We start from the raw sequence: 56474 nt of genomic DNA on the forward strand, positions 1-56474 counted from the left end.
ATGCTGAGCTGAAGGGCGACAAAACTAACGCCAAGGCAGCGGATGCCAAGGCTGATCCCAAGTCCGCTGCCGGCAAGGGCGGCGAGGCCTCCACGGCGAAGCCCACCGAGACCAAGCCTGCCGAAACCAAGAGTTCTGAAGCCAGAAATCCAAAGGAAACGGACGCGAAGGCTGAGCTGAAGGGCAACAAAACCGACGCCAAGGCAGCGGAAGCCAAGGCTGATCCCAAGTCCGCTGCCGGCAAGGGCGGCGAGGCCTCCACGACGAAGCCCACCGAAGCCAAGCCTGCCGAAACCAAGAGTTCTGAAGCCAGAAATCCAAAGGAAGCGGACGCGAAGGCTGAGCTGAAGGGCGACAAAACCGATGCCAAGGCAGCGGAAGCCAAGGCTGGTTCTAAGTCTGCTGATGCCAAGGATGGCAAGGAACTGACAGCTTCCGAAGCTTCGGCAGCTTCCAAGGCATCGAAGGATTCAGAGGCATCCAAGGCAACAAGGGACGATCTCAAAACGAAGACGGAAGAAAACCTCAGGGGTAAAGCGACTGCGATGAGCGAAGTTCAGGCGCATCAGCTTGCCGAATCAAAGGTAGCCCAAGCGGATGAAGGCAAACAGCAATACATCAATTATGATGGATTGAAGGATCTTCCTCGAAACAATGCTCCTCCCAAAGATTATCGCTACCAGGGTTTGAACGAGAACGACAAGCTCGTCATGCAGTACATGAACCGCGACCGGGAGGCCATGGAAAAGGTCGGCCCCTTGCCGGATGTGACTGCTTACCAGAGCAATTTACAAGCAGATCCGATTACCAAATCTGATATTCTGGAAAGCCAGCATTGGCAGAAGATCGGTATTGCATCAGAAACCTTCGAGTCCGATGCCAAGCAGTTGGACGATCAGAAGTTTTCTCTGCTGAAGGACAGCCTTTCCGGTGTCGACCGAGGCTTTGTGAACCCAGACAATGACAAGAACCTCGCAAGTCTGACGACGGAGCAGAAATCTGCGCTGCTGGTCGATTTGGTCGAGTTGAAGCAAAACTTCAACGCTTATGACAACAACTATGGAGATAGCGTACCCGGCATCGACAAGGTAGGGCAGAATATCGACAATCGCATCAACAATCTGATGCAGGATGTTGATACGCAAACGCATGTTAACATGTTGGCTGGCAAGGCCATTCAGGATTATGTGTCACGTCCTGAGAATGAGGCTCTTCAGAGCCGACTGAAAACGGCCTATCTTGATGACATTGTCGGAGGAAAGGCTCTCGATCGGGAATTGCAGAAGGGCAAAAGTTTCGACGATGCCATGCAGTCCTACAATTCGGAGCTGACAACTTTGTCGGAAGCTTTGCCCTCCGATTTCGTCCGGTTGAAGATGAACGTTGCTACTGCAACCCTCTCTCAGCGCGTACAGGATCATTATCTCGGAGATGGCAAACCGGGCGACCTCTCGCAGTTCACTGCAGATGACAAGGGGAATTCGGCAACGCTGCGCCCTGCTGCCGATGCGCTGGCGCTCGAATTCATGGGCAAGAATGCCAATAATTCCGAAATGAATCAGGTCGCGCTGAAGGTCAATTATGCCCAGGACATCACGCGTGACGCAAATACTGTGATCGGTCTGATGCGCGGCGGCATGAAACTGGACGATGCAATCACAAGTCTGCGAAAATCTGTTGGTGAACGCACCGCACCGATTGGGGTGGACGGCGAGCTTTACAAAGCTGGTATCATGCACGGCGCTCAGGCCTTGGCCATGAGCAGCGTTCTTGTTTCTCGCAGTTTGCAGCCGGGCAAAGTATGGACGGCGGATGAAATTGCCGCATCTGTTGGTCAAGGCGTGCAGATTTCCGGCATGGTTACCGAAGGACTGGCCAAGAACCTTGATGCCTCAGGCAAGCGTTTCAGTGCATTTGGAACGACGGATGGAACTTTCGGCAAGGCTCTTTCATCCGTGGTCAATCCCAAAAACCTTGAGGCAGGCGGCAAAATCCTGGGAGCAGCCGGTGGTGCCGCAATGGCGGGCCTTTCCTTCTACAGTGCAGCCCGCTCAATCAAGCAGGGCGAACCAGTCAAGGGAGCTCTGGAAATCATCAGCGGAACGGCAGGGGCTGCCTCGGCTGCGATTGGCTTCACGGAAGGCATGGTGCATCTGACCAATGCTATTCCACGGCTCTTCCATGCGGCAGGAGTGACAGCAGACGTCGCTTCCATGGCCTCGGGCGCCTTCAAGTCCGTCATGGCCACTGGCGGCATGGTCGCAGGTGCTGTGGGTGCCTTGGCAGGTTTCGGCCTGGGTCTCTACGACATGATCAAGGGCGTGCAGAAGCTCGACAAGATGGAAGTGGCGTTGAATGAAAAGCTCGGCAAGTACACCGGCGATCAGGTGAACTTCGAGTTTGGGCCGGACCCCAGCTTCATCTGGTAATTCCGGTTTTCGCCCTCCCCATACGTCATTCGACGTATGGGGTTTTGCGGTGCAGCGAAGGATAGTCCGTGAAGCAACGGTTAACGAATGGCTTCACGGGCTGTTGCACAACAAGAAGAGGGGTTCGACGATGATTTCCAAAGCCAAGCTCGGCGGTGCGCTGATCGCTGCCATCATGTCTACAACCGCATTCCACGGTGCTTTCGCCGCCGACGACACCATTAAGATCGGCGTTCTCCATTCGCTCTCCGGCACGATGGCAATTTCCGAGACGACGCTGAAAGATGCCATGCTGATGCTCATCGATGAGCAAAACAAGAAGGGCGGCGTTCTGGGCAAGAAGCTGGAAGCCGTGGTTGTCGATCCGGCTTCCGATTGGCCGCTCTTTGCTGAAAAAGCCCGCGAATTGATTTCGAAGGATAAGGTTGCCGCCGTGTTCGGCTGCTGGACATCCTCTTCGCGCAAGTCCGTTCTGCCAGTTTTCGAAGAGTTGAACTCCATTCTCTTCTACCCCGTGCAATATGAAGGTGAGGAATCGTCCCGCAACATCATTTACACGGGTGCTGCACCAAACCAGCAGGCCATTCCGGCTGTCGATTACCTCATGAATTCGGAAGGTGTTGAGCGTTTTGTGCTGGAAGGCACAGATTACGTTTACCCGCAGACGACCAACAAGATCCTGAAGGCCTATCTCATGTCCAAGGGCGTGAAGGCTGAGGATATCATCGTAAACTACACGCCATTCGGCTTTTCCGATTGGCAGACTGAAGTTTCCAAGATCAAGTCCTTCGGTTCCGCAGGCAAGAAGACGGCGGTGGTTTCCACGATCAACGGTGATGCCAACGTGCCATTCTACAAGGAACTGGCAAACCAGGGCATCAAGGCAGAAGACATTCCGGTCGTTGCCTTCTCCGTTGGTGAAGAGGAACTGGCTGGTATCGATACCAAACCGCTCGTCGGTCATCTGGCTGCCTGGAACTACTTCCAGTCCGTCGATGCGCCGGTTAACGCCGAGTTCATCAAGACCTGGCACGCCTATACCAAGAACGAAAAGCGCGTGACGAACGACCCGATGGAAGCCGCCTATATCGGTTTCAATGCCTGGGTAAAGGCTGTGGAAGCGGCAGGCACGACGGATACAGATAAGGTTCTCGATAGCATCATCGGCGTTTCCGTTCCGAACCTTTCCGGCAGCACTTCAACCGTTATGCCGAACCATCACATCACCAAGCCGGTTCTGATTGGCGAAATCCAGGCCAATGGCCAGTTCGAAGTGGTGCAGCAGACGCCAGCCGTCGTGGGTGATGAATGGTCGGATTACCTGCCGGATTCCAAGGATCTGATCTCTGATTGGAGAAAGCCAATGTCTTGCGGCAACTTCAATGTCGCGACCGGCAAGTGCGGCGGCAAGGGCAGCTAAGCCCAAGCGGCCAACCTCCATGCTGACGTTCTAGACTACGCTTACCCCCCTCTGTGCTATCGGACAGGGGGTAAGCCCCACGCATGGACGCGAGCCGCGTCTACTGCAATCAGGGGCAACATTCATGCTACGAATTCTCCTATCGATCCTGTTTCTGGTCGTCTCGCTCGCCGCGCCATGTCTTGCGCAGTCCGATCCTCAGGCTTTGTTCAACGCCTTGGGCAAGGCAGATTTCAAGCAGACCGAACAGTTGATCGGCCAGCTTGCCGCCACCGGCGATCCGCGCATTGTGCCAGCGCTTGAAGCTTTTGCGGAAGGCGAGCTTTACGCCCGTAAATCCGATAATGCCGTCTTCATCATCAAGCCTGCCGGTACCAATGTTTCGCTGGTCGATCCGGTGAGTGGCGAGGTAGCTGGCGAAGCGCCCAAGGCCTCGCTTGCCAAGCTGAAGATCAATAACAGTCTACGTCGCGTCATCCGCTCGGCCCTTGGCGGGCTCACCTTGCTCAGCCCTGACCGGAATGTTCGCCTGTCTGCCGCCGATGCAGTTTTGAAATCGCCCAGTGCGGAAAATCTCGAACTTGTCGAGGCAGCCCTTGCCAAGGAAACCGATGGTCAGGTGAAGACGCGCATGGAAGAAGCGCGTGCTGCCTCGGTCCTTATTTCTGATCGTGCGGTCGAGGAAAAGCGTCAGGCTATTTCCACGATCGCCAATCTCGGCGGTCGCGATGGGATCAGCATCTTGATGTCGGTTTCGTCTTCCATCGATGCGAGCCTGAAGCCGGATATGGATAAGGCTATCTCCGCCATCGAGACCAATTTGAAATTCTGGGAAATCGGCCAGAACATCTGGTACGGCATGTCGCTCGGCTCTGTTCTGCTGCTGGCCGCCATCGGTCTTGCCATCACCTTTGGCGTCATGGGTATTATCAATATGGCGCATGGCGAAATGGTCATGCTCGGTGCCTATTCCACCTTCATGGTGCAGGAGACGATCCGCAGCCACGCACCGCACCTGTTCGATTGGTCGCTGGCGATTGCGCTTCCGGTTGCCTTTCTCGTTACCGGTGCTGTCGGTCTCGTCATCGAGCGCAGAGTCATCCGCTTCCTATACGGCCGCCCGTTGGAAACACTGCTGGCCACCTGGGGCGTCTCGCTCATTCTCCAGCAATTGGTGCGATCCATCTTTGGACCGACGAACCAGGAGGTTGGAAACCCGTCCTGGATGTCTGGTGCCTTTGCGCTGGGTGGCTTGCAAATCACCTGGAACCGTCTGTGGATCGTGGCCTTTTCGCTATCGATATTTGTTGGGCTACTGATCCTGATGAAGCGCTCCGCCTTTGGTCTGCAAATGCGCGCCGTCACGCAGAACCGCCGAATGGCCTCTTCCATGGGTATTCGCACGCCATGGGTCGATGCCTTCACCTTCGCACTCGGTTCCGGCATCGCGGGCATTGCTGGTGTTGCGCTCAGCCAGATCGATAACGTTTCGCCCAATCTGGGCCAGTCCTACATTATTGATAGCTTCATGGTCGTGGTGTTCGGCGGCGTGGGTAATCTCTGGGGTACGCTGGTGGGTGCCTTGTCGCTCGGTGTCTTGAACAAGTTCCTGGAGCCCTGGACCGGAGCCGTTCTCGGCAAGATCCTCGTGCTCGTCCTTATCATTCTCTTTATCCAGAAAAGACCGCGCGGCCTGTTCGCGCTCAAGGGAAGGGCGGTGGAAGCATGATTTCCAGCTTCATTCTGCGCGCTCTCGAAGGCCGCATCCTTATCACTATTGCCATCATCCTGGCGGTGGCCGTGGCAGTTCCTGCCAGCAATCTTCTGCTACCACCAGACAGCGCCCTGCATATCCCGACCTACATGATGTCACTGATGGGCAAGTATCTTTGCTATGCGATGCTGGCCTTGGCGCTGGATCTCGTCTGGGGCTATTGCGGTATTCTTTCGCTTGGCCACGGCGCGTTCTTCGCACTCGGTGGCTATGCCATGGGCATGTATCTCATGCGCCAGATCGGCAGCCGTGGTGTTTATGGCGATCCGCTTCTGCCGGATTTCATGGTCTTCCTGAACTGGAAAGAACTGCCGTGGTTCTGGCATGGCTTCGATATGTTCTGGTTCGCGGCGCTGATGGTGCTGGTGGTTCCCGGCCTGCTGGCCTTCGTGTTCGGCTGGTTTGCCTTCCGCTCCCGCGTCAACGGCGTCTATCTCTCGATCATCACTCAGGCCATGACCTATGCGCTGATGCTCGCCTTCTTTCGCAACGATATGGGCTTTGGTGGTAATAACGGTCTGACCGATTACAAGGATATTCTCGGCTTTTCCGTTCAGGCAGATGGCACCCGCGCCGTCCTTTTCGCGCTCTCAGCCATTATGCTCTCGGTCTGCCTCGTGCTGGCATCGGCTATCACCCGCTCCAAGTTCGGCAAGGTGCTGGTGGGCGTGCGGGATGCGGAAAGCCGTGTGCGCTTTCTTGGGTACCGGGTGGAGAATATCAAGCTCTTCACCTTCGTCACTTCCGCCATGATGGCGGGCATTGCCGGTGCGCTGTTCGTGCCGCAGGTCGGCATCATCAACCCCGGCGAATTTGCGCCTGCCAACTCCATCGAAGTCGTGGTGTGGACGGCGGTCGGCGGTCGCGGCACGCTGATTGGTCCGATCATCGGCGCGGTGCTGGTCAATGGCGGCAAGAGCTTCTTCACCGGCGCTTTCCCGGAATTCTGGCTCTATGCGCTCGGCGCTCTCTTTATCTTCGTTACGCTGTTCCTGCCGAAGGGCATTGTCGGCACGGTGCAGCATGGGCTGGCTGGCCGCAGAGCCCGCAAGGCATCGGCGCGCCTTGAGGCCGGGCAGAATGACGATCAACCAGCCTCGCATATTCAGGCAGCGGAGTGAGACCATGGATATCACCGACAGCAAATCCAAATCGCTGCTTTATCTCGATGGCGTGTCCGTTTCCTTCGATGGCTTCAAGGCGCTGAATTCCCTGTCTTTCGTCGTAGAGCCGGGTGAGCTTCGCGCCATCATCGGCCCGAACGGGGCCGGCAAGACTACGATGATGGATATCATCACCGGCAAGACACGGCCGGATAGCGGCACGGTTCTGTTCGAAGATACGGTGGACCTGACCAAGCGGGACGAGGCCGATATCGCGCAACTGGGCATCGGGCGCAAGTTCCAGAAGCCGACCGTGTTTGAAAGCCATACGGTCTGGGACAATCTGGAACTTGCCCTGAACCGCAAGCGCGGCGTGTTTTCCACGCTGTTCTACCGTCTCTCCAGCGAAGATCGGGATCGTATAGAGGAAATCCTCGCCACCATCCGCCTCACGCATCGGCGCGACGAACTGGCAGCCAACCTTTCCCACGGACAGAAGCAATGGCTAGAAATCGGCATGCTCTTGGCGCAGGAGCCCAAGCTTTTGCTGGTCGATGAGCCGGTCGCGGGCATGACGGATGCCGAGACCGCCGAGACTGCCGTTCTTCTTCGCGAAATCGCCAAAAGCCGTTCCGTTGTGGTGGTGGAACACGACATGGGCTTCATCCGCGACCTTGGCGTGAAGGTGACATGCCTGGCGGAAGGCTCTGTGCTCGCCGAAGGATCAATCGATTTCGTATCGAACGATCCCAAGGTTATCGAGAATTATCTGGGGCGGTGATCACCATGCTGACAGTCGACAACATCAACCTCCATTATGGTGCGGCACAGGCACTGCGTAGTGTTTCCATTGAAGCGCCGATGGGCAAGATCACCTGCGTGCTGGGTCGAAACGGCGTGGGCAAAAGCTCGCTGCTTCGCGCCATTACGGGCCAGCATCCCATTAGCGGCGGGGCGATTTCCTTCAATGGCGAGAGCTTGCAGGGGCTTGCACCCTTCAATCGCGCCAGCCGAGGTATTGGATATGTGCCACAGGGGCGGGAAATCTTTCCGCTTCTGACGGTGCAGGAAAATCTGGAAACGGGCTTTGCGCCGCTGCCTCGCAAGGAGCGCTTCATACCGGATGACATATTCAGCCTGTTTCCGGTGCTCAATTCGATGCTTGCCCGTCGCGGCGGAGATCTTTCCGGTGGCCAGCAACAGCAACTTGCGATTGGTCGCGCTATGGTAACACGGCCTAAAGTTCTTGTACTGGATGAGCCGACCGAAGGTATTCAGCCATCTATTATTAAGGATATTGGCAGAGCCATTCGATATTTGCGCGATTCAACAGGGATGGCCATCCTTTTGGTCGAACAATACCTCGACTTCTGCCGTGAACTGGCGGATCATGTCTACATCATGGATCGGGGAGAAATCGTTCATCAAGGGGCGGCGGAAACGCTGGATACGCCGGAAGCACGGCGACATCTGACAGTGTAACGCATTTTTGCATAGCTGCCTTCTGGTGACGGGGTTTAACAGTATTAACGAATATGATAATCGGAGCGCGGTTTTCATCCATCGCATGTATCCTTTCCACGCACTCTTCTTCGCGAGGCGCTTGATGGCATTTGGAATTCGCTCCGGATCTTTCGTCCGTGCTCTTACCCGTATTGCTGCGGCTGGAGCATTTTTAGTGGGCGCAAGCGCCGTGGCCGAGGCCGCTGGTTGCGGCACTCCGGTTAAACCGGGTTATCACGAAATGTCGTTGCAGGTTGGTGGCGCTCTGCGCTCTGGCCTCGCCTTCATTCCGCAAGGCTATACTGGCATTGACAAGCTGCCAGTGGTCTTCGATTTCCACGGCAGCAACAGCAATCCGCGTGGTCAGATGGTGCGCAGCTCCTGGGATAAGGTAGCGGCGAAGAACAATTTCATCGTTTTCGCGCCTCAGGGAAGCCTGTCAGGCTCTGCGTCCGGCACCTATGCCTGGAACGTGCCAGGCGTCACCTTCCGTGAGGGTGGGTTGGATGAGGTAGCCTACATTAAGGCAGCCGTGGAGCGCGTGAAGCAGGATTACTGCGTTGATCCCGCCCAGATTTATGCCTCCGGCTATTCCGGTGGCGGGCGTATGCTCTCTGCCTATCTCTGCTCTGGTGCGGGGGATTTTGCCGGTGCCGGTTTCGTCAATTCTCTGCGTGTCGGCTTGCCTGTGGAAAATGCGGAAGGCAAATGGGGCCCGGACCCCGCCACTTGCGCACCTGCCAAGCCGATATCCATCATGGCCTTTGCCGGTGTGAAGGATGAGCAGAACCCTTATTCCGGCGGCGGCAAGCCCTATTGGCAATATAGCTTCAAAACCGCGCTTCAACGCTGGATGGAACTGGACGGCTGCAAGTCCGGAACCAAGCCTGATACGATTGATGGCGTAACGTATGGCCTAATGGATACCTGCCAGAAGGGTGCACGCATCGCGACCTATGAGTTTGCAAACGGCACCCATGATTGGCCAAAGCCGAGCACCAAGGCCAATGTTATTGCTGCTGCAAGTGACGGGCAGGCAGCGGGGGTCGTGAAGGTATCATCAGTCAAGAAGCCAAGCTTCGATCCAAATGTTGATCCGGCTTACCGGATGTGGGACTTCTTCCGCAAAGCCGATAGCACTGATGTCGTGGCAACTGCCCAGCCTTCCGCCGCCAAGGCCAAGGTTCAGGCCGTAGGCTGTGCGGCAGATGGTGTTTCGGCCACGACGAATGCCGAGGGGATGACGTGCAGCAACAGCCAGCCGGTGGACCAGCGCCGCAGCGCGCTCGGGGCAAAGGGCGCCTTGTAACGAAACATTTGGCGGGCCGCACGCGGCTCGCCGAACTCTATCAGGAAGGGTGCGGCAAGATCCGTTTGCCGGAAACCTTCGACAATTCTCTTGAAGCCATTCTCATCAATAGTTCCGGTGGTTTGACCGGCGGCGACCGCCTGGAATGGTCGCTTTGCGCCGGTCCCGGCACGGATGTGACCGTGACCACGCAGGCGAATGAGAAGATTTACAAGGCTTCTGCCGATACAGCGCTTCTGAAAAGCGAAATCGAGGCCGGTGAGGGTAGCCGCGTGGCTTGGCTGCCGCAGGAAAGCATCCTCTTCGATCGCGCCTCTCTCACCCGCCAACTTCACGTTGATCTTCACTCCACTGCAGAATTCCTGGCCGTTGAAGCGGTGATCCTTGGCCGCACGGCGCGTGGTGAGCGCACGGAAAACGGCTTCTTCCGCGACCGTTGGCGGGTGCGCCGTGGCGGCAAGCTTATCCACGCGGAGGAGGTGTGCATGGAAGGCGAGATTGCGTTGCTTGGCCAGCAACCCGCCGTGCTCTCCGGCAAAGTTGCTTTTGCCACTGTGCTCTACACAGGCCCGCATCTGGAAGCCTATCTGCCGCGTCTCTATCCACTTCTCGACCAAGGTTATGCAGGCGCAAGCCTGTGGAAGGATAAGCTCGTTATCCGTGCTGCGGCTGAGCATGGTTTTGCGCTGCGAAAACTTCTGGTTCCGGTCATTTCGCTCTTGCGAAAAGATGCAAACGTGCCGAAAGTCTGGAACATCTGAGCGATAAAAATCGGGGAACCCATGAACCTCAGTCCAAGAGAAAAAGACAAGCTTCTGATTTCCATGGCCGCCATGGTGGCCCGCCGCCGCCTGGAGCGTGGCGTGAAGCTGAATTACCCGGAAGCCATTGCGCTGATTACAGATTTTGTCGTCGAGGGTGCGCGCGACGGTCGCGCCGTGTCGGACCTGATGAAGGCGGGTGCGGAAGTCATCACCCGTGATCAGGTGATGGAAGGTGTGGCTGAGATGATCCATGATGTGCAGGTGGAAGCAACCTTCCCGGACGGTACCAAACTGGTGACCGTTCACGAGCCAATCAGGTAAGCCATGCTTCAGCTCCGTCCCAATTGCGAATGCTGTGACCGCGATCTTGGCCCCGATAGCCGAGAGGCGATGATTTGCAGCTTTGAATGCACCTTCTGTGCCGATTGCGTGGAAGATCGCCTGAAAGGAACTTGCCCGAACTGCGGCGGCGAACTGGTTCGTCGGCCTATCCGGCCTGCAGCCAAGCTTGCCAACAACCCACCGTCTGTCGTGCGTGTCTTCAAGGCTGAAGGCTGCGCCGATCTGAGCGCTGCCTGAGGAGAGGGGAAAGATCATGATCCCAGGGGAAATCATTGCCGCCAGCGGCGAAATCGAACTCAATGCAGGCCATGCGACTGTGACCATTCAGGTTGCCAATACGGGTGATCGCCCGGTGCAGGTGGGTAGCCACTATCATTTCTACGAGACCAATGCGGGCCTCGTTTTTGACCGTGAAAAGGCCAGGGGTATGCGGCTGGATATTCCCGCGGGAACGGCGGTGCGTTTTGAGCCCGGTCAAACCCGCGAGGTGACGCTGATCCCGCTTTCCGGCAAGCGGGAGGTTTATGGTTTTCGCCAGAAGATCATGGGCGCTTTATGAAGGGCGTGTTGAAATGGGGGAGCGCAGAATGAAAATGGTCCTTGCCCTCATGCTGTGCGGCTGCGTGCTTTTGCAGGATGGGCCTTCCTCTGCGGAAGAGAAGCCGGAGTTCGACTGCGGCAACAAGGAAACGCAGATGGAAATGAACGCCTGCGCCCAGGAAGAATATGACGCGGCGGATAAGGTGCTGAACGACCAGTGGAAGCTGACGCGCAAGGCCATGGCCGATTGGGACAAGGAGCTGGAGGAAGACCAGCGCGGCGCTGAAACGGCGCTGTTGCAGGGCCAGCGTGCGTGGATCACCTATCGCGATAACCAATGCACGGCGGAAGGCTTCCAGGCCCGTGGCGGCACGCTGGAAACCATGCTGAACATCGTCTGCCTGACGCGCATGACCAAACACCGCACGCAGGAACTCAAAGATCTCGCCGAGCCACTCGGTCAATAACAAACCTCGGATGGGGCAGGCGCGAGGGGCGTCGCTTCATCCATGCATGATGGAGCAAAAGAGCCCATGCCTTACAAGATGTCTCGCGCTGCCTATGCCAGCATGTTCGGCCCTACGGTGGGCGACAAGGTGCGCCTTGCCGATACGGAGCTTTTCATTGAGGTGGAAAAGGATTTCACCAGCTATGGTGAAGAGGTGAAGTTCGGCGGCGGCAAGGTCATCCGCGACGGCATGGGCCAAAGCCAGGTGAGCCGGGAAGATGGCGCTGTCGATACGGTCATTACCAATGCCGTAATCGTGGATCATACCGGCATCGTGAAAGCGGATATCGGCCTGAAGGACGGCCGCATCGTCGCGATCGGCAAAGCTGGCAACCCGGATACGCAGCCGGGCGTCAATATCATTGTCGGTCCCGGCACGGAAGCGATTGCGGGTGAGGGCAAGATCGTGACCGCCGGTGGCATGGATGCCCATATTCACTTCATCTGCCCGCAGCAGATTGAAGAGGCGCTGATGTCAGGCCTCACCTGCATGTTGGGTGGTGGTACGGGGCCAGCCCACGGGACGCTTGCCACCACCTGCACGCCGGGACCGTGGCACATTGCCCGCATGATCGAGGCCGCTGATGCCTTCCCGATGAACCTTGCCTTTGCGGGCAAAGGCAATGCCTCGCTACCAAAAGCACTTGAGGAAATGGTGCTGGGCGGCGCAACTTCGCTCAAGCTGCATGAAGACTGGGGCACAACGCCGGGCGCTATCGATTGCTGCCTCTCGGTTGCCGATGAGTATGACGTGCAGGTGATGATCCACACCGATACGCTGAACGAAAGCGGCTTTGTGGAAGATACGGTCGGAGCTATCAAGGGCCGCACCATTCACGCCTTCCATACGGAAGGGGCAGGCGGCGGCCATGCACCTGATATCATCAAGATCTGCGGCGAGCTGAACGTCATCCCGTCGTCCACCAACCCGACCCGGCCTTATACGATCAATACTTTGGCGGAACATCTGGACATGCTGATGGTCTGTCACCATCTGTCGCCGTCGATCCCGGAAGACATTGCCTTTGCCGAAAGCCGCATCCGCAAGGAAACCATTGCGGCAGAAGATATCCTGCACGATATCGGTGCGTTTTCGATTATCTCATCGGATAGTCAGGCCATGGGCCGCGTGGGTGAGGTGATCATCCGCACCTGGCAGACGGCAGACAAGATGAAACGCCAGCGCGGCGCACTGGCACAGGAAACGGGCGATAACGATAATTTCCGCGTTCGTCGCTACGTGGCGAAATACACCATCAACCCGGCCATTGCGCATGGGGTAAGCCACGAGATCGGCTCCATCGAAGTCGGCAAGCGTGCCGATCTCGTCATCTGGAACCCCGCCTTTTTTGGCGTGAAGCCGGATATGGTGTTGATGGGCGGCGTGATTGCCGCGGCCCCAATGGGTGATCCCAACGCATCTATCCCCACGCCACAGCCGGTGCATTATCGCCCGATGTTTGGCGCTTACGGCAAGGCGCGCACGAATTCTTCCGTTACCTTCGTCTCCCAGGCGGCGCTGGATAACGGCCTTGCAAATCGTCTCGGCGTTGCCAAGCAATTGGTGGCGGTGAAAAACACGCGCGGCGGCATTTCCAAGAAATCCATGATCCTCAACGATCTGACACCGCATATCGAGGTGGACCCGGAGACTTATGAAGTGCGCGCCGACGGCGAATTGCTGACCTGCGAACCGGCCACGGTTCTGCCCATGGCACAGCGCTATTTTCTGTTTTGATGTTGTGAAAGTTCCAAAAAATGCAGCATGTTCATTCCTATCGTCCCGCTGGCGAAGTCAGCGATCCGCCAATCGACACGGTCACTCTTCCGCATGATCTGCGCCATCTGCGGCGCAAGCTTCTGCACCTATCGAATGGCGACATGGTGATGCTGGACCTGAAGGAAGCGGTGCTGTTCCATGATGGTGACCGGCTGGTTCTGGAGAGCGGCGACACCGTGGAAGTGAAGGCGGCGGCGGAAAAGCTATTCGAAGTGAAAGCACGTGATACGCTGCATCTCATCGAACTGGCATGGCATCTGGGCAATCGGCATTTGTCAGCCCAGATCGAGGAAGGCCGCATTCTCATCCTGCGCGATCATGTGATCCGCTCCATGCTGCAAGGGCTTGGGGCGACTGTGACGGAAGTGGAAGGGCCCTTCCAGCCTGCTCGAGGTGCCTATCACAGCCATGGTCATTCGCATGATCATGGGCATAACCACGATCATGGCCACGGCCATCATCACGATTGAGCCGTGATGGAGGGCGCTTCCAGCACGCAAAGCCTGCTGCGTCTCATGGCATGGCTGTCTCCCGCCTTTCCGGTGGGGGGCTTTGCCTATTCCTCCGGTCTTGAACGTGCAGTTCATGACCGTCTAGTGACGGATGCTTCAGGGCTTCGGGCCTGGCTTTCAACACTTCTCGGCCACGGTACGTTGTGGAATGATGCGGTTCTTCTTGCCGCCGCCATGCATGCGGACAAGAAAGAGGGTGATCTTGCCGAGCTTTGTGAACTGGCGCTGGCGCTTGCCGGTTCGGCGGAGCGGCATCAGGAAACGCTGCTTCTTGGCAAGGCCTTCATCGCTGCCGCGCAAGCCTGGCCATCAGATGTTTTTGCGCGTCTGCCGAAGGACTGCGCCTACCCCATCGGGGTGGGTGCGGTTGCTGCTGGGCATGGGATCAAGGCCGAAGCGGCGATTGCGGCCTTCCTGCACGCCGCTCTTTCGCAAGGTGTTTCGGCGGGCATAAGATTAGGCGTGGCTGGGCAGCAGGATGGCGTGCGCATTTTGGCGGAACTTGAGCCGATGCTGGCAGGGGTGGCGGCCAAGGCTGCCATTTCAGACCTGGATGATTTAGGCACCGCTTCCGTGCAGGCGGATATTGCTTCACTGCGCCATGAAACGCAGGTTTCCCGCCTGTTTCGATCATGAAAGATATTGAGGATCAGACAATGAAATCCACGAATGGACCTTTGCGTGTTGGCATCGGCGGGCCTGTCGGGTCCGGCAAGACGGCGTTGACGGAAAAGCTCTGCAAGGCTATGCGCGAGCAATATTCGGTCGCGGTCGTCACCAATGATATCTACACCAAGGAAGATGCCGAAGCGCTGGTGCGGATGCAGGCTTTGTCTTCAGACCGCATTGTTGGCGTGGAAACCGGTGGCTGCCCGCACACCGCCATCCGCGAGGATGCGACGATCAACCTTCAAGCGATTGCGGGGTTGAATGAGCGTATTCCCGATCTCGACGTGGTGTTCATTGAATCCGGTGGCGATAATCTGGCCGCGACTTTCTCACCGGATCTGGCGGATATTACCATCTACGTCATCTCTACCTGTCAGGGAGAGGAAATCCCACGGAAGGGCGGGCCGGGCATTACGCGCTCCGATCTTCTCGTCATCAACAAGAAGGATTTGGCACCTTATGTGGGGGCTGATCTCGACGTGATGAACCGCGATGCGGCTCGTATGCGCGAAGCCAAGCCCTTCGTGTTTACCGACCTTAAGCGCGGCGAGGGCGTGGACCATATCGTTCGCTTCCTTGAAACGCATGGGGGGCTTTGACATGCCAGTCTCCCGTCGTTTCGGTGCCTATGAGGTAACGATCCTGATCGATGGTGTTTACAAGGCGCCGAAAGAGCATTTGCATCACGCAACCAGCGAAGCTAGGCGCGATGCGGCCATTGCAGCCTGCGAAACACCAACCATAGACATGGATGTAAACCTGTTTGCCCTTGCCGGCCCGGATGGGGTGATGCTGGTGGATGCCGGCACTGGCCCGTTCTGGGGACCAGAGCTTGGGCTTGGTCGCGCAGCCTTGGAAGCGGCAGGCATTTCGCGCGGTGACGTAAAGCGCGTTCTTGTGACGCATCTGCACGGAGACCATGCGCTTGGATTGTTTGGAGATGACGGGCGCTATTTTCCGGAGGCGGAAATCGTGGTGCCGGAAGCCGATCTCGCTTTCTTCACCAGGACCGAGTTGAAGGAAACCGTGCCCACCTATCGGCGCGGTGGGTTCGATATCGCCGCCCGGCTTCTCGACGTTTACGCAGATCGTGTCACCCCCGTTGCAGAGGGGCCGGTTCTGCCGGGAATAGAGTTGGTTTCAATGCCCGGCCATACGCCCGGTCACTCCGGCTATCTGATCGGCGAAGGCATTGAAAAGCTTATTCTGTGGGGAGACCTTGTTCACGCCCCTTCACTGCAACTGGACGATCCCGATTTCTGCTTCATCTATGATGCAGACGCTCCATCGGGAGCGGCGAGCCGCCGCCGCATCTTTGCGCGTACTGTTCAGGAAGGCTGGGTGGCGTCCGGTGGCCACGTCTCCGGCTTTGTTCGCATGGAGCAGGCTGGTTCTGTCTGGCGCTTTATCGAAGCATGATGGGACAAGGCCGGAAGTGATTATTCCGGCCTCCTCAGAGTTACATTTCTCTCAGTGCCTTCACGTCACTGATCTGGATAACGCGGCCACGAACGCTGACGCCTGCTCGCTTGAGCGAGGAGAAGGCGCGGGAAAGCGCTTCCGGCGCAAGGCCAAGCATTCCAGCCAGCAGGTTTTTCTGGAAAGGCAAGCGAATGGAGGCAGAGCCAGCATCAACCGGGCAGCGTTCCAGAAGGTAATCCGCCACGCGCTGTGGAGCAGTATGCAATCGATCGTTCACCAGAGTTTCGGTGGTGACGATGAGATGTTCGGAAAGTGCGGCGATCATCGCTTTGGCAACGGTTGGATCGCGTTCGGCAAGTTCGCGAACGTCTTTCGCATCCAGTCTGGCCACGCTGAGGTTTTCAGCGGCCTGTGCGCTATAAGGATAATTGGATCCCCCGAAAACCAGGCATTCGGCAAAGACTTCACCCGGCGTGCAGATGCGGAAATCCGCCTGCCGGCCATCCTTGCCCATCCGGTAGAGCCGCGCATAGCCTGCGAGAAGGCAGTAGATCGCAGTTGCTGGCTCACCTTCACGAAAAATAGTTGAACGCGCCGGAAGCGAAACGGTCTGAGCGCTGTCCAGCAGGCTCTCCAGGGCCGACGGCGACAAGTTCTTCATGAAGGACGTTTTGGCGAGAAGATTTCGCTCCCGCTGATTTGCCCTGTTACTTCTATCCAGCATCTCCCGATTCCCCATCATTCGGCTGACCTGAAAATTCTCTTGAACCGCGCGCACATTGAGAAAATGTGCGTCTTGGTTTCATCTTTCCGTCCCGCATCGGGCCATGGCTGACTGCCTGTTCCGATGTCATGAACGTTGATTATCACGGCAAGCGAGTGTCTGGATTGATCGATGTCAATCCAGACACTCGGAATGCGTAAAATCAAATGGTACTACTCTGCGGCGAGTGGGGGAAGTCTTAAGACATTATTGGCCGACGGGGCATCGCCTTTCGAAGTGTTATCCTGTTTTACAGGAGCCTGAAGCCGTTCGAGCCGAGTTTCCAGTTCGGATAGTTTGTGCTGGGTTTCCCGTGCTGCGCGGCTGAGCTCCTCCTCGCTGAGGACGGGATCTTCTTTCTCCTTCTTGCCGACAAAGCGGCTGAAGATGCGACCGAGCAGACGCGACAAATCATCCATGATGAGGAAGAAAGAAGGCACGACCAGCAGGCTAAGCACAGTCGAGACAATGATGCCGCCAATCACCGCAATGGCCATGGGTGCGCGGAAGGAGCCGCCTTCGCCCACGCCAAGAGCGGACGGCAACATACCAGCCGACATGGCTATCGAGGTCATAATGATTGGGCGCGCACGCTTGCGGCCAGCCTCCACCATCGCATGTACCCGTTCCAGCCCGTGACGGCGCATTTCAATGGCGAAATCGACCAGCAGGATGGCGTTCTTGGTAACAATACCCATCAGCATCAAAATGCCGATGAGCACAGGCATGGAGAGTGCATTGTTGGTGACGATGAGGCCAACAGCCACGCCGCCGATGGCAAGCGGGAGTGAGAAGAGGATGGTGAAGGGCTGGATCACATCCTTGAACAGCAGGATCAGCACGACAAGCACCAGGAGCAAACCAAGCAACATGGCATTGGCAAAGCCCTGCACCATTTCGCCCTGAACCTTGGCATCGCCGCTTTCAGCGAGGCGAACGCTTGGCGGAAGCTTGGTTTCGTCCACGATACGCTTGAACTCGGCAGTCGCCGTGTCAAGCGCTGTTCCTTGCGGAACATCCGAGCCGATAGAGACCACTCGGCTGCGGGAATTGCGCTTGATGGAGCTTGGGCCTTCGGAATAATCCACATCCGCAACGCTCGAGAGCGGAACGATCTTGCCACTGGCCGTCTTCAGTTTCAGATCGCGAATTGTCTGCAAATCGCGCCGAACATCCAGCGAGGCCTGCACGCGAATAGGAATCAAACGGTCATCCAGCGAAATTTTCGGCAGGGCCGCATCGACATCGCCGATGGTTGCAACGCGAACAGTTTCAGAAATCTGTTGCGCTGTGATGCCAAGGCGGGCGGCTTCATCCTTGCGCGGACGAATTTGCAGTTCGGGGCGGGGCAATGCACCTTCGGAAGAGACGTTGGCAAGGATTGAGGAAGCGCGAAGCCTGCTTTCCAGATTGGCAACCGCTTCGTTGAGTTCTTCGCTGCTATTGGCCAGGAAGTTGAACGAAAGCTCGCGCTCCCCACGGTCATTCAATTTGGTTATGCGCACGTCAGGCAGTGCATGCAGCTTGGCGAAAATTTGCTTCTCGATCTCCCATTGCGGGATGGTGCGACCCTTCTCTTCAACCTTTGGGAAATAGGAGCCGATGAGCGGTATGTTACCCAGGCCCTTGTTGACGAGGGTCTTGAGCAGCGAATGATCGATTTTGCCCAGCAGAACATTGATGGTGGCGCGGCGAAGTTCAAGGTCGCCCTTCGGAGAGGCACCGCCCAACACGAAGACATTCTCAACGCCGGGTACCGCCTTAATGATGTCGTAGGCCTTTGTCGTCGTCACATCCGTTTCTTCAAGGCTGGCATTCGGTGGCAGCTCAAGTGAAATCGTAATGCGCGAACTGTCCTCCGGCGGCAGGAAGCTGCCCGGCACCTTCGAGAGAAGGAACAGTGAACCGACGAGGAAGAGGATTGCGCCCAGAAGCGTGGCATAGCGCATGTACCAGCGGCTGGTGGTGGCAGTCACGAGGCGCGTATAACCCTTCATCAGGCGGCCATCATTGTCGTGATGGTCGTCCATCGCATCTTCGGCACGCATCAGGTAAGCGGCCATAAGAGGCGTAATGAGACGCGCGACAAGCAGCGAGAAGAAAACCGAAAAAGCGACAGTGAGACCGAACTGGATGAAATACTGGCCTGCGATACCAGGCATGAACGAGACCGGCACGAAAACCGCAATGATGGTGAAGCTGGTCGCGATAACGGCAAGACCAATTTCATCGGCTGCTTCAAGCGCTGCCCTGTAGGGCGTTTTCCCCATCTTGATGTGGCGAGCAATGTTCTCCACCTCAACAATGGCGTCATCGACCAGAATGCCGGTGGCCAATGTCAGCGCCAGAAAGCTGACAAGGTTGAGTGAAAAGCCCATGATGTCCATCACCAGGAAGGTGGGGATGGCAGAAAGCGGCAGTGCCACGGCAGAAATCAGTGTCGCGCGCCAGTTGCGCAGGAACAGCATGACCACGATGACGGCAAGGATCGCGCCCTCGATCAGCGTATGGATGGCGGCTTCATAGTTTCCATAGGTGAAGTAGACGCTGTCATCCACCATGGTGATGGAGACATCCTTGTGTTGTTCACGGATCTTGTCCAGCTGTTCTGCAACGGTCCGGGCAACCGATACTTCACTGGCACCCTTGGCGCGGAAGACCGCGAAAGTGACGGTAGGTTGTCCGTTGAACCGCGCAAACGACTTTGGCTCTTCATAGGTATCGGTAATGGTCGCGAGATCGGAAAGCTTGACGAAGCGTCCATTCGAGAGCGCGATGGTGGTATTTGCAAGGTCAGAGACCTTCCTAGCATCGCCCAAGGTGCGGATCGTCTGCTCGTTGCCGGCAACCTGGCCGCGGCCAGAGCCAAGATCGACGTTCGTGCCGCGCAATTGGCTGTTCACCTCGGATGCCGTGATGCCGTAGGCGTTTAGCTTGGCAGCATCGAGCGCCACCTTCACTTCACGGTCAGCGCCGCCGTAGCGGTCGATGCGGCCAATTCCAGGCTGGCCCTGAAGCGCACGCTTGATCGTGTCGTCCACAAACCAGGACAGTTCCTCAAGCGTCATATTGGGGGAGGTGACGGAGAAGCTCTGGATCGCCTGACCTTCAACATCGATTTTGGTGACGATGGGCGCTTCAGCCGCCGCTGGCAGACTGGAGCGGATACGATCGATAGCGTCCTTTGTCTCCTGAACGGCCTCTTCCGTTGGCTTTTCGATGCGGAAGAGGACTGCCGTCGTGGACAGGCCATCGGTTACCGTCGAGGTGATTTCGTCAACGCCGCTAATCGATGCGACCGCGTCCTCAATCTCCTTGGTAACCTGCATTTCCAATTCGCTGGGCGATGCTCCGCTCTGCACCACGGAAATGGAAACCACAGGCACATCGATATTGGGGAAACGGGTAATCGGCAGCTTGTTGAACGACTGAATGCCCATGAAGAGCAGCAGCGCGAAGGCCAACAGGGGCGCGATGGGATTGCGGATGGACCAGGCGGAGAAGTTCATCGATCAGGTTCCCATCAATTGGAAGCGGTGGTTTCGACAGGCACCGGCCTGATACGATCACCATCGCGCACGAAAGCTCCAGCTTTTGCGACGACCTGATCACCAGCTTTCAAGCCGCTTTCAATCTGCACAAAACCAGCATCCTGAATGCCGGTCTTCACAGTGACCTGCTTGACCACGCCATCTTCAACCCTTCGAGCAAAAGAGCCCTTGCGGTCTGTGGTGACGGCTGATTGCGGCAGAGCAAGGCCGTTTGTTTGTGCAATAACAATTTCGGCACTGGCATACATTCCGGGTCTTGCGCCGCTCTCTTCATCCACCACGATATGCACTTCACCCAGACGCGTGGCCTGATCGACAATGGGAGAGATAAGGCGAATTTTGCCGGGCAGGGCGGTTGTGGTTCCCGCAATCGTAATGTTGGCCGCCATGCCTGTCTTCAGCCGAGCAAGCATGCTTTCTGGCACATCGGCCACCAATTCCACATCGCCGTCGCGGATCATATTAAAGAGTGGTGTACCCGCACCGGAAGCAATTGCGCCCACTTTGGCATCACGCTTTGAAATCACGCCATCGACCGGGGCTTTCACATCCGTCCGCTCCAGCTTCAGGTTGATATCGTCAATCTGCGCCTGCACCACTTTGATATCGGCTTCACCCACGCTCACCGCCTGCCGAGCTGCGTTCAATCGCGCAAGAGATGCTTGCGCTGTCGCTGCCGTCTGCTCAACCTGCGCCGTGGAAACAGTTCCGTTTTTGGCGAGATTGGCAGTGCGGTCGCGCTGGCGCGCAGCATCGTCTGCATTGGCTTGCGCCTCAATCACCTGGGCCTTGTATTGGGCAAGTCCGGCTTCAGCCTTGGCCCTATTCGCTTCCAGCTGGCTCTTTTGCAGGAGAAGCGCATCGTCGTTCAATTCGGCAAGAACCTGTCCAGCCTTTACGCGATCGCCCACATCGACTTTCAGGGATTTGACCGAGAGGCCGTCGACCAAAGGCTGAACCAGCACTTCCTGCACAGCGCGGATACTGCCGCTGGCAATGATGCTGTCTTTCAAGGGACGCTCGGTTACGGCGGTGACCATGATCGCGGGCAAGCGCTGCTGGTTCTGTTGTGCTTGAGGTGCTGTTTCCTGCGCTGCGAGCGGTGAAGCAGCCAGAACGGATGCAAGAGCACCCATCAGCAGTGCGCGATTTCTAACCATTGACCCCATCATCCAGTCCCACCCGTCATTCAATGTAAAAAATCGACCGTACATGCAGCTGAATGCGCGCAGGTAGATGCGTTGCGGCATTTCCGCCATGTGTCATGCTGTATGTCTCGGATTGACCCGCCCGCAACCCAGTCTCAGGTGGTTACGCGATACCCCCCGCGCAAGATCACCCTTCAACTTTACCGGCAGGAGATTAGTCCTGACTTCGTTACGGATCAATCTCAACCCCATACTTTGTGAGAAAGGGTCACTAAACAACAAAACGCCCGGCAAAACCGGGCGTTTCAAAATCATGCTGACCAAGATCTTACTTCAGAGCAGCCTTGGTGATGTCTAGTGTGTAAGCGCCGGTCGGTTCCTTGGTGATAACCGGGTCCGAACCGCCGCCAAGAAGCGTCTTCACCGTGCGCTGATAATCGGCTTCATCCAGCGAACCATTGGAGCCTGCCGTCAGCTTGGCAACTTCGCTCATCATGCGCTTCTGGTGCTTTTCCGTCTGGGCACCGGAGGCGTCGTTCTCAAGAACGATCTCTGCTGCTTCATCGGTGTTCTTTTCCGCGTATTTCCAGCCCTTCATGGAGGCGCGAACGAACTTCACCATCTTTTCCTTGAAGGCTGGGTCTTTCAACTTGTCTTCCAGCACGTAGAGGCCGTCTTCCAGCGTGGCAACGCCTTCATCCTCGTATTTGAAGGTAACAAGCTGGTCCGGCTTGATGCCGGCATCGATTACCTGCCAGTATTCGTTATAGGTCATGGTGGAAATGCAGGCGGCCTGCTTCTGCAATAGCGGGTCCACGTTGAAGCCCTGCTTCAGAACCTTCACGCCCTCGGCAGAACCATCCGTCTTGATGCCGAGATGCGCCATCCAGGAGAGGAACGGGTATTCGTTTCCGAAGAACCAGACACCAAGCGTCTTCCCCTTGAAATCCGCTGGCTTGGTGATGCCGGTTTCCTTCAGACAGGTCAGCATCATGCCGGACTTCTTGAATGGCTGTGCGATGTTGACGAGGGGCACGCCCTTTTCGCGGGTGGCGAGAGCTGAAGGCATCCAGTCCACGATGACATCCGCGCCGCCGCCAGCCAGGACCTGGGGAGGGGCGATATCGGGCCCGCCCGGCTTGATCTCGACGTCGAGACCTTCTTCCTTGTAGAAGCCCTTTTCCTTGGCCACGTAGTAACCAGCGAATTGTGCCTGTGTGACCCACTTCAGCTGCAGTGTTACCTTATCTGCCGCTGCCGCCTGCATGGCAGTCAGCGAGACAGCTGCCGCCAGAATTAGGGATGCAAGTTTGATTGTCATGTCAGTTCCCTCTTTTTCTTTATTGTTACGCCCGTCCCCCACGGACGGACGGATGCCAGAAGGTGACGGCCCTTTCCGTGACCGCAACCAAACCGTAGAACACTGAGCCTGCAACCGCCGCGACAGCAATTTCTGCCCAGACCATGTCGATATTTGCGCGTCCCACTTCGGTGGAAATGCGAAAACCCATTCCGACAATCGGCGTGCCGAAGAACTCCGCCACGATAGCGCCAATGAGGGCCAACGTGGAATTGACTTTTAGTGCGTTGAAAATGAAGGGCCAAGCTGCGGGCAGGCGCAGTTTGATGAGGGTTTGCCACCAGTTGGCAGCATAGGTGCGCATCAGGTCTTGCTCCATGTGGCTGGCCGCAGCCAGCCCCTGCACTGTGTTCACCAGCATGGGGAAGAAGGTCATGATGACTACGACCGCGACCTTGGATGGCCAGTCAAACCCGAACCACATGACCATGATGGGCGCGATACCGACAACGGGAAGCGCTGAGACGAAATTGCCGATAGGCAGCAATCCCTTTTGCAGGAAAGGCGAGCGATCGATCAGGATCGCGACAATGAAGCCAAGGCCGCAACCCGCCACATAGCCGATGATGACAGATTTGAGGAATGTCTGCTGAAAATCCGCCCAGAGAACTGGACCGGATGCGATAAGTTTTGCCCATATGGCGGTTGGCGCGGGCAGAAGGATCGGCGGTATCTGGAAGCCCAGCACCACGCATTCCCAGACCGCCAGCAAAGTAAGGCCGAAGATGATGGGTACGATGATACCAGTGGCGCGCCTTGCCGCAGGATTTGCAGGTTGCTGGCGCACCAGCCACTCATTCAGCCCCCAGGCCAGAATCCAGATGACGATGGCGGCGATCAGATAGGCGTTCATGGCTTTACCCCCATCCGCTTCAGCACCTGCGTATGTGCAACGCCTATGATGGAAACCAGAATGGCGGCGAGCGCTGCTGCCATGAAGAGAGCGGCCCAGATCTGGATTGTCTGCCCGTAATAGGAGCCGGAGAGCAGGCGTGCGCCCAGACCTGCTACCGCCCCTGTTGGCAATTCACCCACAATGGCCCCCACGAGCGAGATGGCGATGGCCACTTTAAGCGAGGTGAAAAGGTAGGGCATGGAGGCAGGCCACCGCAGTTTCCAGAAGGTCTGTGATTTGTTGGCGCTGTAGGTATGCATGAGGTCGAGCAGCAGTGTATCAGGGCTACGCAAGCCCTTCACCATGCCCACGACAACGGGAAAAAAGGAAAGATAGGTGGAGATCAGCGCCTTCGGCAAAAGCCCTGAGACGCCGATGGAGTTCAGAACCACGATAATCATTGGCGCAATGGCAAGGATTGGAATGGTTTGGCTGGCAATCACCCAGGGCATCAGGGACTTGTCCATTGCTCGGTTATGCACGATGCCGATGGCCAGCAGAATGCCGAGCACCGTGCCCATTCCAAAGCCCATCAGCGTCGCCGAAAGTGTGATCCAGGCATGGTAGACAAGGCTGCGTTTTGAGGTGATCGGCTTGGCGAACGTCGTATCCCAAAGCTCTGCGATGATCTGGTGCGGGGCTGGCAGAACCGGCCGTTCCTGATTGAAGGTCTGGCCGATAATCTGGCTAAGGCTCACCGTCTCGCCCGCTCGGGCGGCCTGATCGCGCACGAACGGAGCATTCAGATAAATGACGGCAATATGCCAGATCACAAGGATTGCCGCTATGACGGCAAAAACAGGCAGGATTCGGTCTCGGAAGAGATCAGTGCTCTTCATAGCTATGCCCTGCCTTTAGCCCTTCGCGCACACGGTGAGCGATCTCCAGAAACTCAGGGGTATCGCGAATATCAAGCGGTCGCTCGCGGGGAAGCGTGGATTCGATCACATCCGTCACCCGGCCCGGACGAGGGCTCATCACCACGATGCGGGTGGAGAGATAGACCGCTTCGGGAATGGAGTGGGTAACGAAACAGATCGTCTTGTTGGTGCGCTCCCATAGCTTCAAAAGCTGCTCGTTCAGGTGATCGCGGACAATTTCGTCCAATGCCCCAAAGGGCTCATCCATCAAAAGCAAGTCCGCATCGAAGGCAAGCGCGCGGGCAATGGAGGCGCGCTGCTGCATGCCGCCTGAAAGTTGCCAGGGGAACTTCTTGCCAAAGCCCGAAAGATTGACGAGGTCCAGCGTGCGCTCCACCCGCTCTTTTTGCTCTTGCGCACCAAAGCCCATGATTTCGAGAGGCAGGGCGATATTCTTCTCAATCGTGCGCCATGGATAAAGTGCCGCTGCCTGAAAAACATAACCATAGGCACGTGCCTGACGCGCCTTTTCAGGCGTCATACCATTAATTTCGATTGTGCCGCTGGTGTGCTTTTCCAGATCGGCAATGACGCGAAGAAAGGTAGTTTTGCCGCAGCCCGACGGCCCAATGAAGGAAACGAAATCACCCTTGCGGATATCGAGATCGACGCCTGTCAGCGCGTGAACAGGGCCGTCATTGGTCTCGAAAGTGAGGCCGAGATTTCGTGCGGAGACGACAGAGGCACTACCGTTCATCGCAACGCCTCGCATGCAAAGGGACAGATGGTATGGGGCATAATCGCTGCTATCTTTAGTTGGATTTGATGGAGCATTCCGGGGAGCGAGAACATCATGGCTGAATCATCCAAGCCCACCTGCCGTCTGGTGAAGCCGGGCGCCACCTACGACGGCAAGCAAGGGCTGAGCTATTTCGCGGGCATTGCGGCAGAAACCGTGGGGGCAGAAGGCATCTGCATGCATATTCTCACCATGCCGCCCGGCGCGCGCGCCAAGGCGCATTTGCACGAGAACCATGAGACGGCGATCTACATGCTCTCTGGCAAGGCCGACACCTGGTACGGCGACCGGCTGGAAAACCATGTCGTCGTCAGCGCAGGCGAGCTTTTCTATATTCCGGCAGGCGTGCCGCATCTTCCGGCCAATAGCTTCGATGAACCGGCGACAGCTATTATAGCTCGCACGGACCCCAACGAGCAGGAGAGCGTGGTGCTTCTGCCTGAGCTGGAGGGATTGGTGAAGGGCTGACCCTCGCATCATTATGCCCTCACAATTGGCTTTGAGGAGCAGGTTGCAAGAACGGAGCCCGAGGCCGCAAACCCATGCGCCAGAAGACCGATCCTGCAACTGCTCCGCTTGGTATCATTCCCACCCCTGCGGCCAGGGCGGGTAGCAGGTAGGTGGAAAGCGTATCTTCCGTCTGGGCCGATGAGGTGGTGGGTGCGATGAAGACCAGCGTGAAGAGCAGCACTGAGACCAACGGGCATATCGAGCCGAGGATGACAGAGTTTCGGTGAGTTGCGGCCCATAGCTTTCCAATAAACAGAGTGCAGATAAGGGTGAACGGCGCGGCCGAGATGAGGCAAGCGGGAACTGCGTAAACAAAAACCAGCAGGCTAAGGGCAATGACGAGCCCCATGATCTCGAAAAACGCAGTCGGTGACGACCAAATGTTTCCTGAGATGATTGAAAATAAGATGATTGCGAGCGAAGCCATGGCATTGAAGAAAGCTATGCCGGCAATCACCGCGCCAGCATAGGCTCCCAGCATCCTGGCCTTGCTCATTCCTATACCCCGCTTGGCGGAATGCCGGTGCGTTCCACCTTGCGCGGTGCCGTCAGTTCCTTCCAAGTCGAGAGCGCTTTCGACACGGCGGGGTAGGGCTCGCGCGCTACGAACTGGCCGTGGCCTTCACGGGTTTTGACCGCTCCGTCTTCAATCGCCACATGGCCGCGGGTCAGCGTGTAGCGCGGCAGGCCTTTCACGGTCTTGCCCTCAAACACGTTGTAATCAATGGCGGACTGCTGGCTTTTCGCGCTGATCGTCTTTTCCTTGTTCGGGTCCCACACCACGATATCGGCATCCGCGCCGACGAGGATGGCACCCTTGCGCGGATAGACATTGAGGATCTTGGCGATATTGGTGGAGGTGACGGCGACGAATTCGTTCATGGTGATGCGGCCGGTGGCCACGCCATAGGTCCAAAGCATCGGCATGCGGTCTTCCAAACCGCCGGTGCCGTTGGGGATCTTGCGGAAATCGCCAAGTCCGGTGCGCTTCTGGTCTGTGGTGAAGGCGCAATGGTCGGTTGCCACCACTTGCAGCGATCCGGCTGAAAGGCCGGCCCAAAGGCTATCCTGATGCTGCTTGTTGCGGAAGGGCGGGCTCATGACGCGGCGGGCTGCGTGGTCCCAATCCGGGTTGGAGTATTCGGTCTCATCCAACGTCAGGTGCTGGATCAGCGGCTCGCCATAGACCCGCATGCCGTTTTGCCGGGCGCGGCGAATGGCTTCATGCGCCTGTTCGCAAGAGGTATGCACCACGTAAAGCGGCGCGCCTGCCATATCGGCAATGATGATGGCGCGGTTGGTGGCTTCACCTTCCACCGTTGCGGGGCGGGAATAGGCGTGTGCCTCTGGGCCGTTATTGCCCTCATCCATCAGCTTGGCTTGCATGGCAGCCACCACATCGCCGTTTTCGGCGTGAACCAGCGGCAGGGCGCCCAGTTCGGCACAGCGGGAGAAGGAGGCGAACATCTCGTCGTCATTCACCATCAATGCGCCCTTATAGGCCATGAAGTGCTTGAAGGTGTTGATGCCCTTTTCCTGCACAATCGTCTTCATATCGTTGAAGACCTGCTCGCCCCACCAGGTGACAGACATGTGGAAGGAGTAATCGCAGTTTGCCCGTGTGGCTTTATTATCCCAGCGCTTCAGCGCATCGATAAGCGATTGACCGGGATCGGGCAGACAGAAATCCACCACCATGGTGGTACCGCCAGCAAGGCCGGCGCGGGTACCGCTTTCAAAATCATCGGCTGAATAGGTGCCCATGAAGGGCATTTCCAGATGCACATGCGGATCGATGCCGCCCGGCATGACATAGCAGCCCGTGGCATCCAGAACCGTATCACCGCCAAGGTTTGGGCCGATCTCCACGATCTTGCCCCCATCCACCTTCACGTCAGCCTTGTAGGTCAGGTCTGCCGTGACGATGGTTCCACCTTTGATGACTGTGCTCATTGATCCGTTCCCTCTGTCTGTCTTCTTGAAGGGACCGGCGTTTGCCGGCACCCTTTTGTCTTTCGCTCAGGCTGCCGGCTGTTTGTTTATTCCACGATCTCCGCTGTCTCGACGACGGCGTGGAACAGTACGTCGCAGCCTGCCGCTGCCCATTCCTTGGAAATCTCTTCCGCTTCATTGTGCGAAAGCCCGCCAACGCAGGGGCACATGACCATGGTGGATGGTGCCACTTTGGCGGCCCAGCAGGCATCATGGCCAGCGCCGGAAATGATGTCCATATGGCTGTAGCCCAGCTTTTCAGCCGCGCTGCGCACCCGCTCCACGAGTGTCGGATCGAAGGTAACGGGATCGAAATGGCCGACCGCTTCCACCGCGCAGCCCACGTCGAGCGGCTCGCAGATCTTCATGGCTTCCGCCTCGATCTTTGCCCGCATGCGGTCCAGCTTTTCCTGGGATGGCGTGCGAATATCGACGGTGAATACCACCTTGCCCGGAAGCACATTGCGGGAGTTGGGGGAGAAGAACACCTGCCCCACGCCGCCCACGGCACCTGGCTGTTCACCCATGGCCACGTCTTGCACCATTTCCAGAATGCGGCCAAAGGCCAGCCCAGCATTCACGCGCAAATTCATCGGCGTAGAGCCGGTATGGGCTTCCTTGCCCGTCAGCGTAAATTCCAGCCACCACAGGCCCTGACAGTGGGTGACGACGCCGATCTGCTTGTTCTCGGCTTCAAGAATCGGGCCTTGCTCGATGTGGTATTCGAAATAGGCGTGCATCTTGCGCGCGCCGACCTCTTCCTCGCCCAGCCAGCCAATGCGCTTCAACTCATCGCCATAGGTCTTGCCCTCCGGGTCTTTGCGTCCATAGGCATAATCCAGGAAATGGACGCCCGCGAACACGCCGGACGCCAGCATGGCAGGGGCAAAGCGTGCACCTTCCTCGTTCGCCCAATTGGTCACGACAATGGGATGCTTGGTCTTGATGCCGAGATCATTCATGGTGCGAATGACTTCGAGGCCTGCCAGCACGCCCAGCACGCCATCATATTTGCCGCCGGTGGGCTGCGTATCCAGGTGGCTGCCGACGTAGACGGGCAGGGCATCCGGGTCCGTTCCGGCGCGGGTGGCAAACATGGTGCCCATCTTGTCCACGCCCATGGTGAGGCCCGCTGCCTCGCACCACGTTTTAAACAGATGGCGGCCTTCGCCATCGGCATCTGTCAGGGTCTGGCGGTTGTTGCCGCCTGCGATGCCCGGGCCGATTTTGGCCATGTCCATCAGCGAGTCCCAAAGCCTATCGCCGTTCACGCGCAGGTTTTCGCCTGGTGCTGCCACCATACGTTCATTCCTTCATCTGTTTCAGCCGTTGTTCAACGCGATGCGGCTGCTGTTCCCGTTGGTCATTGACCGCTTCTTGTGACAAGGCGAAGAGAGGTCTATTGCCTTTGCCCGGCAGCTCATTGATATTTGACCGATTGGTAAAAGCTTACAATTTCCATCGTGGCACTCAAGCGTAAAATCACGATGTCGCCGAAAAAATGAACAAGTTTCCGGCAGTCACTCTGGCGGGGCAAAATTTGTGCATCTGCGTTGGCTCTGTGCAGTGCAAGAAGGGGTTTAAAAAGAGTGACAACACCGCGAGCGGCAAAGACACAGCGGCGCACCAGGATTCAGGAGGAAAAAGAGGAGAAAATCCTCGAAGCAGCTCTGGATGTTTTCTCAACCTATGGCTTTCGCGGTGCGACGATTGACCAGATCGCCGAGGCGGCGGGCATGTCCAAGCCCAATCTTCTCTATTATTTCCGCACGAAGGAAACCATTCACCGGGCTCTGCTCAATCAGCTGCTATCCACCTGGTTAGAGCCCTTGCGTGCTTTTGATGCCGAGGGAAATCCCGAATCGGAAATCCGCTCCTACATTCGCCGTAAACTGGAAATGTCGCGGGATTTTCCGCGAGAGAGCAAGCTGTTTGCCAATGAAATCATTCAGGGCGCGCCTTACATCGCCGACGAATTGAGCGGTCCCTTGCGTGAGCTGGTGGATGAGAAAGCGAAGGTGATCCGCGCCTGGATCAAGGCTGGCAAAATGGCGAAATGCGACCCGCATCACCTGATCTTTTCCATCTGGTCCACCACCCAGCACTATGCCGATTTTGATGTACAGGTGCAGGCGGTTCTGGGAGAAAAATCAGGCGAAGGACGATTTGAGGATGCCGCCCGTTTTCTGGAAGAGCTGTTCATGCGCGGGCTGGGGATCAGGTAGATTTAAGTCCCTATAACATTTGGAAGCATATGATCGGCATTCAGCAATTTGCTATGGGCAAAGTTGAACGTCGCAGCCAAAGAATTCAATTATTGATTAGATCAAAGATATATAATGCGCAAGCTAACCCGGTTTTGCCTTTTCTCGGCCTTTTGTGGTTTGGCAGGAGGTTCACTTTACACATATGTTCAGTATTTGAACGCGACTGATTACCTTAAAAACCAGCACGCATTATGTTCATACTAAACCTTTCAGAATTGCCTTCATCTGTGGGTGACATGGAATGTTCATCTAGGGCGATTACCGATATTATCGTAAGTTGTGCCTTCAGTGTTGATGCAAAGGATTTCGATCTGCTGCTACGAGGATGGAATTTTAGAGAGACCCGAACTGTCGTGTTCAGTGGTCGCTCCTTCGCAATGGATGCTCCCATAGGACCGGATTTTGATGCTGTCGTTCGATATGAGATTAAGCCTCCCAGCTTCAAACACGGCGGAGTTATTAATCTTGTTGCAAATGAAGACCGCACCAGAGTTGTCGCCAACAGATCTGAAGAATAGCCATTCGTAGTGCTGGTCGATGAGCCGATTCGCTCTGCACGCTTTAAGCTTTATTTTAACGCAGGTCGTGCCTGCAGACCGCTGTACACTTCTGCGCGACATTCTTTAGCGTTTCGATGAAGATCTCTGCCTACCAGCCATCACTGCTTGCGCGCCTCAAGGCGTCGTTTGTCAAGATCAAGATGCTGGATACCCAGTTCGGTCAAACGGATCTGGCGTTTTTGAAACTCGCCGCGAATTTGGATAAAGCCTTGTTCTTCGGCTTCACCCAATGTCTTCAGGCTGGTGCCTTTGGGCGGAGACTGCCAGCCAGTGCCAACTGTGCTGTGCAGCAAGACCATGATTTTTATAATTGTATCTCTCCATAACGACCGCGGCGTCATGGGAGCGAATTAGCATAACGGCTCATGTTTATCGAGTAGAGAGAAGCGTGGCCGGTGCATGAGATCAGTGGGACGCTCGCACGCCCCACTGATGTTTTCTGTTACTCCGCAGCCACCTGTGACATCGGGTTGTTCGGGTGCGTGGTCCAGTTGGCGTAATTGGGCTCCACAACCTTACCGGTGCGCTGGTCGAGTGCGCCGGGTTCCAGCCCCACCATGGTGATGCAGTTTTCGACCGGACAGACGTTGACGCAGAGGTTGCAGCCCACGCATTCGTCTTCCATCACCTCGAAGTGGCGCACGCCATTGACCATGCTGGTAATGGCCTGGTGCGAGGTATCTTCGCAGGCAATGTGGCAGCGGCCGCATTTGATACAGGCGTCCTGATCAATCTGGGCCTTGGCCACATAATTAAGGTTCAGATATTTCCAGTCGGTGACGTTCGGAACAGCCCGTCCGGTAATATCGTCCAGCGTGCGGTGGCCCTTTTCGTCCATCCAGTCGGAGAGGCCGGTAATCATTTCCTGCACGATCTTAAAGCCATAGGTCATGGCGGCGGTGCAGACCTGCACATTGCCAGCGCCAAGAACAAGGAATTCTGCCGCATCGCGCCATGTTGTCACGCCGCCGATGCCGGAGATGGGCAGACCATAGGTTTCCTCGTCGCGAGCGATTTCGGAGACCATGTTCAGTGCAATTGGCTTTACCGCCGGACCGCAGTAGCCGCCATGGCTGCCCTTGCCGCCAACGGTCGGAACCGGCGCGAAATTATCCAGATCGACCGAAACGATGGAGTTGATCGTGTTGATCAACGAGACGGCATCCGTGCCGCCGCGTTTTGCAGCGCGGGCGGGGTTGCGGATATCGGTGATATTCGGCGTGAGTTTTGTGATCACCGGCATGCGCGTGTACTGCTTGCACCAGCGCACCACCATTTCGATATATTCCGGCACTTGACCAACGGCAGAACCCATGCCGCGCTCTGACATGCCGTGCGGACAGCCGAAGTTCAATTCGATGCCATCTGCGCCCGTTTCTTCCACCAGCGGCAGAATCGCTTTCCACTCTTCTTCCACGCATGGGACCATGATGGAGGCGATGAGGGCGCGATCCGGCCAGTTCATCTTCACCTGCTTCATTTCCTGCAGGTTGACCTGAAGCGGGCGGTCGGTGATCAGCTCGATGTTGTTCAAACCCAGAAGGCGGCGGTCCGCACCCCAGATTGCGCCGTAGCGTGGGCCATTGACGTTGACGACGGGCGGACCTTCCGAGCCGAGTGTCTTCCAGACAACGCCGCCCCAGCCAGCCTTGAAGGCGCGTTCAACGTTATAGGCCTTATCCGTTGGCGGGGCAGAGGCCAGCCAGAAGGGGTTTGGCGATTTGATGCCAACGAAGTTGTTTCTGATATCAGCCATGGTTCATCTCCCGGTTCAAGCGACGGCCACAGCCGGCTGGCCGGCGGAAGCAAAGGCAAGATGAATGGCTTCGGCGGCATCGCGCCCATGGGCCACGGCGGAAACGGTCAGGTCTTCACCCCGGTTGACGCAATCGCCTCCGGCATAGACCCGTTCCATGGAGGTGCGACAGTGCTCATCCACCACGATGCGGCCCTGTTCCATGGCAAGGCTGCCTAAGCCGCTGGCCTTGAAGGATTGACCGATGGCCTTGAATATCTGGTCTGCGGCAATCACACCGGTCTCGCCGGTGCCGACAAGCTGGCCATCCCGCACCGCAGTGTATTCCAACTCGATGCCAGCCACTGCGCCATCCTTGGCGAGAACACGCTTGGGTGCCAGCCAATGGCGGATGGTAACGCCCTTGGAGGCGGCCAGATCCTGCTCATATTCCGAGGCATTCATGTTTTCCTTGCCACGGCGATAGCAGATGGTCACTTCTTCCGCGCCGAGCAACTTGGCTTGCACGGCGGCATCGACAGCCGTCATGCCACCGCCCAGAACCACCACACGGCGGCCAATCGGCACTTCTGCCTTCTTTTCCGCCTGACGCAGGTAAGCGATGAAATCCACCGCATCATCCACGCCTGCAAGCTCTTCGCCTTCGATGCCGAGGCCGTTCACGCCAGCCAGACCAAGGCCGAGGAAGACGGCATCATAATCTGCCACCAGATCCTGCAACGAGAAATCGCGGCCCAAAGCCTGGTCGTTGCGAATCTCGATGCCGCCGATGGCGAGCAGGTAATCCACTTCCTTCTGGGCGAAATTATCCGGTGCCTTATAGGTGGCGATGCCATATTCGTTGAGGCCGCCTGCCTTTTCCCGTGCATCGAAAATGACGACAGTATGGCCCTTCATGGCGAGACGATGCGCGCAGGCAAGACCCGCCGGACCCGCGCCGACGACGGCAATGGTTTTTCCGGTTTCCGCGCCGCGCTGGAAGAACTGGCGATTGCTCTCCATGGCAATGTCGGTGGAATAACGTTGCAAGCGACCAATCTCAACCGGTCTGTCTTCCGCCGTATTGCGCACGCAAGCCTGCTCACACAGCGTTTCGGTGGGACAGACGCGGGCGCACATGCCACCCAGAATATTCTGGTTGAAGATGGTGCGTGCTGCACCGAGCGGATTGCCTGTCGATATCTGCCGGATGAACAGCGGGATATCGATTTCGGTGGGACAGGCCGTCATGCATGGCGCATCGTGGCAGAAATAGCATCGGTCCGATGCCACCAAAGCCTCGTGTTTATCAAGGCGTGGATGAAGGTCTTTGAAGTTGTGTTCGTACTCCGCAGGTGCCAGACGGCCTCCTGCGATACCGTTTCCCAGTCTGTGCATGTTGCTTCCCTCTTTTATGGATTTGTTACGCAACTGGCCGAGGCTAACACGACAATTTTTTTTATCAAACGGTAAAACTTTCGGCTTGAGGATTTTTAAATGCAGAATTTCATGACAAAAATTATCAAGTTTATACTTTACTCCATTTGTCATGTTAATTATGGTGCCGCTCGCAACGCCCTTTCAGGGCATGACTCGGAAGATTTAAGGGAAGACGAGCCGTGGCAAAGAAGGACAAGCGCCATACAACGACCAAGCCAGCAGCCAAGCAGGCTGCCGTGCAGGCAGAGGATAAGGTTGAAGCTTCCAACGAGGTGAAAAGCTTCCTCTATGTGGGCGGGCGTGATTGCCAGGTCGCGCATTTGCGTGCGATTGCCAGCAATTTTGGCGCGGAACTCATCCACCATGATGGCGGTTTGAGAGAGGCGGTTTCACGCATCGATACGCTTCTGCCCTCTGTCGACTGCGTGTTCTGCCCCATTGACTGTATTAGTCACGATGCCTGCTTGCGGGTGAAGAGCGGCTGCAAGAAATTTGCAAAGACCTTCATTCCTTTGCGCAATGGCTCCAAATCGAGCCTGGAACGCGCCTTGCAGACCATGAAGGAACGGAACGCTTAATACCATGGCCTACGATCACCGCGACGGCACGATTTTCATAGGGTTGCACAAACTGGCCCAGCAGAATGGCGATGGCTTGGTGCCGGAACTATACGCGCTGTTGACGCGCCGCCCGGATGAGTTGGAAGAAACGGATAAGATCGTGCGCTTCCCCATCGGGCGCACCCGCTTGCCGCATACGGATGTGCCGGAAGAGACGGGACGAATTATACCGCTTAGAGGTGCACGGGGCTGACACGCGTAATCCAATAACGCAAGCGCTTCGTAAGGTCAGGCAGTGCCACTTACGAAGCCGTTTTTGATGTCCCACGTCCGCAATCTTATCTTCATCTTAGGCGATCAGCTATCGCTTGATCTTTCGAGCCTTCGCGACGCTGACCCTCAGCGCGATCACATCCTGATGTGCGAGGTGATGGCAGAGGCGACCTATGTGCGCCACCACAAGCTCAAAATCGCTTTCATCTTTTCGGCCATGCGCCATTTCGCCGATGAGCTTCGTGGCAAAGGCTTTCAAGTTCATTATCGAAAACTGGATGACGAGGGGAATAAGGGCTCGTTTCGCGAGGAATTGCGTGCTGTCGTTCAAGAGCTTTCGCCGAAGGCCATTCTGGTCACGGAACCGGGGGAATGGCGTGTTCTGGAGGATATGAAGACCTGGCAACAGCTGACGGGTATAGCGGTTGAGGTGAGACCGGACACCCGCTTTCTTTGTTCGCACAGGCAGTTCCGTGAATGGGCATCTGGGCGCAAGGAACTCACCATGGAGTTCTTTTACCGCGAAATGCGCCGCAAGACCGGATTACTGATGGAAGGCGATCATCCGGTCGGCGGAAGGTGGAATTTCGATGCAGAAAACCGGAAACCTGCCACGCCGGATCTCTTGCGCCCACAGCACCGGCGTTTCAAGCCAGATGCGATCACCAAAGAGGTCCTATCCTTGGTGGAAGCACGCTTCGGCAATCACATCGGTAGGCTTGAGAATTTCGGTTTTGCCGTAACACGAAGCCAAGCGGAGAAGGTGCAGGCGGAGTTTATTCGTGATTTTCTGCCTTCCTTCGGAGAGACACAGGATGCCATGCTGGTGTCCGACCCTTTCCTCAACCACTCCCTCCTGTCCTTTTATATAAACATCGGCTTTCTCGATCCCTATTCACTGTGCCGGGCCGCAGAAGAGGAATTTCGCGCCGGACGCGCGCCGCTCAATGCGGTGGAAGGCTTCATTCGCCAGATCATTGGCTGGCGGGAATATGTTCGTGGGGTCTACTGGCTGAAAATGCCGGGCTATACGGAGCTTAATGTTCTGGAGGCCAAACGCGATCTGCCTGCGTTCTACTGGACAGGCGAGACGGATATGCGCTGTCTCTCCACCGTGATTGGCGAGACGATTGATCACGCCTATGCGCATCATATCCAGCGGTTGATGATTACAGGCACGTTTGCGCTGCTCGCGGGTGTCGATCCATTCCAAGTGCATGAGTGGTATCTGGAGGTCTATGCCGATGCCTATGAATGGGTGGAAGCGCCAAATGTGATTGGCATGAGCCAGTTTGCCGATGGCGGATTGTTGGGCTCGAAACCCTATGCTGCAAGCGGCAACTACATTTCAAAAATGTCGGATTACTGCGAGCACTGTCGCTACGATGTGAAGAAGAAGGTGGGCGAGGGTGCCTGTCCTTTCAACGCGCTCTACTGGGATTTTCTGGATCGCAATGGCGAGAAGCTGTCCGGCAATCGGCGGCTGGCGCAACCCTATGCGACCTGGCGCCGGATGAGCGATGAGCAGCGGCAGAACTATCGCATCAGCGCCCGAGACTTCCTGAAAAAACTTGAAGCAGGCGAGGTCGTTTGAACCACGCACGGGCCACATCCGTAACAGTCACAAAGGCTAAGGAGGAGATGGTCGATGACACTTCTGACATCACTGCCGCATGGATATCGCGCAATCGTCTTGGGGGCGAGCGGCGGCATTGGTTCCGCGATTTCGGCCACCATCAAGGGCGATGGGAATTGCAGCGAATTGGTGGAGATTTCCCGCAGCAAGGACGGATTTGACGTGACCGATGAGGCGAGTGTTGCGCAATCAGCCTCACATCTGGAAGGTCCGTTTCATCTGATCTTCTGTGCCACCGGCGGCCTCACCATCGATGGCATTGGGCCAGAAAAATCCCTGCGTCAGATCACGGCTGAGGCCATGTCGCGCCAGTTTGCATTGAACGCTATCGGCACAGCGCTGGTGGTGAAGTATTTTTCTCCCCTTCTGCCAAAGAAGGAGCGAGGATTGATGGGCTTCCTGTCGGCTCGTGTGGGTTCCATAGGCGATAACCATCTGGGCGGATGGATTTCCTATCGAGCCTCGAAAGCGGCACTGAACCAGATCGTCCGTACAGCCTCTATTGAGCTTGCCCGCACGTATCCTGAAGCTGTGATGGTACCGCTGCATCCGGGCACGGTCGCAACCTCTCTCTCGGAGAAATATTCCGGTGGCCATGATCGAACCGAGCCGGTTGTGGCTGCGGAGAATCTACTAAGGGTTCTCAACGGGCTGCAACCCTCCCAATCCGGCTCTTTCTTCGCCTATGACGGTTCATCGATTGAATGGTGATTATTCGAGCGGAATGATGAGACGAAGCACATAGGCGATGATGACCAGCGCTGTAATGCGAATGCGCATGGAAAAGTACCAGCTTTCCTCACTACCTCGGTTCAAAACAAGCCTGTCAGTCCCGAGCAGGAGTGCGAAAGTAATGAGTTGCACAGTCAGTGCGGCAACGGCATTCGGCAGCAGAAGCGAGCCCCACACGACCAAGGCCGCGATGTTACTGGCTATGATGACGACGAAGGACGGGGTCACATCTCTCTGCACCATCCCCCACACGGTTCCCGCCATGAAGGAGGCAATAACGGCACCATAGGCGAGGAAGGCCTGCAGCCGAAACGCATTATCCACCCAGGCAAGGCTGGGTAGGAGCAGCAGATAGAACGGCAATGCTCCGCTAAACGTCAGGATCTGGGTGAGCTGTCTAGCGTTCACGGCGCTATCTCCAATTGGGTCAAGATGCTGGCGGCAAGCGCATCGGCACTTTGGAACGCGGCTTCAACACGGTTGCCGATGCACCAATCGCCGCAGGCTGCCAAATGCCGATCTGGGTCGAACAGGAAAGGGCGGCCAAGCGGTTTTGCAACGCTCGCGTATTTCCAGCGGTGCAGAACAGGCGGACTGGCAAACCGTGCCGAAAGGGAAGGAACCAACGCGCCAAGCGCCCGCAGCATCTGCGCTTCGACCCAATCACGCGGCGCCTCCAGATGTTCCTGCGACCAATCGTTTTGCGCATGTATAACGAGAGAGGGCGTCGGTGCTCTCTCTGGTTTTGACTGATTTGCAGCAATCCAGCTCAGCACCGTGTGTTCCACCTGTGCAGCTGCAAAGGGCAGGTGACTTTCAGGCTGAAGCGTGATCATCAGGGTGAAGCAGCCAAGCATTTTTACGCTTTGCAGAGCGGCGGCATCATCCGGATTGAAAGGCAAAAGATCAGCCGTTTGTGGGGCGGGCGCGGTGGAAATCACCCAATCGAAGGGGCCTATGTGCACGCCTTCTTGCGTTCGCAATTGCCACTCTCCAACCTCGCCTTCAATGGCTTCAATCTTGGTATTGAGTTGCGGTCGATGTTTTTCACCGAGAAATCTGACAAGCTCATTCATCCCGGGATTTGCCACGAAGCGGGGCGAATGATCTTTGCGTTGTTCCAGATGCCCGTTCTCTTTCATCAGGTGTAAAGGTGCATCCCACACCTCAACCACACCGCGTTCCATAGCGGGCTCGATGAAGTCGTGAAAGGCTGCATCGCGAATGGTGAAGTACTGCGCGCCGTGATCGAAACTCGCAGTTTCACCCCGGCGTGTGGCCATGCGCCCACCCATGCCGCGGCTTTTCTCGAAAAGCTGTATTGCGGCATGAGGCCCAAGCCGCGCTGCAAGCGTAACGCCGGCAAGACCGGCGCCGATAACGGCAATCTGAGGCCTCATGATCCGCTTCCACCCTTTGCCTGCCTGCAACGGTCGGAGCAGAATTTCACATGCTCCCAATCACGCGCCCACTTGCGCCGCCAATTGAATGGCCTGGCGCAGGTGGCGCAGATCTTGGAAGGCAGATCGCTTTTCTTCACATGTTTCGGCATGGGTGCACGCTGCTTGTCTCACACATCGGTGATTACGCCGTGACATGCCGTATAGATCAACGGGAAGCTGCGATCGGCTCCAATCCGCGCCCAGCCGCCCGGAAGCGCTTGTGGTAGGCACTGGGTGTCGTTCCATAGCAGGCCTTGATCCATCGGGTCAGATGGCTCTGATCCACAAAGCCGCAAAGGCTAGCCACCTGCACAGGTGGGCGGGTTTGCAGCAATAGCTTGGCACGTGCTGTGCGTCGCGCCTGAATATAGGCGTGAGGTGTTGCCCCCACATTATCCTTGAACAAACGAATGAAGTGGAATTTGCTGAGATCGATCATGGTCGAGAGGGTCTCGATTTCCAAGGTCTCGCTGAGATGGTCTTCGATATAATCGCGGACCTGCTTGATCCTTTGATCCTCTTGCAAAAGCGGTTGCTTGACGCGGGAGGAGAAGAGAGAGCTTGCGTGAAAGAGGATCTCGTTCAATCTCTCGTCCCAGAGTGAATGATTTCGCGTCGCATCCAGCACGATCAGCTGCTCGGTAAACCGACGCGCGATGGATGCATTGTGAAGGACAGGGGTGGGGAAGGAAAAATTGGTTGAAGCGACCTCCGCCATGGCCTCAGCTGGCACATGAAGCGCCTGATAGATGACGCCCTGTTCCTGATCCGCCTCCGTGGCATGAAGTTCATCCGGGTTTAACAGAGTAAGCGAACCGGCAGGAACTTCATAAGAAATGCCCTTGTGAATGAGCCGTTTACGCCCCTTCGTGACCACGCCCAACGCAAACCCTGCAAGTGTGCGGGGCGGAATGGGTGTGCGATGAAGTTGTACGCTAACCCGCTCAACATCCGGCCGATGGGCCACGCAGGTAAAGACAATTTTTTCTTCGATAATACTCATACAGAACGCCAATATTCTAGCATTGTTTGCTGCCCTGGAATAATGTTCCAGTTCGAAAAGCAAACCAGCGAGGGAAAGTTTCTATTGGCTCTATAACGGCAGGTGGCGATTCTATCTAGGGTTTTGTTGATAGGCGGTCAGGTTTTGGCGTGAATTATTCTGTAGCTCACCGTGAGAATTTTTGGGTTTCGCGCCTCATTTTGAGATTTTTGAACCAAATAAGAGAAATAATGACTCATTTTTTGAGAAATCGACCGATTTCCGTCTGGTCAACGCAGCTTTTGTCCAAAATCAGTCTTTGTGCTTGTAAGCCGTGACCCTGGAATTAGAGGGGTGCAAGCCGATTTTACTCTGACTTTTTATGTATTCAGGGTTGTGCTTGACGCGGGCCAGCTGGCGGTCCGGGAGCTTTGTAGAGGATCTCGAATGATTGCGGTTTCAGGCCGTTCAAATTGCGACCAGTGACAAGGCCGACGGAGTGCGGTGTCTCGCCCATGGTAGCCAAAGCGGCACCGAAGTCTTTCATCTGCATCGAGCTAACAGCTGCTATGGCGCAAGGGGCGCCATGCAACGCTTTTGCCCCCTCTGCGGCGTCTAACCGCTGCATGTTTGTGCCCAGGCGAAACACGATGCTGGGTTCTGAATACCCGACGGTGATCTTAACTGGATTGCCGCAACCCGTTTGGCGGGCAAATGCCTCGGCAATGCGGTCGGATAGCCAGATGTTGCGTGTCTCCGGCAGAATGAGGCCGTAACCAAGCGCATAGAGCATGGCTACAGCCAAAGCCAGTGCTGCAAAGCCGTCACGCAACCGGTTCTGCATCAACCAAAGGCTTGCGAGGATGCTCAAGCCTGCGGCAACAGGACCGAGACTCGATCCAACCCAGGAAATGCGACCTTCCATTTGGTAGGCGAGAACGACGAGTGCCAGAGGAATGCCGATGCCCCCCGCCGCCATGCCGATATAGGTGAGCCGGAACCAGCGATTGGTGGTCCGCAAACCGATATCGTTCAAAGCCAAGCCAGCCAGTATCGCCAGTGCTGGCATCATGGGCAAAATGTAATTGGGAAGCTTTGTGGCGATGAGTTCGAACACCAGCCATGCAGGCACGACCCAAAAAAACACGAGCGCCATTTCCGGTTTTTTCCGGTTTTTCCAACCCCACCAAATGGCGAGAGAAAAGAAGATCGACAGCGGCCAAAAGGTGCCAAGCGAGGTGAGAAGATAGGTGCCGGGTGGCGCGCCGTGGCTTTCCTGTGCCGTTGCGATCTTGCCCAGCATGTCTTGGCCAATGGACTGTTGGAAGAAGGCTCCGCGCGAGATCCAGCCAATAGCGAGCAGCCATGGCAGAACCACAGTTATGTAGACGAGGAAGCCTTTGAGTGGCGACAGACACCGTACGAGTGATAGGTTTCTTTCTTTCGCCACAAGGCCCAAGAGAGTGAAGCCGACAACCATGGGGGCCACTGGCCCTTTGATGAGTGTTCCAAGGCCGAGTGCCAGCCAGAAGAGCGCATTGCGCCAGAGCACACTTCGCCGCTCCTCATCCAGGTAGGCCAGTAGCAAAGCGAACTGTGCCGCGACAATCGTCGCGCAGAGCACAGCATCGGTTTTGCCGATCCGTGCCTCAAATCCGAGTTCCACCGTCATCGCTGCCAGGAGGCCTGCCAGCAGGCCTGCGCGGCTACCTCCCAGGCGGGCAGCACATGCGTAGGTGAAGAGTACTGTCAGAACTGCGCCAATGAGGGAAGGAAGCCGAAAAACCCAGAGCGGACTATCCGCACCCGTGCCGATTATTTTCGCCGTCAGACCTTGCAGCCAATAGATCCCGACCGGCTTCTTGTAGCGAGGTTCTGCCTGAAAGCGGATATCCACCCAGTCGCCGCTTTCCAGCATCTGGCGGCTCGCCTGTACATAAAGGGCTTCATCCCTATCGGTCAGCGGCAGACTGCTGATGCCAGGCAACAGGGTTGCCAAAGCCACAAGGAGAACCAGCACAAGGGGCAGAATGTGGTCTGGCCATCGAAAGGAGTATGCGTTGACTGGACGAGGTTTTTCCGTTTGCGCAAAGGTCAAGGGTGCGGCGCTCGCATCGCCAGCGTCGCCACCAATTTCTACTGTTCCTGCCGTCACCGTCATGACCCATTCGCCTTAGGCTTTTCAGGATCGATGACACTGCTTTGTGTCAGATAGATTGCGGCTTTTAGCTCAGTGGAAATTATTCCGCCGCGACGATATGAAAGCTTTGCGGCTCCTCCATCGCCTGACGGCCTGACATCAGGTAAATCAGGCAGCTTGTGCGTAAAAGCGATGAGAAGTTGGGAATATCGCCATTACGCTCCAGCGCCTCATCGTAGAGCGTTGATAAGAAGCGGGCGGTGGATAAGCCTTGCCGTTCGGCGATTTCATCGATCAGCGTCCAGAAGGCGGATTCCAGCTGAATACTGGTCGAGTGCCCCCCGATCCGCACCGACCTGTTGACCGGACGATAACGCTGCGGATCCTGGCCTGCATAAATCTCACACATGGTCTGCTCCTCCTTCTTTTTATCTTTGGAATATGCGCTTGGCGGGAGAATTCGTCAAAGGTGTTCGTTGCCAAGCGCGGCCTTTCCCTTTCGTCTTTGATCTTGAGGTTCCAGAAAACAATGTGCGGTAGCGGGCTGCTACCCGTCTTGCCGAAGACTGTGCCAATCTCTCAGCATTGGAGAGGGAGGCAGCATTTGGCCAAGGCAATTCATTCGATGATCCGCGTTCTGGAAGAGGCGCGTTCCGTTGATTTCTACAAGCGTGCATTCAAGCTCGATATTGCTGATCGGCTCGATTTCGACAGCTTTACGCTGGTTTATTTGAGCAATGCGGAGTCCGGCTTTGAGCTGGAACTGACAATCAACAAGGGGCGTGAGCAGCCCTACGATTTAGGCAATGGCTATGGCCATTTTGCCGTTTCGGTGGATGATCTGGATGCCGAGCACCAGCGCTTTGAAGCAGAGGGTTTGAGCCCTGGCAAAATCGTAGAATTCGAACGCGACGGCGTGTTCATCGCCCGCTTTTTCTTCGTGACAGATCCCGATGGTTACAAGACCGAGGTTCTGAGCCGGAAGGGACGGTTTCAATAGCAGTTGAGAATGGAGGAGGGACGGCAAGCGACGCCATACGCTTTCCGCCGTCTGGATGGAGGAGAACATGGCAACCATTGTGGATAATACCAAGCGTGCCGGTCTTTCCCGGCGCGATCTTCTGAAGCGCGGCACCATTGGTGCGGCACTGGTCATTTCGGGACCGGCAGTGCTCTGTCCCACCAATGGCTGGGCGGTGGAAGCAACCACGCTGAAGCCCGATGCGATGGCAACCCTGATCGTGCTGGCGCGTGACATTTACCCGCACGACAAGCTGGCCGACAAATACTACGCCATCGCCATCAAAGGGCAGGATGCCTTGGCTGCCAAGGATGCCAAGCACAAGGACCTCATCGAAAAAGGAATTGCCGATCTCGACAAGCGGGCAGGCGGCACCGGCTATCGCGGCATCGGCTGGGAGAAGGACCGGCTGAAACTGCTGTACGAGATTGAAAGCACACCCTTTTTCCAGGCAATCCGCGGAGACCTGGTGGTGAGCCTCTATAACCAGAAGGAGATCTGGCCGCTCTTTGGTTACGAGGGCGAATCCTACTCCAAGGGCGGCTACATCAATCGCGGTTTCAACGATCTGGAATGGCTTTGAGCAGACCTGCGCGGCGCACTTGAGGAGGTGCGCTTTCAGCGAACAGAGGCTTGCATCGGGAGGATATCATGGCAGCCCCTTATGATCTCAAGGACGACCACGTTGTCGTCATTATCGGCTCTGGCGCGGGCGGCGGCACGCTTGGCAATGAGCTGGCGCAAAAAGGCGTCGATGTCGTCATTCTCGAATCGGGAAACCGCATCGAGCACGAAGACTTCATCAATGATGAATGGGACAGTTTCAAGCAATTGGCCTGGCTGGACCACCGCACCACGCATGGCGGCTGGCGCGTGGCAAAGGACTTCCCAAACCTTCCGGCCTGGATTGTGAAAGCGGTGGGCGGCACCACCACGCACTGGGCGGGCGCATCGCTTCGCTTTCAGGAGCATGAGTTCAAGACTAAGACCCATTATGGCGAGGTGAAGGGTGCCAACCTTCTGGATTGGCCAATCACGCTGGCGGATCTGGAGCCGTATTACGCCAAGGCTGAAGACAAGATGGGTGTGACCCGAACCAATGGGATTGAAGGCCTGCCGGGCAATAACAATTTCAAGGTTCTGAAAGCCGGTGCGGATAAGCTCGGCTACAAGGAATGTCACACCGGCCGAATGGCCATCAACTCCGCCGACCGTGACGACCGCATGGGCTGTCAGCAGACGGGCTTCTGCTTCCAGGGATGCAAATGGGGAGCAAAATGGTCCACGCTCTACACGGAAATTCCGAAAGGTGAGGCGACCGGCAAGCTGGAAGTGCGGCCCAATTCCCATGTCGTGAAAATCGAGCACGACAAGAGCGGAAAGGTGACGGGCGTTGTCTACGCCGACAAGGATGGCAAGCTGCAAACCCAGAAGGCGCGCATCGTGGCCGTGGCGGGCAATTCCATCGAAAGCCCACGTCTGCTCTTGAACTCGCATTCCTCCATGTTCCCGGATGGCTTGGCGAATTCATCCGGCCAGGTGGGCAAAAATTACATGCGCCACACCACTGGCTCCGTCTATGGCGTCTTTGAAAAGCCTGTTCACATGTATCGCGGCACGACCATGGCAGGCATCATTCGTGATGAAGCCATTCACGACCCCAAGCGCGGTTTCGTTGGCGGCTATGAAATGGAAACGCTGTCACTTGGGCTTCCCTTCATGGCAGCTTTTCTCGATCCGGGTGGCTGGGGCCGCAGCTTCACCTCCGCGCTGGATAACTACTCCAACATGGCGGGTCTCTGGATCGTGGGCGAAGATATGCCGCAGGAGCAGAACGGCGTGAAGCTGCACAAGGAGTTGAAGGATCAGTATGGCATGCCCATTCCTGACGTTGGCTTCACCGACCACGCGAACGATATCGCCATGCGAAATCACGCTTACAAACAGGGTCAGGCGATCTATGAGGCGGTCGGCGCGGTTCGAACCTTCCCCACGCCGCCTTACCCTTCAACGCACAATCTCGGCACCAACCGCATGAGCGAAAAAGCGCGTGATGGTGTTGTGAACAGCCACGGCCAAACCCACGACATCAAGAACCTTTTCGTCTCCGATGGCAGCCAGTTTACCACCGGCGGCGCCGAAAACCCGACTCTGACCATTGTGGCGCTGGCAATCCGGCAGGCGGATTATATCGCAAACCAGATGTCTACCGGGGTTATCTGATGTTTGAGCGAATCCGGCTGGCGAACCACCCGCAAAGTGGCCCCAACGGGGCGCGCCGGCCGAGACCGTTCCACCTCCCGCGCGGTCTCCAACACATGGGGGACCGCGCCAACTGTGACCGGTGGTTTGCCGGTCACTCTTTTTTTAGAAGGGATACAATGTCTCGTTCTCTATGGATGCTCAGCCTGGGTTTGGCCTCTCTTCTGGTTCCTTCCTTGGCTCTCGCGACTGGTGATGCCATCAAGGGTGCCGAAGTATTCAAGAAATGTTCTGCCTGTCACGCGCTGGAGCCCGTCAATAAGATCGGGCCAAGCCTTGGCGGCGTGATTGGACGGCCAGCAGCCCATGTGGAAGGCTACAAATATTCCGATGCAATGCTGAAGGCAGGACAAGGAGGTCTGGTCTGGAGCGAGGATAATCTCACCCAATATCTGGCAGCGCCCAAAGCCTTCATTGCCGGCAATAAGATGACGTTCACCGGGTTGAAGAACCCGCAGGATATTGCGGATCTTCTGGAATATCTCAAATCGAAATAGCGGGGTGACAGGCTGCGGTTTCGCTCTACATTGCCCGTAGAGCGAAAGGCAAGCAACCATGCAGATCACCAGAAACGGAACGACGCCCTCTGGCAGAGGCCCATCCGACTATTTCACCGGCAATGTGCGGATCGATCCGCTCTTTTCTCCCAATGATGCGCGCCGTGCAGCGGCGGCTACCGTGACTTTCGAGCCGGGCGCACGTACCGCCTGGCACACGCATCCGCTCGGTCAAACTCTGATTGTCACGTCAGGCATTGGTCTTGCTCAGCGTGAAGGCGGACCGATTGAGGAAATTCGCCCCGGTGACGTGGTTTGGTTCGAGCCGGGTGAGAAGCACTGGCACGGTGCATCTACCGCCAATGCTATGACGCATATCGCTATCCAGGAAAGCCAGGATGGCAAGGTGGTGGAGTGGCTGGAACACGTGACGGATGAGGATTATACGGGAACCAACGCAGAGCGCACGGTTCAGGATGAAGTCTGGCCCTGACTGCGTCTGTTTCGGCTGCTCAGAATTTGTGCCAGATTGACGGGTCGGAGCGCTTGCGCATCCACGCCCACATCGAATTGGCGCAGAACAGGCTTCAACTTGCCATGCGAGTGGCCGTGAAGGTTGATGGACTGCTTGCCGATCTTGTTCCAGGTGCGGAAAGGGTAGTGGCACAGGATCAGTAGATGTCCGTCTATTACCAGTTCTTTGTAGTGCTGAACGCTTTCCCACTGCTTGGCGGTGATGACATTATCAGGGTCATTATTGCCGATGATCAAGTGTTTGCGCCCGTTTAGACGATCCAGCAAAGGACTACACTCGCCAGCGCGAGCGGACATGAAATCCCCCAGGTGCCAAATCTCGTCCTCCTCCCGCACGATCTCGTTCCATAGCTCGATCAGTGCAACATCATGGGCAGTGAGGTCAGGAAAGGGGCGGCGATCCAGACGCAAGACCCGTGGATCGCCAAAATGGGTGTCGCTGGTAAAGTAGATCAAACCTGATCCTTTGGCGGCTCGCCTGTCGCATCGCGCATGCCTTTTTCAGCCTGCTCTTTCAGCTTCTCACGATCTTTATCAGCAGTTTTCGGGTCGCTGCGCGCTGCATCGCTTTCCGGGTTCGGCTTGGTCATGCTCGCTCCTATGGCTGGTTATTAGGTAACCGGCGGGAGAGGTGATGGTTCCTGAAGGACGTTTGCCTCGTAAGGGAGCCATGGCTGACGGTCGATCCTCATCAAAACAAGGGGAATTGATTTCTGATTTATATCCATTATTCTGGATATATGGAAAATAAGACCGCGATAGCAGCTTTGTCTGCGCTTGCTCAAAACACAAGGCTTGAAACCTTCCGCCTGCTTGTTCGGCATGAGCCGGATGGGATTTCGGCTGGTGAGCTTGCCCGGCTTCTTGATGTGCCTCAGAACACCATGTCTGCTCACCTTGCCACGCTTTTGCGTGCGGGACTGGTGAGAAGCGATCGGCAGAGCCGATCGATAATCTACCGAAGTGATCTTGATAGTCTTCGCAGCCTTATGCTGTTCCTGCTTAAGGATTGCTGCGGTGGCGCAACAGAACTTTGCGCGCCACTGATTGCGGAGCTCACATCCTGCTGCGCTCCAGAAGTTTCAGGTTGCGGGTCCAACAAAAAGATTTCTGTCTGATGTCAAGCTTTGAACGTTATCTCACCCTTTGGGTCTTCCTGTGTATTGCCGTAGGGGTGGCGCTTGGTCATGCGATACCGGGCCTATTCCACGCCATCGGAGAGGCGGAATTTGCCAAGGTCAACATTCCCGTTGCGATCCTGATCTGGTTGATGATCATTCCGATGCTTTTGAAGATCGACTTCCGGTCTCTGAGGCAGGTCGGTTCCTACTGGCGTGGGATTGGGGTCACCCTGATCATCAACTGGGCCATCAAGCCGTTCTCCATGGCGCTTCTGGGATGGCTGTTCGTTGGCTGGCTTTTTCGGCCCTATCTGCCTGCTGATCAGATCGATTCCTATATCGCAGGTCTTATCATCCTCGCTGCGGCTCCCTGCACAGCCATGGTTTTTGTCTGGAGCAACCTGACCCGTGGCGAACCTCTGTTCACGCTGTCGCAGGTGGCGCTGAACGACGCGATCATGGTCGTTGCTTTTGCGCCGATTGTGGGGCTGCTGTTAGGGCTTTCGGCGATCGCCGTTCCGTGGGCAACGCTTGTGCTTTCGGTAGTTCTCTACATCGTCGTGCCTGTTGTCATTGCGCAGATTCTGCGCAGCCGCCTCATGCTTGACGGAACCACCACAGCGCTTGATGCCCTGCTTGCGAAGCTTCAGCCGGTCTCACTCGTTGCCCTTCTGGCAACGCTCGTACTTCTCTTTGCGTTTCAGGGCGAACAGATCATCGCACAACCGGGTATCATCGCGCTTCTGGCGGTTCCAATCCTCATCCAGGTCTATCTGAATTCCGGTCTGGCCTATGTTCTTAACCGCATGTCAGGTGAGCGGCATTGCGTGGCTGGACCCTCTGCCCTGATTGGTGCCAGCAATTTCTTCGAACTGGCGGTTGCCGCAGCCATCAGCCTCTTCGGCTTCCAGTCAGGTGCTGCGCTTGCCACCGTGGTCGGTGTGCTCATCGAGGTGCCTGTAATGCTCTCCGTTGTCTGGATCGTGAACCGTTCCAAGACTTGGTACGAGGCCTCGCCCGCCGTTTCCCGGACAACCGCTTCCGAAAGGTCCTGAACATGGATGTCACCATCTATCATAACCCTGCCTGCGGAACCTCCCGCAACACCTTGGCGCTGATCCGTGCCGCCGGGATCGAACCAACCGTCGTCGAATATCTCCAAAACCCTCCGGCACGCGATCACCTTGCGAAGATGATCAGCGATTCCGGCCTGTCTGTTCGCGAAGCAATCCGACAGAAGGGCACACCCTTCGCCGAGCTTGGCCTCGACAATCCCGATCTGACCGATGAACAACTGCTTGACGCCATGATTGCGACACCGATCCTGATCAATCGTCCACTTGTAGTGACACCGCTTGGCACCCGTCTTGCCCGCCCTTCGGAACTTGTGCTCGACATTCTGCCGTCCGATGCATTCAAGGGGCCGTTCACGAAAGAAGATGGCGAACAGGTGCTGGATACGGAGGGCAGGCGCCTTGGCTGATACTTTCCCCGCACTTGACGAGCAGCATCTTCACCCCATCGATCCTGAAGCCTTGCGGCCTGCATTCTCCACCCATAAGCCTCGGATTCTCGTTCTGTACGGGTCGCTTCGGGAAGTGTCGTATAGTCGGTTGCTTTCCTTCGAGGTCCGCCGGCTGCTTGAGCGGTTGGGATGTGAGGTCCAAATTTTTAATCCGGCGGGCCTGCCACTGCCGGATGAAGCGCCTGTCAGCCATCCCAAGGTTCAGGAATTGAGGGCGCTTTCCCAATGGTCCGAAGGGCAGGTGTGGGTGAGCCCTGAACGCCACGGGGCCATGACCGGTATCATGAAGTCGCAGATCGATTGGATCCCCCTTTCGGTCGGTTCCGTGCGTCCCACACAGGGTAAGACGCTCGCGGTGATGGAGGTTTCCGGCGGAAGCCAGTCTTTCAATGCCGTCAATCAGATGCGCATTCTTGGCCGCTGGATGCGGATGATCACCATTCCCAACCAATCATCCGTCGCCAAGGCGTTTCAGGAATTTGATGCCGATGGCCGGATGAAACCATCATCCTATTACGACCGCGTTGTTGATGTCTGCGAGGAACTGGTAAAGTTCACCATCCTGACCCGCGATACTTCCGCCTATCTGACCGACCGCTATAGCGAGCGGAAAGAAGCGGCAGCCGAGCTTGAAAAGCGTGTCTCGCTAAAATCCATCTGAATGGCTGGGTGCTTAAGCGTCCGGTTATGCTGCGGATGAGTGTGGAATAATGTAAAATGGCGCACCCGACAGGATTCGAACCTGTGACCTTTGGAATCGGAATCCAACACTCTATCCAGCTGAGCTACGGGTGCGTTTCAGGTTTGAAGCATGGTGCTTCGCCTCTGCCGATAGAGGGTTCATAACAAAGGTCAGGGGCGGCATCAATCGCTTATGCGGGAAAAAGTGCGGGAGAGAAAAATTGTTGTCTCAGCGTGGCGTTTGACGGGCGATTGCGCGGTCGATCAGCATGTTGGCAATGGTCATGCGGGTTGTCGCTTCTGAACGGAAATCGGGGTGGATGCGATCGGGGTGATTGAGCTTGGCAAAGGCACGGCGCTTTTCCTGAAGCTTTTCCGGCATATCGTTGGGTGAGAGGCCCAAGTCATCGGCAATGTCCGCTTCCGTCAATCTTGCCAAATGGGGAGGCATGACGGGTGGTTCCGGCTCCGGTGGAGGGGGCTCTGGTTCGGGGTTTAGGGTTTCCAAGAAATCCAGATAGGCGAGATCAGCCTGCAGCGGCTGCGAGACGGTTTCAACGGTCTCGGCCACAAATCCGCTGGTCAGGCCGGACACGCGATAGCTTTGCGGTGTGGCAGGTTCTGCCTCCTCTTCCTCGCTATCCAGTCGTGTCAGAATAGATTGAAACACAGATCGCCCGAAAAGCATGGCTGCTCCCTTCGGGCTCTCTTTTAAAGCCGCCGAATAGCGCGAGGCTTGCGTGTAATCTTCAGGATTGTGACTGGCTCTGACCGTTCTGCACCTGTGTTTGGCCTTCTGCCTCCATCTTCAAGGATACGTGGAGGTTCTCGCCGGCCTGACCAACGCGCATGCCGGATACGGGAGCGGCATCTCGGTAGCAGAGGCCTGTGGCGATCCGCACATAGCGATCATCCGGGCAGATCTTGTTGGCGGCATCGAAGCCCACCCAGCCCAAGCCCGGAACATGCGCTTCCGCCCAGGCATGGGTAGCCACCTGTTCGGTTTGGCCTTCCATCAACAGATAGCCGGAAACATAGCGGGCAGGCAGACGCAGTTCGCGTGCCGCCGCAATGAAGATATGCGCATGATCCTGGCAGACACCTTGGTGAGCTTCCAGCGCCTCTTCCGCCGTGGTCTCTGCCGTTGTGGTGCCGGGCTTATAGGCGACGGTGCCGTGGATGGCTTCCATCAGCGAATGCATTTGCGCTAGCTCGCTATCGCCATGGGTACTGCGGGCCAGTTCCTTCACCAGCTTGCCGGGCTTGGTGCGCGGCGTTTCGCGTAAGTAAAGCCAGAGCGGTACGAAGCCTTGGTGCATGCCTAGAACGCCCGCCCGATCAATGGTGCGGACCTCGCCGGATGCGGTGATGCGGATTGTGTGCTCGCCACCTTCAATGGAGACGAGATCGGTGGGATTGCCGAATTGATCCGCATAGCCCGCCTCCACCTTGGCACCTTCGACAGAAAGCGACCAGTTGAGGACCGTTTGCATGGGATTGGTAACGGGGTGAAGCCGCAGCCGTTGCAGCGCATAGGCCACGGGCTCATCGTAGACATATTCCGTTGTATGCGAGATCTTCAAATGCATCCGGCCAATCCGTCCTAAAAAACCGCCCCTCAACCTGCTTCGGCCGCTTAATGATAGAAGCGGTAGCCCTCTGAGATTTCGGCCCCCAGCTTGTTGTTGCGGCTGATGAAATCTTCAAGGAACTCGTGCAGGCCTTGGTCCATGATGTCGCCAATCGAGCCGCGCTTCAGCATGGTCTGGATGCTATCTGCCGTTTCATGCGCTTGATGCCGCTGGCCGTAATCTTCCGCCAGATATTTCAGGTTGCTCACGATCTTCTCATAGCAATAGGCGAGAGAGCGCGGCATCCGTGCATTCAGGATGAGAAAATCAGCAATGTTGGAAGGGCGGTATTCCGCATCATAGACCCAGCCATAGGAGCGGTGGGCAGAGACGGAACGCAGGATCGATTCCCACTGGAAATTATCCAGCGATGAGCCAACCTGGCTGACGGCTGGCAACAGCACGTAGTATTTCACATCCAGAATTCGGCTGGTATTGTCCGCCCGCTCAATGAAGGTGCCGATGCGCGAGAAATTATAGAGATCGTTGCGCAGCATCGAGCCATGAAAGGCGCCGCGTATGAGCCCGGCGCGCCGCTTCACGGTATCGATCACACCCGGCAGGTCTGCAGCCTTCACCCTGCGCTGAAGCAGTTGCTTAAGCTCAATCCAGCATTCGTTGGTGGCTTCCCAGGTTTCGCGCGTCAGTGCCGTTCGTACCATGCGGGCATTGTTTCGGCCCGCCTCAATGCAGGACATGACGCTGGAAGGGTTGCTGACTTCCCGCAACAGATAATCGATTGCATTGGCTGCTGTTACCGTGCCGTGCAGTTCTACATAGGCATCGCGCACGCCAGCGCTTTGCAGCACGCCATCCCAATCCTCATCGGTTGAGCCTGTGCGAGTGAGCGAAACGCGCAGGCCCGCATCCACGAGACGGGCAATGTTTTCGGCGCGTTCAATATAACGGAACATCCAATAGAGGCCGTTTGCAGTTCTTCCCAGCATGTCGCTCAGTCCTCTAGAACCCAGGTATCCTTGGTGCCGCCGCCCTGGCTGGAGTTGACCACCAGCGAGCCTTTCTTCAGCGCCACCCGGGTCAAGCCGCCGGGAATGATGTTCACGCCCTTGTCGGAAACAAGCACGTAAGGCCGCAAATCCACGTGGCGGGGAGCGATGCCCTTATCCACCAGAATGGGAACGGTGGAGAGCGAAAGCGTGGGCTGCGCGATGTAGTTGCGGGGCTTGGCGCGCAGCTTTTCCGCAAAAGCGGAGCGCTCCTTTTTCGAAGCAGTAGGCCCAACCAACATGCCATAGCCGCCAGAGCCATGCACTTCCTTCACCACCAGTTCTTCCAGATGCTCCAGCACATATTTCAGGCTGTCCGGTTCAGAACAGCGCCAGGTGGGTACGTTTTCCAAAAGCGGCTTGCGGCCAGTGTAAAACTCAACGATCTCAGGCATATAGGAGTAGATTGCCTTGTCATCGGAAATGCCGGTACCGGGCGCATTGGCAATGGTAATATTGCCGGAGCGGTAGACATCCATGATGCCAGGAATACCAAGAGCCGAATCCGGGCGGAAGGTCAGGGGGTCCAGGAAGTCATCATCGACGCGGCGGTAAAGCACGTCGATAGCTTCATAGCCCTGTGTTGTGCGCATCTTCACCTTGCCGTCGATGACGCGCAGATCCGAGCCTTCTACAAGCTCCACGCCCATCGTGTCAGCCAGGAAAGAGTGCTCGTAATAGGCCGAGTTATAGATGCCGGGGGTGAGGACGGCCACGCGCGGACGGCCCTTGCAGCCGGGAGGTGCCAGCGAGGCAAGCGATTGCCGAAGCAGATAGGGATAATCTTCCACACGCTGCACCTTGTTCAGGCTGAACAGCTCCGGGAACATCTGCATCATGGTTTCCCGGTTTTCCAGCATGTAGGAAACGCCGGAAGGTGTGCGGGCATTATCTTCCAGCACATAGAACTGGTCTTCGCCGGTGCGCACGATATCGGTGCCGACGATATGGGTGTAGACACCGCCGGGCGGCTTGAAGCCAATCATTTCCGGCAGGAAGGCATCATTGTTCTCGATCAGCTCGCGCGGGATGCGGCCAGCCCGGATGATTTCCTGCTTGTGATAGATGTCATCAAGGAAAGCATTGAGTGCCAGAACGCGCTGCTCGATACCCTGTGCCAGTTTACGCCATTCGCGTGCGGAAATGATGCGGGGAATGATGTCGAAGGGGATGAGCTTTTCGGAGGAATCCTCGTGGCCATAGACCGCAAAGGTAATGCCTGTCTTGCGAAAGATGTTTTCCGCGTCCTGAGACTTTCTGATCAGATGCGCCGGGTCCTGCGCCGCATACCACTCCTGGTAAGTCTTGTACGGGGGGCGCGGAAGATTTTCCGCAGTCAACATCTCATCAAATGCCAATGGTGCGTTCCCTCATTTTTGTCCATAAGAATACAACGCAAACAGCATTGCAAGAACCATGCGCCCTCGAAAAACAAATTTATAATTTGCTCAAACCCTTGAATGCGATGGGGAAAGAGAGGCGGATTCAACTCGCCTTAGACTTGGGCAAAGCCTGCGAGAGTGCCAATGCGATAATTCCCGAATTTGTGGGAATATTAATTTATTCGATTGTTCAACACTTCTGCTTTGCCTATCCTTTGCGCGTATCCTCCCTTGCCCTGCCCAATCTCGCGGCAGTGGGCCGAAAGCTATCCAGAATGCTCCATCGCATTGCTCCAGTCCTGTTCGTCTTCTTGTGGTCCACGGGCTGGATCGTAGCGAAAATCGCCGCTTTGCATGCGGAGCCACTGACCTTTCTGGCAGCGCGGCACATACTCGCAGCGATTGTGTTTGCGGCATTTTCATTTGCGACCTCTGCCGCCTGGCCCGAAAACGGGAAAGCCGCTCTGCATGGCTTCGTTTCGGGTGTCTTACTCCACGGGCTTTATCTGGCAGGGCTGTGGTGGGCGATCGGGCAGGGTGTGCCGGCCAGTCTTTCTGGCATCATTGCAGGCTTGCAGCCCCTGCTAACGGCAGGTTTTGCTCTCTTCCTTCTGCGAGAGCGTCTCAGTCTGAAGCAGGTCTGCGGTCTAGTCCTTGGATTTATGGGGATCGCCATTGCGGTGTCACCACAATTTTCTGCCGTGCTGCAAACCGGGTTGACGGGGCTTGCCGTGCCGGTGCTCATAAATCTGATCGCCATGTTCTCTGTGACGTTCGGAACGCTTTATCAGAAGCGCTTCCTGGGGAAGGGCGATCTGCGCACGATTGCTGTACTGCAATATCTGGGGGCCTTCGCCGTCACTGTTCCACTTGCCTATGGTTTGGAAAGCGGCAGGTTTGATTGGACGTGGCCTGCTATCGCCGCAATGGCCTGGTCGGTTATCGGCATTTCGATGGGCGCAGTTGGCCTGTTGCTCTACCTCATCCGGCGCGGCCAGGTGTCTCGTGCCGCCTCCCTCATTTACATGATGCCGCCTTTGGTGGCCGTTGAGGCGGCGGTTCTGTTTGGCGAAACTCTCAGCTTTCCGATGATCGTGGGAACAGCAATCGTCGTGACCGGCGTTTACCTCGTCAATCTCCGCACATAATCCACGATCATTGACGCTATGGAACTTAGGTCCAGTCTCGGGTCTAGAATTGTGCACCGCACAATTTGCGCTTTGAGATTCAGGCTTCTTTAAATGGTGCAATGCAAATTACGCATAAAGTGTATTTTGTGAGTATTGCCTAATAAAAGGAGTTGCCGATGGGACGTTTGAACATAAGAAGAGGTCTTTTGCTTGCTTTGTCCCTGGTCACCTTGTCAATCATAGCATTGGCCGGGGCATCGTTCTCAGGCATCTCGCATATCGCCGGCAACATGAACAACATCGCCCACGAGCTTGTGAAAAAGCAGATGGCAGCGTCTCAGGTGAAGGCAGAGTTCGTCGCTTTCCGTTTGATGGCAGCGAGAGCATCATTGGCCACATTCCAGGGGAAAGAGGCTTTCCAAGCTGCCGTGAAGGTTCAGGATGCGCAGGCGCAAAAGCTGAACGATGCGACCTCTGCCTTACGCAAAGTGGTGAACAGCGATCTGGAACGCCAACAGGTGCAAAATCTTGAGCGGGCCGTTGGCGATTATAGCACGCTGGTCGGCAAGGTGAACACAATGCGGCTTGAGGGGAAGAACGATGTAGCGGATGCTACGATCGACAAGGAAGTTCCTCCCATTGCCAGCACGGCTGCCAAAAGTGTGGACGAGATCCAACAACATGTTGGCCAGCAAATTGAGCAGGCGGTTCTCAATGCGGATAGAGTGGGCGGCCAGGTCAACACCATCGTTATTCTCGTGTCCGTCGTCAGCATCATCCTTGCTGCACTTTCCATGGCCTACGTGGTGATGGGCGTTGCCAATCCCATTGGCGAGTTGTCAAACGCCGTGCGAAAGCTGGCGGGTGGAAGCCTGAACAATCCAGTTCCGTTTACGAGCCGCAAAGACGAGCTCGGTCATATGGCAACGGCGCTGGAGGTTCTCCGAAAAGCCGGTCTGGAAAACATCCGGCTTCAGGACGAAGCAGCAGCTGCCCGCCAAGCGCAGGAGGCACAGACGATTGATACGGCCCGTCGTTCCTCGCAAGAGGCGGAGAAGCTTCGCTTTGCGACAACAACGTTGGGCGATGGCTTGCGCCGTCTGGCTGGCGGCGATGTGTCCTTCACTCTGTCGGAGCAATTTGCGCCGGAATACGAGGAGCTCCGTCACGATTTCAACGAGACGGTGCAGCAACTTGGACATACGATTGCAAGCGTTCTATCTGTCGTGCACTCCATTGAAAGCGGTACAGCTGAAATTGCGGGCGGTGCCAACGATCTTTCCAAACGCACGGAACAGCAGGCTGCTTCTCTGGAAGAAACCGCAGCTGCGCTGGATGAGATTACGCAGAATGTTTCAGAATCCTCGCGCCGCACGAACGAGGCGCGTCAGGTGGCCGGGCGTGCCAATGCAACGGCAGATGCTTCTGCCAAAGTGGTTTCCAATGCAGAGGAGGCCATGCGCCGGATAGAGGAATCCTCGCAGCAGATTTCCAATATCATTGGTGTCATCGACGAGATTGCCTTCCAAACCAACCTGCTTGCACTGAATGCAGGTGTCGAGGCCGCGCGTGCGGGCGAGGCTGGCAAGGGCTTTGCCGTTGTTGCACAGGAAGTGCGTGAATTGGCACAGCGTTCTGCAGGTGCGGCAAAGGAAATCAAGAGCCTTATTCAGAACTCGTCCAATGAAGTTGGCAATGGGGTAAACCTTGTTCGCGAAACGGGTTCGGCGCTCAAGGAAATCGGTGACCAAGTTGTTCAGGTCAACACGTTAATGGAAACCATTGCGCTATCATCCCGTGAACAGTCCACTGGACTTGGCGAAGTCAACATGGCTGTCAACCACATGGACCAGACCACGCAGCAAAATGCAGCGATGGTTGAGCAATCCACGGCTGCCGCTGCTTCCCTTGCAGGTGAGGCGCAGCGCTTGCGTGAACTGGTAGGTCGCTTCAAGCTGCCGCA

59 protein-coding genes and 1 tRNA gene (2 of these 60 cut by a window edge) are annotated in these 56474 nt (G+C 56.5%); 34 read left to right on the plus strand and 26 right to left on the minus strand.

Annotated features, from left to right (window positions below; genetic code table 11):
• The 17 genes from AC0JZ1_RS05570 to aidB all read left to right on the plus strand — a co-directional run.
• Positions 1–2429: the 3' portion of a hypothetical protein gene (locus AC0JZ1_RS05570; RefSeq protein WP_471881425.1), read on the plus strand. The gene continues 1183 nt to the left of window position 1, outside the view; only the last 2429 of its 3612 coding nucleotides appear in the window; its start codon lies beyond the left edge, outside the window; the stop codon is at positions 2427–2429.
• Between the two features lie 130 nt (positions 2430–2559).
• Positions 2560–3849 (plus strand): urea ABC transporter substrate-binding protein, encoded by a 1290-nt coding sequence (urtA, locus tag AC0JZ1_RS05575; protein ID WP_471881426.1) that lies wholly within the window; start codon positions 2560–2562, stop codon positions 3847–3849.
• A 124-nt stretch (positions 3850–3973) separates the two neighbouring features.
• Positions 3974–5578, plus strand: a complete 1605-nt coding sequence (urtB, locus tag AC0JZ1_RS05580) for an urea ABC transporter permease subunit UrtB (protein WP_471881427.1) — start codon at positions 3974–3976, stop codon at positions 5576–5578.
• Complete coding sequence (gene urtC, locus AC0JZ1_RS05585) at positions 5575–6744, plus strand: urea ABC transporter permease subunit UrtC (protein WP_471881428.1); 1170 nt, start codon at positions 5575–5577, stop codon at positions 6742–6744. Before urtB ends, urtC begins: the two co-directional genes overlap by 4 nt.
• 4 nt (positions 6745–6748) lie before the next feature.
• Entirely contained in the window at positions 6749–7507 is a 759-nt protein-coding gene (gene urtD, locus AC0JZ1_RS05590; RefSeq protein WP_471881429.1) for an urea ABC transporter ATP-binding protein UrtD, read from the plus strand.
• A 5-nt stretch (positions 7508–7512) separates the two neighbouring features.
• Positions 7513–8208 (plus strand): urea ABC transporter ATP-binding subunit UrtE, encoded by a 696-nt coding sequence (gene urtE / locus AC0JZ1_RS05595; RefSeq protein ID WP_471881430.1) that lies wholly within the window; start codon positions 7513–7515, stop codon positions 8206–8208.
• A 124-nt stretch (positions 8209–8332) separates the two neighbouring features.
• Positions 8333–9538 (plus strand): CE1 family esterase, encoded by a 1206-nt coding sequence (locus AC0JZ1_RS05600; RefSeq protein WP_471881431.1) that lies wholly within the window; start codon positions 8333–8335, stop codon positions 9536–9538.
• Positions 9475–10299 carry an urease accessory protein UreD gene (locus tag AC0JZ1_RS05605; protein WP_471881432.1) on the plus strand — a complete coding sequence of 275 codons (825 nt, stop codon included), beginning with the start codon at positions 9475–9477 and terminating at the stop codon, positions 10297–10299. The genes AC0JZ1_RS05600 and AC0JZ1_RS05605 overlap by 64 nt, the downstream gene beginning before the upstream one ends.
• 21 nt (positions 10300–10320) lie before the next feature.
• Entirely contained in the window at positions 10321–10623 is a 303-nt protein-coding gene (locus AC0JZ1_RS05610) for an urease subunit gamma (protein WP_471881433.1), read from the plus strand.
• 3 nt (positions 10624–10626) lie between these two features.
• A complete protein-coding gene (locus AC0JZ1_RS05615; protein WP_471881434.1) occupies positions 10627–10881 on the plus strand; it encodes a DUF1272 domain-containing protein in 255 nt (84 codons plus the stop codon).
• 16 nt (positions 10882–10897) lie between these two features.
• Positions 10898–11203, plus strand: coding sequence for an urease subunit beta (locus AC0JZ1_RS05620; protein ID WP_471881435.1), 306 nt, complete (start codon positions 10898–10900; stop codon positions 11201–11203).
• Positions 11204–11231: 28 nt separating this feature from the next.
• The gene (locus tag AC0JZ1_RS05625; protein WP_471881436.1) at positions 11232–11651 is read left to right on the plus strand and encodes a lysozyme inhibitor LprI family protein; all 420 of its coding nucleotides are present in this window, start codon (positions 11232–11234) and stop codon (positions 11649–11651) included.
• Between the two features lie 66 nt (positions 11652–11717).
• Positions 11718–13430: an urease subunit alpha gene (ureC, locus tag AC0JZ1_RS05630; protein ID WP_471881437.1), complete on the plus strand. Its 1713-nt coding sequence runs from the start codon at positions 11718–11720 to the stop codon at positions 13428–13430.
• Between the two features lie 20 nt (positions 13431–13450).
• A complete protein-coding gene (ureE, locus tag AC0JZ1_RS05635; RefSeq protein ID WP_471881438.1) occupies positions 13451–13942 on the plus strand; it encodes an urease accessory protein UreE in 492 nt (163 codons plus the stop codon).
• A gap of 6 nt (positions 13943–13948) precedes the next feature.
• On the plus strand, positions 13949–14620 hold the full coding sequence (locus AC0JZ1_RS05640) for an urease accessory protein UreF (protein ID WP_471883367.1): 672 nt from the start codon (positions 13949–13951) through the stop codon (positions 14618–14620).
• Between the two features lie 20 nt (positions 14621–14640).
• Complete coding sequence (ureG, locus tag AC0JZ1_RS05645) at positions 14641–15252, plus strand: urease accessory protein UreG (protein ID WP_471881439.1); 612 nt, start codon at positions 14641–14643, stop codon at positions 15250–15252.
• Between the two features lies 1 nt (position 15253).
• Entirely contained in the window at positions 15254–16072 is an 819-nt protein-coding gene (gene aidB / locus AC0JZ1_RS05650) for an AidB family quorum-quenching N-acyl homoserine lactonase (RefSeq protein ID WP_471881440.1), read from the plus strand.
• Between the two features lie 40 nt (positions 16073–16112).
• Here the strand turns inward: aidB and AC0JZ1_RS05655 are convergent, their stop codons facing one another.
• The 7 genes from AC0JZ1_RS05655 to AC0JZ1_RS05685 form a co-directional block, all read right to left on the minus strand.
• A complete protein-coding gene (locus AC0JZ1_RS05655) occupies positions 16113–16799 on the minus strand; it encodes a Crp/Fnr family transcriptional regulator (protein WP_471881441.1) in 687 nt (228 codons plus the stop codon).
• 212 nt (positions 16800–17011) lie between these two features.
• Complete coding sequence (locus AC0JZ1_RS05660) at positions 17012–20347, minus strand: efflux RND transporter permease subunit (protein ID WP_471881442.1); 3336 nt, start codon at positions 20345–20347, stop codon at positions 17012–17014.
• Positions 20348–20361: 14 nt separating this feature from the next.
• Entirely contained in the window at positions 20362–21549 is a 1188-nt protein-coding gene (locus tag AC0JZ1_RS05665; RefSeq protein WP_471881443.1) for an efflux RND transporter periplasmic adaptor subunit, read from the minus strand.
• Between the two features lie 316 nt (positions 21550–21865).
• Positions 21866–22858 (minus strand): ABC transporter substrate-binding protein, encoded by a 993-nt coding sequence (locus AC0JZ1_RS05670; RefSeq protein ID WP_471881444.1) that lies wholly within the window; start codon positions 22856–22858, stop codon positions 21866–21868.
• A 25-nt stretch (positions 22859–22883) separates the two neighbouring features.
• Positions 22884–23750, minus strand: a complete 867-nt coding sequence (locus AC0JZ1_RS05675; RefSeq protein WP_471881445.1) for an ABC transporter permease — start codon at positions 23748–23750, stop codon at positions 22884–22886.
• The gene (locus AC0JZ1_RS05680; protein ID WP_471881446.1) at positions 23747–24631 is read right to left on the minus strand and encodes an ABC transporter permease; all 885 of its coding nucleotides are present in this window, start codon (positions 24629–24631) and stop codon (positions 23747–23749) included. The genes AC0JZ1_RS05675 and AC0JZ1_RS05680 overlap by 4 nt, the downstream gene beginning before the upstream one ends.
• Positions 24618–25409: an ABC transporter ATP-binding protein gene (locus tag AC0JZ1_RS05685; RefSeq protein WP_471881447.1), complete on the minus strand. Its 792-nt coding sequence runs from the start codon at positions 25407–25409 to the stop codon at positions 24618–24620. The genes AC0JZ1_RS05680 and AC0JZ1_RS05685 overlap by 14 nt, the downstream gene beginning before the upstream one ends.
• Before the next feature lie 96 nt (positions 25410–25505).
• Between AC0JZ1_RS05685 and AC0JZ1_RS05690 the strand changes: the two genes are divergently transcribed.
• Positions 25506–25919: a cupin domain-containing protein gene (locus AC0JZ1_RS05690; protein ID WP_471881448.1), complete on the plus strand. Its 414-nt coding sequence runs from the start codon at positions 25506–25508 to the stop codon at positions 25917–25919.
• A 19-nt stretch (positions 25920–25938) separates the two neighbouring features.
• Here AC0JZ1_RS05690 and AC0JZ1_RS05695 read toward each other — a convergent pair whose 3' ends face one another.
• The 3 genes from AC0JZ1_RS05695 to AC0JZ1_RS05705 all read right to left on the minus strand — a co-directional run bounded on the left by AC0JZ1_RS05695 (position 25939) and on the right by AC0JZ1_RS05705 (position 29254).
• Complete coding sequence (locus AC0JZ1_RS05695) at positions 25939–26457, minus strand: hypothetical protein (protein ID WP_471881449.1); 519 nt, start codon at positions 26455–26457, stop codon at positions 25939–25941.
• A gap of 2 nt (positions 26458–26459) precedes the next feature.
• The gene (gene hydA / locus AC0JZ1_RS05700; protein ID WP_471881450.1) at positions 26460–27914 is read right to left on the minus strand and encodes a dihydropyrimidinase; all 1455 of its coding nucleotides are present in this window, start codon (positions 27912–27914) and stop codon (positions 26460–26462) included.
• A gap of 86 nt (positions 27915–28000) precedes the next feature.
• A complete protein-coding gene (locus AC0JZ1_RS05705) occupies positions 28001–29254 on the minus strand; it encodes a Zn-dependent hydrolase (RefSeq protein WP_471881451.1) in 1254 nt (417 codons plus the stop codon).
• A gap of 288 nt (positions 29255–29542) precedes the next feature.
• Between AC0JZ1_RS05705 and AC0JZ1_RS05710 the strand changes: the two genes are divergently transcribed.
• Positions 29543–30178 carry a TetR family transcriptional regulator C-terminal domain-containing protein gene (locus tag AC0JZ1_RS05710; protein WP_471881452.1) on the plus strand — a complete coding sequence of 212 codons (636 nt, stop codon included), beginning with the start codon at positions 29543–29545 and terminating at the stop codon, positions 30176–30178.
• Positions 30179–30878: 700 nt separating this feature from the next.
• Here the strand turns inward: AC0JZ1_RS05710 and AC0JZ1_RS05715 are convergent.
• The 3 genes from AC0JZ1_RS05715 to AC0JZ1_RS05725 all read right to left on the minus strand — a co-directional run bounded on the left by AC0JZ1_RS05715 (position 30879) and on the right by AC0JZ1_RS05725 (position 33913).
• Complete coding sequence (locus AC0JZ1_RS05715; RefSeq protein WP_471881453.1) at positions 30879–31079, minus strand: hypothetical protein; 201 nt, start codon at positions 31077–31079, stop codon at positions 30879–30881.
• A gap of 143 nt (positions 31080–31222) precedes the next feature.
• Entirely contained in the window at positions 31223–32536 is a 1314-nt protein-coding gene (gene preA / locus AC0JZ1_RS05720) for an NAD-dependent dihydropyrimidine dehydrogenase subunit PreA (RefSeq protein ID WP_471881454.1), read from the minus strand.
• Between the two features lie 15 nt (positions 32537–32551).
• Positions 32552–33913 carry an NAD(P)-dependent oxidoreductase gene (locus AC0JZ1_RS05725; protein ID WP_471881455.1) on the minus strand — a complete coding sequence of 454 codons (1362 nt, stop codon included), beginning with the start codon at positions 33911–33913 and terminating at the stop codon, positions 32552–32554.
• A gap of 278 nt (positions 33914–34191) precedes the next feature.
• Between AC0JZ1_RS05725 and AC0JZ1_RS05730 the strand changes: the two genes are divergently transcribed.
• The 4 genes from AC0JZ1_RS05730 to AC0JZ1_RS05745 all read left to right on the plus strand — a co-directional run bounded on the left by AC0JZ1_RS05730 (position 34192) and on the right by AC0JZ1_RS05745 (position 37135).
• Entirely contained in the window at positions 34192–34533 is a 342-nt protein-coding gene (locus AC0JZ1_RS05730; protein WP_471883368.1) for a DUF2325 domain-containing protein, read from the plus strand.
• Between the two features lie 4 nt (positions 34534–34537).
• The gene (locus AC0JZ1_RS05735; protein ID WP_471881456.1) at positions 34538–34768 is read left to right on the plus strand and encodes a hypothetical protein; all 231 of its coding nucleotides are present in this window, start codon (positions 34538–34540) and stop codon (positions 34766–34768) included.
• Positions 34769–34834: 66 nt separating this feature from the next.
• On the plus strand, positions 34835–36382 hold the full coding sequence (locus tag AC0JZ1_RS05740) for a cryptochrome/photolyase family protein (protein ID WP_471881457.1): 1548 nt from the start codon (positions 34835–34837) through the stop codon (positions 36380–36382).
• Positions 36383–36436: 54 nt separating this feature from the next.
• Positions 36437–37135 carry an SDR family NAD(P)-dependent oxidoreductase gene (locus AC0JZ1_RS05745; protein WP_471881458.1) on the plus strand — a complete coding sequence of 233 codons (699 nt, stop codon included), beginning with the start codon at positions 36437–36439 and terminating at the stop codon, positions 37133–37135.
• On the opposite strand, the gene AC0JZ1_RS05750 is transcribed toward AC0JZ1_RS05745, so the two are convergent.
• The 6 genes from AC0JZ1_RS05750 to AC0JZ1_RS05775 all read right to left on the minus strand — a co-directional run bounded on the left by AC0JZ1_RS05750 (position 37136) and on the right by AC0JZ1_RS05775 (position 42129).
• Positions 37136–37564 carry a DUF3429 domain-containing protein gene (locus AC0JZ1_RS05750; protein WP_471881459.1) on the minus strand — a complete coding sequence of 143 codons (429 nt, stop codon included), beginning with the start codon at positions 37562–37564 and terminating at the stop codon, positions 37136–37138.
• Positions 37561–38556: an NAD(P)/FAD-dependent oxidoreductase gene (locus tag AC0JZ1_RS05755; RefSeq protein ID WP_471881460.1), complete on the minus strand. Its 996-nt coding sequence runs from the start codon at positions 38554–38556 to the stop codon at positions 37561–37563. Before AC0JZ1_RS05755 ends, AC0JZ1_RS05750 begins: the two co-directional genes overlap by 4 nt.
• A complete protein-coding gene (locus tag AC0JZ1_RS05760) occupies positions 38553–38708 on the minus strand; it encodes a DUF2256 domain-containing protein (RefSeq protein WP_471881461.1) in 156 nt (51 codons plus the stop codon). Before AC0JZ1_RS05760 ends, AC0JZ1_RS05755 begins: the two co-directional genes overlap by 4 nt.
• Before the next feature lie 56 nt (positions 38709–38764).
• Positions 38765–39601, minus strand: coding sequence for an AraC family transcriptional regulator (locus AC0JZ1_RS05765; protein ID WP_471881462.1), 837 nt, complete (start codon positions 39599–39601; stop codon positions 38765–38767).
• Between the two features lie 367 nt (positions 39602–39968).
• Positions 39969–41741: an ArnT family glycosyltransferase gene (locus AC0JZ1_RS05770; RefSeq protein WP_471881463.1), complete on the minus strand. Its 1773-nt coding sequence runs from the start codon at positions 41739–41741 to the stop codon at positions 39969–39971.
• Positions 41742–41820: 79 nt separating this feature from the next.
• Complete coding sequence (locus tag AC0JZ1_RS05775; protein WP_471881464.1) at positions 41821–42129, minus strand: ribbon-helix-helix domain-containing protein; 309 nt, start codon at positions 42127–42129, stop codon at positions 41821–41823.
• Between the two features lie 195 nt (positions 42130–42324).
• Here AC0JZ1_RS05775 and AC0JZ1_RS05780 point away from each other — a divergent pair, with 195 nt between their 5' ends.
• The 5 genes from AC0JZ1_RS05780 (at position 42325) to AC0JZ1_RS05800 (ending at position 45993) form a co-directional block, all read left to right on the plus strand.
• Positions 42325–42720 (plus strand): VOC family protein, encoded by a 396-nt coding sequence (locus AC0JZ1_RS05780; protein ID WP_471881465.1) that lies wholly within the window; start codon positions 42325–42327, stop codon positions 42718–42720.
• A 67-nt stretch (positions 42721–42787) separates the two neighbouring features.
• Complete coding sequence (locus tag AC0JZ1_RS05785; protein WP_471881466.1) at positions 42788–43324, plus strand: gluconate 2-dehydrogenase subunit 3 family protein; 537 nt, start codon at positions 42788–42790, stop codon at positions 43322–43324.
• A 68-nt stretch (positions 43325–43392) separates the two neighbouring features.
• Positions 43393–44964, plus strand: a complete 1572-nt coding sequence (locus AC0JZ1_RS05790) for a GMC family oxidoreductase (protein ID WP_471881467.1) — start codon at positions 43393–43395, stop codon at positions 44962–44964.
• A gap of 158 nt (positions 44965–45122) precedes the next feature.
• Positions 45123–45500 carry a c-type cytochrome gene (locus AC0JZ1_RS05795; RefSeq protein WP_471881468.1) on the plus strand — a complete coding sequence of 126 codons (378 nt, stop codon included), beginning with the start codon at positions 45123–45125 and terminating at the stop codon, positions 45498–45500.
• Between the two features lie 58 nt (positions 45501–45558).
• Positions 45559–45993: a (R)-mandelonitrile lyase gene (locus AC0JZ1_RS05800; RefSeq protein WP_471881469.1), complete on the plus strand. Its 435-nt coding sequence runs from the start codon at positions 45559–45561 to the stop codon at positions 45991–45993.
• Here AC0JZ1_RS05800 and AC0JZ1_RS05805 read toward each other — a convergent pair.
• Entirely contained in the window at positions 45972–46490 is a 519-nt protein-coding gene (locus AC0JZ1_RS05805) for a metallophosphoesterase family protein (protein ID WP_471881470.1), read from the minus strand. The two genes, AC0JZ1_RS05800 and AC0JZ1_RS05805, sit on opposite strands and share 22 nt — an antisense overlap.
• Positions 46487–46624, minus strand: a complete 138-nt coding sequence (locus AC0JZ1_RS05810) for a hypothetical protein (protein ID WP_471881471.1) — start codon at positions 46622–46624, stop codon at positions 46487–46489. The genes AC0JZ1_RS05805 and AC0JZ1_RS05810 overlap by 4 nt, the downstream gene beginning before the upstream one ends.
• Positions 46625–46774: 150 nt before the next feature.
• Between AC0JZ1_RS05810 and AC0JZ1_RS05815 the strand changes: the two genes are divergently transcribed.
• Genes AC0JZ1_RS05815 through arsH form a run of 4 tightly spaced genes read left to right on the plus strand, consistent with a single transcriptional unit; the run spans position 46775 to position 49341 of the window.
• Complete coding sequence (locus AC0JZ1_RS05815; protein WP_471881472.1) at positions 46775–47152, plus strand: ArsR/SmtB family transcription factor; 378 nt, start codon at positions 46775–46777, stop codon at positions 47150–47152.
• The gene (gene arsB, locus AC0JZ1_RS05820) at positions 47152–48210 is read left to right on the plus strand and encodes an ACR3 family arsenite efflux transporter (protein ID WP_471881473.1); all 1059 of its coding nucleotides are present in this window, start codon (positions 47152–47154) and stop codon (positions 48208–48210) included. Before AC0JZ1_RS05815 ends, arsB begins: the two co-directional genes overlap by 1 nt.
• Before the next feature lie 2 nt (positions 48211–48212).
• On the plus strand, positions 48213–48638 hold the full coding sequence (arsC, locus tag AC0JZ1_RS05825) for an arsenate reductase (glutaredoxin) (protein ID WP_471881474.1): 426 nt from the start codon (positions 48213–48215) through the stop codon (positions 48636–48638).
• Positions 48613–49341, plus strand: a complete 729-nt coding sequence (gene arsH / locus AC0JZ1_RS05830; RefSeq protein WP_471883369.1) for an arsenical resistance protein ArsH — start codon at positions 48613–48615, stop codon at positions 49339–49341. Before arsC ends, arsH begins: the two co-directional genes overlap by 26 nt.
• A gap of 57 nt (positions 49342–49398) precedes the next feature.
• Here the strand turns inward: arsH and AC0JZ1_RS05835 are convergent.
• The 5 genes from AC0JZ1_RS05835 to AC0JZ1_RS05855 form a co-directional block, all read right to left on the minus strand.
• A tRNA-Arg gene (locus tag AC0JZ1_RS05835) sits at positions 49399–49475 on the minus strand.
• A gap of 115 nt (positions 49476–49590) precedes the next feature.
• A complete protein-coding gene (locus AC0JZ1_RS05840; RefSeq protein WP_471881475.1) occupies positions 49591–50049 on the minus strand; it encodes a hypothetical protein in 459 nt (152 codons plus the stop codon).
• A 61-nt stretch (positions 50050–50110) separates the two neighbouring features.
• Positions 50111–50950, minus strand: a complete 840-nt coding sequence (locus AC0JZ1_RS05845) for a transglutaminase family protein (protein WP_471881476.1) — start codon at positions 50948–50950, stop codon at positions 50111–50113.
• A 47-nt stretch (positions 50951–50997) separates the two neighbouring features.
• Positions 50998–51939 (minus strand): alpha-E domain-containing protein, encoded by a 942-nt coding sequence (locus tag AC0JZ1_RS05850; RefSeq protein ID WP_471881477.1) that lies wholly within the window; start codon positions 51937–51939, stop codon positions 50998–51000.
• A gap of 5 nt (positions 51940–51944) precedes the next feature.
• Positions 51945–53357: a circularly permuted type 2 ATP-grasp protein gene (locus AC0JZ1_RS05855; RefSeq protein ID WP_471881478.1), complete on the minus strand. Its 1413-nt coding sequence runs from the start codon at positions 53355–53357 to the stop codon at positions 51945–51947.
• Positions 53358–53656: 299 nt separating this feature from the next.
• Here AC0JZ1_RS05855 and AC0JZ1_RS05860 point away from each other — a divergent pair, with 299 nt between their 5' ends.
• Entirely contained in the window at positions 53657–54529 is an 873-nt protein-coding gene (locus AC0JZ1_RS05860) for a DMT family transporter (RefSeq protein WP_471881479.1), read from the plus strand.
• A gap of 158 nt (positions 54530–54687) precedes the next feature.
• A protein-coding gene (locus AC0JZ1_RS05865) for a methyl-accepting chemotaxis protein (protein ID WP_471881480.1) crosses the window boundary here: on the plus strand, positions 54688–56474 show its 5' portion. The gene runs 55 nt beyond the window's last position; only the first 1787 of its 1842 coding nucleotides appear in the window; it begins with the start codon at positions 54688–54690; its stop codon lies off the right edge, out of view.

The sequence above is a fragment of the Affinirhizobium capsici genome (genome assembly GCF_977018625.1).

Bases quoted from the DNA above. Each gene is read 5' to 3' on its own strand.
- AC0JZ1_RS05705 (WP_471881451.1), bottom strand. From the start codon at position 29,254: ATGGTGGCAGCACCAGGCGAAAACCTGCGCGTGAACGGCGATAGGCTT.
- AC0JZ1_RS05685 (WP_471881447.1), bottom strand. From the start codon at position 25,409: ATGAACGGTAGTGCCTCTGTCGTCTCCGCACGAAATCTCGGCCTCACT.
- AC0JZ1_RS05690 (WP_471881448.1), top strand. From the start codon at position 25,506: ATGGCTGAATCATCCAAGCCCACCTGCCGTCTGGTGAAGCCGGGCGCC.
- AC0JZ1_RS05860 (WP_471881479.1), top strand. From the start codon at position 53,657: ATGCTCCATCGCATTGCTCCAGTCCTGTTCGTCTTCTTGTGGTCCACG.
- AC0JZ1_RS05760 (WP_471881461.1), bottom strand. From the start codon at position 38,708: ATGCCGAAACATGTGAAGAAAAGCGATCTGCCTTCCAAGATCTGCGCC.
- AC0JZ1_RS05745 (WP_471881458.1), top strand. From the start codon at position 36,437: ATGACACTTCTGACATCACTGCCGCATGGATATCGCGCAATCGTCTTG.
- AC0JZ1_RS05800 (WP_471881469.1), top strand. From the start codon at position 45,559: ATGCAGATCACCAGAAACGGAACGACGCCCTCTGGCAGAGGCCCATCC.
- AC0JZ1_RS05640 (WP_471883367.1), top strand. From the start codon at position 13,949: ATGGAGGGCGCTTCCAGCACGCAAAGCCTGCTGCGTCTCATGGCATGG.
- AC0JZ1_RS05845 (WP_471881476.1), bottom strand. From the start codon at position 50,950: ATGCATTTGAAGATCTCGCATACAACGGAATATGTCTACGATGAGCCC.
- AC0JZ1_RS05725 (WP_471881455.1), bottom strand. From the start codon at position 33,913: ATGCACAGACTGGGAAACGGTATCGCAGGAGGCCGTCTGGCACCTGCG.
- AC0JZ1_RS05610 (WP_471881433.1), top strand. From the start codon at position 10,321: ATGAACCTCAGTCCAAGAGAAAAAGACAAGCTTCTGATTTCCATGGCC.
- AC0JZ1_RS05665 (WP_471881443.1), bottom strand. From the start codon at position 21,549: ATGGTTAGAAATCGCGCACTGCTGATGGGTGCTCTTGCATCCGTTCTG.
- AC0JZ1_RS05785 (WP_471881466.1), top strand. From the start codon at position 42,788: ATGGCAACCATTGTGGATAATACCAAGCGTGCCGGTCTTTCCCGGCGC.
- AC0JZ1_RS05840 (WP_471881475.1), bottom strand. From the start codon at position 50,049: ATGCTTTTCGGGCGATCTGTGTTTCAATCTATTCTGACACGACTGGAT.
- arsB (WP_471881473.1), top strand. From the start codon at position 47,152: ATGTCAAGCTTTGAACGTTATCTCACCCTTTGGGTCTTCCTGTGTATT.
- AC0JZ1_RS05755 (WP_471881460.1), bottom strand. From the start codon at position 38,556: ATGAGGCCTCAGATTGCCGTTATCGGCGCCGGTCTTGCCGGCGTTACG.
- AC0JZ1_RS05765 (WP_471881462.1), bottom strand. From the start codon at position 39,601: ATGAGTATTATCGAAGAAAAAATTGTCTTTACCTGCGTGGCCCATCGG.
- hydA (WP_471881450.1), bottom strand. From the start codon at position 27,914: ATGAGCACAGTCATCAAAGGTGGAACCATCGTCACGGCAGACCTGACC.
- urtD (WP_471881429.1), top strand. From the start codon at position 6,749: ATGGATATCACCGACAGCAAATCCAAATCGCTGCTTTATCTCGATGGC.
- AC0JZ1_RS05770 (WP_471881463.1), bottom strand. From the start codon at position 41,741: ATGACGGTGACGGCAGGAACAGTAGAAATTGGTGGCGACGCTGGCGAT.
- urtC (WP_471881428.1), top strand. From the start codon at position 5,575: ATGATTTCCAGCTTCATTCTGCGCGCTCTCGAAGGCCGCATCCTTATC.
- AC0JZ1_RS05680 (WP_471881446.1), bottom strand. From the start codon at position 24,631: ATGAAGAGCACTGATCTCTTCCGAGACCGAATCCTGCCTGTTTTTGCC.
- arsC (WP_471881474.1), top strand. From the start codon at position 48,213: ATGGATGTCACCATCTATCATAACCCTGCCTGCGGAACCTCCCGCAAC.
- AC0JZ1_RS05675 (WP_471881445.1), bottom strand. From the start codon at position 23,750: ATGAACGCCTATCTGATCGCCGCCATCGTCATCTGGATTCTGGCCTGG.
- ureC (WP_471881437.1), top strand. From the start codon at position 11,718: ATGCCTTACAAGATGTCTCGCGCTGCCTATGCCAGCATGTTCGGCCCT.
- AC0JZ1_RS05625 (WP_471881436.1), top strand. From the start codon at position 11,232: ATGAAAATGGTCCTTGCCCTCATGCTGTGCGGCTGCGTGCTTTTGCAG.
- AC0JZ1_RS05850 (WP_471881477.1), bottom strand. From the start codon at position 51,939: ATGCTGGGAAGAACTGCAAACGGCCTCTATTGGATGTTCCGTTATATT.
- AC0JZ1_RS05810 (WP_471881471.1), bottom strand. From the start codon at position 46,624: ATGACCAAGCCGAACCCGGAAAGCGATGCAGCGCGCAGCGACCCGAAA.
- AC0JZ1_RS05795 (WP_471881468.1), top strand. From the start codon at position 45,123: ATGTCTCGTTCTCTATGGATGCTCAGCCTGGGTTTGGCCTCTCTTCTG.
- AC0JZ1_RS05615 (WP_471881434.1), top strand. From the start codon at position 10,627: ATGCTTCAGCTCCGTCCCAATTGCGAATGCTGTGACCGCGATCTTGGC.
- AC0JZ1_RS05655 (WP_471881441.1), bottom strand. From the start codon at position 16,799: ATGCTGGATAGAAGTAACAGGGCAAATCAGCGGGAGCGAAATCTTCTC.
- AC0JZ1_RS05715 (WP_471881453.1), bottom strand. From the start codon at position 31,079: ATGGTCTTGCTGCACAGCACAGTTGGCACTGGCTGGCAGTCTCCGCCC.
- urtA (WP_471881426.1), top strand. From the start codon at position 2,560: ATGATTTCCAAAGCCAAGCTCGGCGGTGCGCTGATCGCTGCCATCATG.
- urtE (WP_471881430.1), top strand. From the start codon at position 7,513: ATGCTGACAGTCGACAACATCAACCTCCATTATGGTGCGGCACAGGCA.
- ureE (WP_471881438.1), top strand. From the start codon at position 13,451: ATGCAGCATGTTCATTCCTATCGTCCCGCTGGCGAAGTCAGCGATCCG.
- AC0JZ1_RS05620 (WP_471881435.1), top strand. From the start codon at position 10,898: ATGATCCCAGGGGAAATCATTGCCGCCAGCGGCGAAATCGAACTCAAT.
- aidB (WP_471881440.1), top strand. From the start codon at position 15,254: ATGCCAGTCTCCCGTCGTTTCGGTGCCTATGAGGTAACGATCCTGATC.
- AC0JZ1_RS05790 (WP_471881467.1), top strand. From the start codon at position 43,393: ATGGCAGCCCCTTATGATCTCAAGGACGACCACGTTGTCGTCATTATC.
- AC0JZ1_RS05600 (WP_471881431.1), top strand. From the start codon at position 8,333: ATGGCATTTGGAATTCGCTCCGGATCTTTCGTCCGTGCTCTTACCCGT.
- AC0JZ1_RS05775 (WP_471881464.1), bottom strand. From the start codon at position 42,129: ATGTGTGAGATTTATGCAGGCCAGGATCCGCAGCGTTATCGTCCGGTC.
- AC0JZ1_RS05735 (WP_471881456.1), top strand. From the start codon at position 34,538: ATGGCCTACGATCACCGCGACGGCACGATTTTCATAGGGTTGCACAAA.
- AC0JZ1_RS05695 (WP_471881449.1), bottom strand. From the start codon at position 26,457: ATGAGCAAGGCCAGGATGCTGGGAGCCTATGCTGGCGCGGTGATTGCC.
- AC0JZ1_RS05660 (WP_471881442.1), bottom strand. From the start codon at position 20,347: ATGAACTTCTCCGCCTGGTCCATCCGCAATCCCATCGCGCCCCTGTTG.
- AC0JZ1_RS05670 (WP_471881444.1), bottom strand. From the start codon at position 22,858: ATGACAATCAAACTTGCATCCCTAATTCTGGCGGCAGCTGTCTCGCTG.
- preA (WP_471881454.1), bottom strand. From the start codon at position 32,536: ATGGCTGATATCAGAAACAACTTCGTTGGCATCAAATCGCCAAACCCC.
- urtB (WP_471881427.1), top strand. From the start codon at position 3,974: ATGCTACGAATTCTCCTATCGATCCTGTTTCTGGTCGTCTCGCTCGCC.
- AC0JZ1_RS05815 (WP_471881472.1), top strand. From the start codon at position 46,775: ATGGAAAATAAGACCGCGATAGCAGCTTTGTCTGCGCTTGCTCAAAAC.
- ureG (WP_471881439.1), top strand. From the start codon at position 14,641: ATGAAATCCACGAATGGACCTTTGCGTGTTGGCATCGGCGGGCCTGTC.
- AC0JZ1_RS05740 (WP_471881457.1), top strand. From the start codon at position 34,835: ATGTCCCACGTCCGCAATCTTATCTTCATCTTAGGCGATCAGCTATCG.